This is a genomic window from Streptomyces sp. NPDC102360, assembly GCF_044766085.1.
GTDB lineage: Bacteria > Actinomycetota > Actinomycetes > Streptomycetales > Streptomycetaceae > Streptomyces.
Map to the genome: position 1 here is coordinate 2,034,028 of NZ_JBIWLG010000001.1, position 45,515 is coordinate 2,079,542.

Annotated in this window: 42 protein-coding genes and 5 pseudogenes (1 of these 47 running past the window's edge); 26 read left to right on the forward strand and 21 right to left on the reverse strand. The window is 70.3% G+C overall.

Annotation, left to right across the window (positions count from 1 at the left end):
* Together ACIRHA_RS09400 and ACIRHA_RS09405 are read left to right on the forward strand one after the other, a co-directional pair.
* Positions 1-146 (forward strand): annotated as a pseudogene (locus tag ACIRHA_RS09400) (hypothetical protein); its annotated part reaches 267 nt to the left of the window's first position; the annotation flags it as partial.
* Positions 147-186: 40 nt separating this feature from the next.
* The gene (locus ACIRHA_RS09405; protein ID WP_403841930.1) at positions 187-1,389 is read left to right on the forward strand and encodes a Gfo/Idh/MocA family protein; all 1,203 of its coding nucleotides are present in this window, start codon (positions 187-189) and stop codon (positions 1,387-1,389) included.
* A gap of 18 nt (positions 1,390-1,407) precedes the next feature.
* On the opposite strand, the gene ACIRHA_RS09410 is transcribed toward ACIRHA_RS09405, so the two are convergent.
* From ACIRHA_RS09410 to ACIRHA_RS09425, 4 genes are all read right to left on the reverse strand, one after another.
* Positions 1,408-2,151: a VOC family protein gene (locus tag ACIRHA_RS09410; RefSeq protein WP_403841933.1), complete on the reverse strand. Its 744-nt coding sequence runs from the start codon at positions 2,149-2,151 to the stop codon at positions 1,408-1,410.
* Between the two features lie 406 nt (positions 2,152-2,557).
* On the reverse strand, positions 2,558-2,704 hold the full coding sequence (locus tag ACIRHA_RS09415; protein WP_403841936.1) for a hypothetical protein: 147 nt from the start codon (positions 2,702-2,704) through the stop codon (positions 2,558-2,560).
* 12 nt (positions 2,705-2,716) lie between these two features.
* Positions 2,717-2,863, reverse strand: coding sequence for a hypothetical protein (locus ACIRHA_RS09420; RefSeq protein ID WP_403841939.1), 147 nt, complete (start codon positions 2,861-2,863; stop codon positions 2,717-2,719).
* 20 nt (positions 2,864-2,883) lie between these two features.
* On the reverse strand, positions 2,884-2,952 hold the full coding sequence (locus ACIRHA_RS09425) for a twin-arginine translocation signal domain-containing protein (RefSeq protein ID WP_403842218.1): 69 nt from the start codon (positions 2,950-2,952) through the stop codon (positions 2,884-2,886).
* Between the two features lie 405 nt (positions 2,953-3,357).
* Between ACIRHA_RS09425 and ACIRHA_RS09430 the strand changes: the two genes are divergently transcribed.
* The 4 genes and pseudogenes from ACIRHA_RS09430 to ACIRHA_RS09445 all read left to right on the forward strand — a co-directional run bounded on the left by ACIRHA_RS09430 (position 3,358) and on the right by ACIRHA_RS09445 (position 6,709).
* The gene (locus ACIRHA_RS09430) at positions 3,358-3,774 is read left to right on the forward strand and encodes a hypothetical protein (RefSeq protein WP_403841942.1); all 417 of its coding nucleotides are present in this window, start codon (positions 3,358-3,360) and stop codon (positions 3,772-3,774) included.
* An 88-nt stretch (positions 3,775-3,862) separates the two neighbouring features.
* Positions 3,863-4,387 (forward strand): annotated as a pseudogene (locus tag ACIRHA_RS09435) (hypothetical protein); the annotation flags it as partial.
* 207 nt (positions 4,388-4,594) lie between these two features.
* On the forward strand, positions 4,595-5,086 hold the full coding sequence (locus ACIRHA_RS09440; RefSeq protein WP_403841945.1) for a hypothetical protein: 492 nt from the start codon (positions 4,595-4,597) through the stop codon (positions 5,084-5,086).
* 201 nt (positions 5,087-5,287) lie between these two features.
* Positions 5,288-6,709 (forward strand): MFS transporter, encoded by a 1,422-nt coding sequence (locus ACIRHA_RS09445; RefSeq protein ID WP_403841946.1) that lies wholly within the window; start codon positions 5,288-5,290, stop codon positions 6,707-6,709.
* Between the two features lie 39 nt (positions 6,710-6,748).
* On the opposite strand, the gene ACIRHA_RS09450 is transcribed toward ACIRHA_RS09445, so the two are convergent.
* Positions 6,749-7,063: a hypothetical protein gene (locus ACIRHA_RS09450; RefSeq protein WP_403841947.1), complete on the reverse strand. Its 315-nt coding sequence runs from the start codon at positions 7,061-7,063 to the stop codon at positions 6,749-6,751.
* Between the two features lie 188 nt (positions 7,064-7,251).
* On the opposite strand from ACIRHA_RS09450, the gene ACIRHA_RS09455 reads away from it, so the two are divergent.
* Positions 7,252-8,313, forward strand: coding sequence for a DUF2993 domain-containing protein (locus ACIRHA_RS09455; RefSeq protein WP_403841948.1), 1,062 nt, complete (start codon positions 7,252-7,254; stop codon positions 8,311-8,313).
* 21 nt (positions 8,314-8,334) lie between these two features.
* Here ACIRHA_RS09455 and ACIRHA_RS09460 read toward each other — a convergent pair whose 3' ends face one another.
* The 5 genes from ACIRHA_RS09460 to ACIRHA_RS09480 form a co-directional block, all read right to left on the reverse strand.
* Positions 8,335-9,060, reverse strand: a complete 726-nt coding sequence (locus ACIRHA_RS09460) for a dienelactone hydrolase family protein (protein WP_403841951.1) — start codon at positions 9,058-9,060, stop codon at positions 8,335-8,337.
* Between the two features lie 96 nt (positions 9,061-9,156).
* Positions 9,157-9,789, reverse strand: a complete 633-nt coding sequence (locus tag ACIRHA_RS09465; RefSeq protein ID WP_403841954.1) for a hypothetical protein — start codon at positions 9,787-9,789, stop codon at positions 9,157-9,159.
* Positions 9,790-9,860: 71 nt separating this feature from the next.
* Positions 9,861-10,646: a rod shape-determining protein gene (locus ACIRHA_RS09470; RefSeq protein WP_403842221.1), complete on the reverse strand. Its 786-nt coding sequence runs from the start codon at positions 10,644-10,646 to the stop codon at positions 9,861-9,863.
* On the reverse strand, positions 10,643-11,014 hold the full coding sequence (locus tag ACIRHA_RS09475; protein ID WP_403841957.1) for a TraR/DksA family transcriptional regulator: 372 nt from the start codon (positions 11,012-11,014) through the stop codon (positions 10,643-10,645). The genes ACIRHA_RS09470 and ACIRHA_RS09475 overlap by 4 nt, the downstream gene beginning before the upstream one ends.
* An 89-nt stretch (positions 11,015-11,103) precedes the next feature.
* Positions 11,104-11,430 carry a TraR/DksA family transcriptional regulator gene (locus ACIRHA_RS09480; protein WP_403841960.1) on the reverse strand — a complete coding sequence of 109 codons (327 nt, stop codon included), beginning with the start codon at positions 11,428-11,430 and terminating at the stop codon, positions 11,104-11,106.
* Between the two features lie 474 nt (positions 11,431-11,904).
* Between ACIRHA_RS09480 and ACIRHA_RS09485 the strand changes: the two genes are divergently transcribed.
* The 7 genes from ACIRHA_RS09485 (at position 11,905) to ACIRHA_RS09515 (ending at position 19,344) form a co-directional block, all read left to right on the forward strand.
* Positions 11,905-12,858, forward strand: coding sequence for a HAMP domain-containing sensor histidine kinase (locus tag ACIRHA_RS09485; RefSeq protein ID WP_403841963.1), 954 nt, complete (start codon positions 11,905-11,907; stop codon positions 12,856-12,858).
* 209 nt (positions 12,859-13,067) lie between these two features.
* Positions 13,068-13,739 (forward strand): response regulator, encoded by a 672-nt coding sequence (locus ACIRHA_RS09490; protein WP_403841965.1) that lies wholly within the window; start codon positions 13,068-13,070, stop codon positions 13,737-13,739.
* Positions 13,740-13,831: 92 nt separating this feature from the next.
* Positions 13,832-14,440, forward strand: coding sequence for a hypothetical protein (locus ACIRHA_RS09495; RefSeq protein WP_403841968.1), 609 nt, complete (start codon positions 13,832-13,834; stop codon positions 14,438-14,440).
* 123 nt (positions 14,441-14,563) lie between these two features.
* Positions 14,564-16,939: a protein translocase subunit SecD gene (secD, locus tag ACIRHA_RS09500; protein ID WP_403842224.1), complete on the forward strand. Its 2,376-nt coding sequence runs from the start codon at positions 14,564-14,566 to the stop codon at positions 16,937-16,939.
* Positions 16,940-17,169: 230 nt separating this feature from the next.
* Complete coding sequence (locus ACIRHA_RS09505; protein WP_403841970.1) at positions 17,170-17,475, forward strand: NIPSNAP family protein; 306 nt, start codon at positions 17,170-17,172, stop codon at positions 17,473-17,475.
* A 104-nt stretch (positions 17,476-17,579) separates the two neighbouring features.
* Positions 17,580-18,452 (forward strand): IS5 family transposase, encoded by an 873-nt coding sequence (locus tag ACIRHA_RS09510; protein ID WP_403841973.1) that lies wholly within the window; start codon positions 17,580-17,582, stop codon positions 18,450-18,452.
* Positions 18,453-18,723: 271 nt separating this feature from the next.
* Positions 18,724-19,344, forward strand: coding sequence for a hypothetical protein (locus tag ACIRHA_RS09515; RefSeq protein ID WP_403841977.1), 621 nt, complete (start codon positions 18,724-18,726; stop codon positions 19,342-19,344).
* Between the two features lie 311 nt (positions 19,345-19,655).
* On the opposite strand, the gene ACIRHA_RS09520 is transcribed toward ACIRHA_RS09515, so the two are convergent.
* On the reverse strand, positions 19,656-20,240 hold the full coding sequence (locus ACIRHA_RS09520; RefSeq protein WP_403841980.1) for a hypothetical protein: 585 nt from the start codon (positions 20,238-20,240) through the stop codon (positions 19,656-19,658).
* 135 nt (positions 20,241-20,375) lie between these two features.
* Positions 20,376-20,774: a VOC family protein gene (locus ACIRHA_RS09525; RefSeq protein ID WP_403841983.1), complete on the reverse strand. Its 399-nt coding sequence runs from the start codon at positions 20,772-20,774 to the stop codon at positions 20,376-20,378.
* 113 nt (positions 20,775-20,887) lie between these two features.
* Here ACIRHA_RS09525 and ACIRHA_RS09530 point away from each other — a divergent pair.
* Positions 20,888-21,342: pseudogene (locus ACIRHA_RS09530) on the forward strand (IS3 family transposase); the annotation flags it as partial.
* Between the two features lie 328 nt (positions 21,343-21,670).
* Here the strand turns inward: ACIRHA_RS09530 and ACIRHA_RS09535 are convergent.
* Together ACIRHA_RS09535 and ACIRHA_RS09540 are read right to left on the reverse strand one after the other, a co-directional pair.
* The gene (locus tag ACIRHA_RS09535) at positions 21,671-22,438 is read right to left on the reverse strand and encodes an alpha/beta hydrolase family protein (protein ID WP_403841985.1); all 768 of its coding nucleotides are present in this window, start codon (positions 22,436-22,438) and stop codon (positions 21,671-21,673) included.
* A 1,308-nt stretch (positions 22,439-23,746) separates the two neighbouring features.
* On the reverse strand, positions 23,747-23,929 hold the full coding sequence (locus ACIRHA_RS09540) for a hypothetical protein (protein WP_403841987.1): 183 nt from the start codon (positions 23,927-23,929) through the stop codon (positions 23,747-23,749).
* Positions 23,930-24,670: 741 nt separating this feature from the next.
* Between ACIRHA_RS09540 and ACIRHA_RS09545 the strand changes: the two genes are divergently transcribed.
* From ACIRHA_RS09545 to ACIRHA_RS09560, 4 genes are all read left to right on the forward strand, one after another.
* On the forward strand, positions 24,671-24,958 hold the full coding sequence (locus tag ACIRHA_RS09545) for a hypothetical protein (protein ID WP_403841990.1): 288 nt from the start codon (positions 24,671-24,673) through the stop codon (positions 24,956-24,958).
* Between the two features lie 201 nt (positions 24,959-25,159).
* Complete coding sequence (locus ACIRHA_RS09550; RefSeq protein ID WP_403841992.1) at positions 25,160-25,450, forward strand: hypothetical protein; 291 nt, start codon at positions 25,160-25,162, stop codon at positions 25,448-25,450.
* Between the two features lie 975 nt (positions 25,451-26,425).
* Complete coding sequence (locus tag ACIRHA_RS09555) at positions 26,426-27,631, forward strand: hypothetical protein (RefSeq protein ID WP_403841994.1); 1,206 nt, start codon at positions 26,426-26,428, stop codon at positions 27,629-27,631.
* A 981-nt stretch (positions 27,632-28,612) separates the two neighbouring features.
* A complete protein-coding gene (locus tag ACIRHA_RS09560) occupies positions 28,613-29,023 on the forward strand; it encodes a hypothetical protein (protein WP_403841996.1) in 411 nt (136 codons plus the stop codon).
* Positions 29,024-29,783: 760 nt separating this feature from the next.
* Here ACIRHA_RS09560 and ACIRHA_RS09565 read toward each other — a convergent pair.
* Positions 29,784-30,002, reverse strand: a complete 219-nt coding sequence (locus tag ACIRHA_RS09565; protein WP_403841998.1) for a hypothetical protein — start codon at positions 30,000-30,002, stop codon at positions 29,784-29,786.
* 209 nt (positions 30,003-30,211) lie between these two features.
* Here ACIRHA_RS09565 and ACIRHA_RS09570 point away from each other — a divergent pair, with 209 nt between their 5' ends.
* Genes ACIRHA_RS09570 through ACIRHA_RS09580 form a run of 3 tightly spaced genes read left to right on the forward strand, consistent with a single transcriptional unit; the run spans position 30,212 to position 31,648 of the window.
* The gene (locus ACIRHA_RS09570; RefSeq protein ID WP_403842234.1) at positions 30,212-30,793 is read left to right on the forward strand and encodes a hypothetical protein; all 582 of its coding nucleotides are present in this window, start codon (positions 30,212-30,214) and stop codon (positions 30,791-30,793) included.
* A gap of 47 nt (positions 30,794-30,840) precedes the next feature.
* Complete coding sequence (locus tag ACIRHA_RS09575) at positions 30,841-31,308, forward strand: hypothetical protein (protein WP_403842000.1); 468 nt, start codon at positions 30,841-30,843, stop codon at positions 31,306-31,308.
* Positions 31,277-31,648 carry a transposase family protein gene (locus ACIRHA_RS09580; RefSeq protein WP_403842003.1) on the forward strand — a complete coding sequence of 124 codons (372 nt, stop codon included), beginning with the start codon at positions 31,277-31,279 and terminating at the stop codon, positions 31,646-31,648. The genes ACIRHA_RS09575 and ACIRHA_RS09580 overlap by 32 nt, the downstream gene beginning before the upstream one ends.
* A gap of 292 nt (positions 31,649-31,940) precedes the next feature.
* Here ACIRHA_RS09580 and ACIRHA_RS09585 read toward each other — a convergent pair whose 3' ends face one another.
* On the reverse strand, positions 31,941-32,879 hold the full coding sequence (locus ACIRHA_RS09585; RefSeq protein ID WP_403842006.1) for an NADP-dependent oxidoreductase: 939 nt from the start codon (positions 32,877-32,879) through the stop codon (positions 31,941-31,943).
* A gap of 235 nt (positions 32,880-33,114) precedes the next feature.
* Here ACIRHA_RS09585 and ACIRHA_RS09590 point away from each other — a divergent pair, with 235 nt between their 5' ends.
* Positions 33,115-34,044: an FAD-binding oxidoreductase gene (locus ACIRHA_RS09590; RefSeq protein ID WP_403842008.1), complete on the forward strand. Its 930-nt coding sequence runs from the start codon at positions 33,115-33,117 to the stop codon at positions 34,042-34,044.
* 542 nt (positions 34,045-34,586) lie between these two features.
* On the opposite strand, the gene ACIRHA_RS09595 is transcribed toward ACIRHA_RS09590, so the two are convergent.
* Both ACIRHA_RS09595 and ACIRHA_RS09600 read right to left on the reverse strand, forming a co-directional pair.
* Positions 34,587-35,372: an alpha/beta fold hydrolase gene (locus ACIRHA_RS09595; protein ID WP_403842010.1), complete on the reverse strand. Its 786-nt coding sequence runs from the start codon at positions 35,370-35,372 to the stop codon at positions 34,587-34,589.
* A 34-nt stretch (positions 35,373-35,406) separates the two neighbouring features.
* Positions 35,407-35,871: pseudogene (locus ACIRHA_RS09600) on the reverse strand (transposase); the annotation flags it as partial.
* A 116-nt stretch (positions 35,872-35,987) separates the two neighbouring features.
* Between ACIRHA_RS09600 and ACIRHA_RS09605 the strand changes: the two are divergent.
* From ACIRHA_RS09605 to ACIRHA_RS09615, 3 genes and pseudogenes are all read left to right on the forward strand, one after another.
* A pseudogene (locus ACIRHA_RS09605) lies at positions 35,988-37,376 on the forward strand (transposase).
* On the forward strand, positions 37,373-38,170 hold the full coding sequence (istB, locus tag ACIRHA_RS09610) for an IS21-like element helper ATPase IstB (RefSeq protein WP_403842012.1): 798 nt from the start codon (positions 37,373-37,375) through the stop codon (positions 38,168-38,170). The pseudogene ACIRHA_RS09605 and the gene istB overlap by 4 nt, the downstream one beginning before the upstream one ends.
* 139 nt (positions 38,171-38,309) lie before the next feature.
* Positions 38,310-39,167: an acyl-CoA thioester hydrolase/BAAT C-terminal domain-containing protein gene (locus tag ACIRHA_RS09615; RefSeq protein WP_403842014.1), complete on the forward strand. Its 858-nt coding sequence runs from the start codon at positions 38,310-38,312 to the stop codon at positions 39,165-39,167.
* A 646-nt stretch (positions 39,168-39,813) separates the two neighbouring features.
* On the opposite strand, the gene tpg is transcribed toward ACIRHA_RS09615, so the two are convergent.
* From tpg to ACIRHA_RS09630, 3 genes are read right to left on the reverse strand one after another with little or no spacing between them, the layout of a single operon-like run.
* Positions 39,814-40,371 (reverse strand): telomere-protecting terminal protein Tpg, encoded by a 558-nt coding sequence (gene tpg, locus ACIRHA_RS09620; protein WP_403842016.1) that lies wholly within the window; start codon positions 40,369-40,371, stop codon positions 39,814-39,816.
* Positions 40,372-40,375: 4 nt separating this feature from the next.
* Positions 40,376-42,478, reverse strand: a complete 2,103-nt coding sequence (tap, locus tag ACIRHA_RS09625; protein ID WP_403842018.1) for a telomere-associated protein Tap — start codon at positions 42,476-42,478, stop codon at positions 40,376-40,378.
* Between the two features lie 58 nt (positions 42,479-42,536).
* Positions 42,537-44,945 carry a Helicase associated domain protein gene (locus tag ACIRHA_RS09630; protein ID WP_403842021.1) on the reverse strand — a complete coding sequence of 803 codons (2,409 nt, stop codon included), beginning with the start codon at positions 44,943-44,945 and terminating at the stop codon, positions 42,537-42,539.
* Between the last annotated feature and the right edge of the window lie 570 nt (positions 44,946-45,515).

The window sequence follows — 45,515 nt, forward strand, 5'->3', positions numbered from 1 at the left end:
GCACCTTCTCCTTCCCGGTCACCAGCCACGCCGCCGATGTGTACGCCTTCATGCACCCCGCCATGCAGGACGTCTTCGGCAACGGGGCGCCCGTGAGCCGCCTCGACGAGACCAACGACCAGATCAACCTCCTGCTCGACCAGTGAGACCAGTGACCACGCAGCACGTACCGAAAGGCATGCGCACATGACGTTCACCCTCGGCATCGTCGGCGCCGGACAGTTCGCCGGCGGCTTCGCCAAGCTGTTCCTCGCCCACCCGGGCGTCGACGCCGTCCACGTCACCGACCTGCTGCCGGAGCGAGCGGAGCAACTGGCCGCGAAAGAGGGCCTCGCCGGAACCTTCCCCTCGTACGAGGCGATGCTGGAGTCCCGTGACATCGACGCCGTCGCCATCTTCACGCAGCGCTGGACCCACGGCCCGCTCGTCCTGCAGGCCCTCGACGCGGGCAAGCACGTCTACTCGGCCGTCCCGATGGCCATCACACGCGACGAGATCGCCGCGATCATCGATGCGGTCCGCGAGACCGGCCTCACCTACATGATGGGCGAGACCAGCGAGTACAACCCGGCCACCGTGCACGCCCGCAACCAGATCGCCGACGGCGCCTTCGGACGGCTTTTCTACGCGGAGGGCGACTACGTCCACGACATGGATCTCGGCTTCTACGAGGCGTACCAGTACAGCGGCGGCGAACGCTGGAAGGAGACCGCCAGCTATCCGCCGCTGCTCTATCCGACCCACGCGGTCGGCGGCGTGCTCGGCGCGTGGCGGACCCACGCGGTCAGTGTCTCGGCGATCGGTGTGAAGGACGAGCGCGGCGACGGCGTCTTCGACACCGAGGTCAGCCAGTTCGGCAACGACATCTCGAATGCCACCGCACTCTTCGAGGTCGCAGGCGGCGGCTCGTTCCGTACGAACGAGTTCCGGCGGGTCGGCTACCCCTCGCACATCAGGGAGTCACGCTTCCGGTTCTTCGGCACCGACGCCAGCATGGAGCAGCTCGCCACGGTCAGCTTCTGGCAGGACAAGAAGGGTGTGCAGGACATCACCGAACTCCTCGAACCGAAGCCCTCGTTGAGCCCGGACGACCCGTCGCTCGAGAAGATCGCGCCCGCCCTGCGCGCCGCGTTCACCTCGGGCTCGGCCCCCGTCCACGACCGCTCTCGGCTGCCCCGCGTCTACGACGACATGCCCAACGGACACGAGGGCAGCCACCACTTCCTGGTGGACGACTTCGTCACCGCGGTCATCACCCGCACCCTGCCCTCGGTGAACGCGTGGGTGGCCGCGCGCTACACACTGCCGGGCATCGTCGCCCACGACTCGGCGCGCCAGGGCGGAACGCGCCTTCGGATCCCCGACTTCGGGGACGCGCCGGAAGCGTGAGGGAGGCCGGCCAGGGCTTCAGCCCCGCCCGAGGACGCAGAAGTCGTGCCCCTCGGGGTCGGTGAGACACGTCCACGGGACGTCGCCCTGGCCGAGGTCGATGTCGGTGGCGCCGAGGTTCTTCAGGCGGACGGCCTCCGCCTCCTTGTCGTCACCGGCGTACGGCAGCAGATCGAGGTGGATCCGGTCCTCCACCGTCTTGCCGTCGGACGAACGCAGGAACTCGAGATACGGCCCCACGCCCCGAGAGGAACGCAACACCGCCCGGTCGTCGGCCACTTCGTGCACCACCCAGTCCGTCGCCCCGCCCCAGAACCGGGCCATCCCCCGCGGATCCGCACAGTCGACCACCACGGCCGCGATCGGCCCGGTGTCCCGGTAGACCTCGCGGGGCTCCAGCACGCAGAACTCGTTGCCCTCCGGGTCGGCGAGTACGACCCACGGCACCGCACCCTGACCGACGTCGACGGGCGTGGCCCCGAGCGCCTTCAACCGCGCGACCGTCTCCGCCTGATGGGCGGCGGAGTTGGTCGCGAGATCGATGTGCACACGGTTCTTCGTCGCCGTCTTGGCGTGCGGAACGGTCACCACGTCGATGCACACGGCACTCGCATCCGGCCATACGAAGCCGCCCCCGGGTTCCACATTGGTCACCCCGGGCGCCTCACTGGACACACCCCATCCGAGGGCCTCCGCCCAGAACCGCCCGACGACGGCATCGTCAAGAGCCTTGATGTTCACCTGAACAGGTCGCAGAGCCATGCCGGAGACCCTATGCCCAGCGCCGTCACCGCCACCGCAGCCGGTTGCCTGTCGTGTGGTGGGCGAGGCCGGTGAGGGTGACCAGCAGGTCGAAATCGCCGAAGTAGAAGGGGAAATGAGTGCCCCAGTCGTTGCCCCCGGGGTAGTGGATCTCTGCCGAGTTCGCGCGATAGATGGGACTCGTGCCGTCGTCCGGCAGCGGGAACGGCTTCTCGACCAGGGCCGGCGGGGCCAGCGGGCGCGGCGGGGTGGCCCGGCATCATCACGGCGGCGGGGGAGAGCGCGGCGGCGCTCCAGTTGTCCTCCTCCGCCTTGCTGTCGCCGGGGGTGACGACGGCACCGTCGGTGCGGGTCATGTAGAGCTGGTGGCCGCTCGTGCCGACGAGGTGGATGTCGTCGCCCGTGGTCAGCCGGTCAGCCGGTCGGACTCCCAGGCCAGCATGGTCGGCACCCGGCCCCGCGCGGTGGCGTCGAGCGCGTCCCACGTCAGCCACCCGGCGAGCGCCGCGTAGAGCGCCCACAGTGCGGTCTGCCAGTCCCCGCCCCAACGCATCGCGGGATCGGACTAGTTGGCCCGGTGGCGGGCGGCGAGGGTGCGGACCAGGTTCCTGGTCCGGACGATGGCGTGGGCGGCGGACAGTGTCCGCTCGTCGTAGGTGCGGGTGGTCAGCGCGGTGGCGGTGGCCACGGCAGCCGGCGCGGGCAGCCGCACGGCCCACTCGTCGGTGCCCCTCAGGCAGCCCCGAGTGCGCCGGCGGCGCCCAGGAATCCTCGGCGGGACAGCGCGGGAACGGACGGCATACGGACACTCCCGTCTCAGATGACTCAGGACGGGTCTCCAGCCCGGCCGATCCGGCAGCGCCACCGAGACGGCACAAGGGTCTACACCACTTGTGCTCCGCGGCATGCCGGGTAGCGTGGGCACCCTCATCAGCAGGAACGCGACAAGGCCGCCCCATTGATCACGGTGAACCAGCGGCAGGAATCTGTGGCGGCAGGACGCTGAGGAGTCGCGCGAGCCACCCTCGAAACCGACGGTGACACAGGTGCGAGCACCGGACGCCTCGACGTGGGCATGATGGGGCCGGTGTGCCGGGGGAGCGGCGCAGGGCCGGCCTTCGGCATGCGTGGAGTGACGGCAAGGGGGTAGGCGCGCCGCCGGAGGCGCTGCGCGCAAGAGGCGCCTCGACGGCTGAAGGGACGGTTATGGGGCAGGCTCGGGTTCGGTTCCCTGTGCGCTGGGAGGACGGAGGTGTCCTGGTCGTTCAGGTTGTGGGCCGCTTCGATGCCGATGCCGCGGCGGAGCTGGGCGCGCTGATGGGGCGCCTGGACGCCACGGGCCAGTCCGGCCTCGTGGTCGACTTCCAGGACGCCGAACACTGCGGAGCCGACGGGGCACGGAAATTCGTCGAGGCGGGCCTGGCCATGGTGGCGGGCGGCGGCGCGCTGACCGTCGTGGCGGACACCGCCGAGCAGGCCGTACTGCGCGCCGCGGGAGCGGACCGCCTGCCCCTCGGCGTGCACGACGATGTCACCGCCGCCCTCAAGAAGTTCTCGGGCCGGTCGCCCGACACACTGGGGGACCGGGACGCGGACGCGGGATCGGGCTCCGCGCTGAGGTAGACGCGCCGCTCGGACGGCACCAGCACGAATGGGCCTGCAGCACCGTGCTGCCATGCCCCACCGTGGTGCCATGCGCCACAGTGGCGCCATGACAAACCCCGACGCCCGCTTCATTCCCGGCATCGAACTGTCCAGGGCCCTGTACGAAGAGGCGGTACGGCCGATCCTTCGCGAGGCCTTCCCCGGCCTGCGCCACGCGGCAGCCCGGATCGGCAGCGGATCCGAGGTACTCGGCTTCGACACGGCGCGTTCCGCGGACCACGAGTGGGGGCCGCGGCTGCAACTGTTCCTGACACCCGAGGACCGGGTCGAACACGGCGCGCGCATCCACGAGGTGCTGGCCCAGCGGCTGCCGAAGCATGTACGGGGCTGGCCCACACACTTCCAAGAGAGCGGGAACCCGCAGGACCCGGTGGGCCACATGCAAGCCACCGACGGCCCGGTCAACCACCGCGTCGACGTCCACACCGTGGACGACTGGGCGGCCGGAAACCTCGGGCTGCTTTCGGCCGACGCGGAACCGACTGTGAGCGAATGGCTGTCGATGCCCCAGCAGCGACTCGCCGAGACCACCGGCGGCACCGTGTTCCACGACGGGCCCGGCACCCTCACGCACCCGGCTCTGCGCGAACTGCCTCTCATGGGAGGCGTGGACCAGTGGTCGGACAGCACCGACCTGCTCCACCAGCCGCGGGCCGTGCGCGCTGCGACCGGTGCGAGCGCGGCGGATCGGAAATGGCACAGGAGCGGCGTGAACTGGTCCTGACGGAGCCGGGGGCCGCCGGGCACCATGGTCCGGTGGTCGGACGGGAGGGCCGTCGTGGGCGCGAGGGTGCGTGACGTGGTGCGGGACGTGGTCGCCGAGGTGGCGCCGGACGAGGTCCTGCTGCTGGACCGACTCGCGCGCCTGGACGAGGGGCGCGTCACCCGCCTCTTCGAGCGCCGAGTTCAAGACATGGACCCGCCCCTGGATCCGGACCTGCGCGCGGACTCGCACATGGACCCGCTCGAATGCGCTCACGTCGATGTCACCGCGCCCGTCACGCCGGTGGTGTGGCTCGCACTGGACGAGGCGGCCCGTCGCACCACCTGCCGGGCCGCCGACCGCCGCACGCCGCTCCTGCGCCACCTGCTCGGCCGTCCGCCCCAGCCCCCTCCCGTGATCCCGTCCCTCACCGCGGCCCAACTCGACGTCGTACGCCACCTGGTACGCGACCACGCTCGCTCGGCGCTACTCGGGGAGGACGCGGCGACAGCGCTCGCGGACGCGGTGACCTCCCGGCTGGCCCTGGAGCTGACGGACGCGGGCTGACGCCGTCCGACGGGGCCCGGACGTGGTTCTGGGGCGGTGTGTCCCCCGTGTGCCTCGCCCCGCCGACGCCGTGACCCGTCCGGCCCGTTGAGATCCCGCGAACTACAGGCATGCCACCGCCACTTCGGGGCACGTGCGTCCTACACCTAACTGGGTGACCGGCCCGGCCCGGCCACCGCACAGGGAAAGGACCACGCCGTCTTGACTTCTCAAGCCGCGCATCCAGTCGAGGGGTTCTCCCGCCCCACAGGCAGCAACCGCGACCCACGCCGCTTCCTGTGGCGGCTGACCGCAGCCACCGGTGGCGGCATGTTCATCGACGGGTTCGTGTTCGCCTCCGTCGCCTCCGCACTGGCAGGCAGCGCGATGTCCCGCGAGATCGGCGTCACCCTCACCTGGGCCACCCTGATCTCGTCGTCGACCCTCGTCGGCACCTTCTTCGGCGGTCTCTTCCTCGGCTATCTGACCGACAGGGTCGGCCGCCGCCCGATGTTCACGATCGACCTGTCGGTGTTCCTGGCCGGCGCGGTGCTCATGCTGTTCGTGACCGCTCCCTGGCAGGTCATGGTCCTCGGCCTGGTGATGGGACTCGCGGTGGGCGCCGACTACTCGATCGGCTCCCCACTGCTCGCCGAATTCGCGCCGCGCGCACGGCGCGGCAACTATCTCGGTGTCCTCGAAATCCTGTGGAACGTCGGCTACGTGGTCGCATACCTCATCGGCTACCTGATCAACAGCCACTGGCCGTCCGCCTGGAACATCACGCTCGCCGCGAGCGCCGTCCCCGCGGTGATCTGCCTCATGCTGCGGCACGGACTGCCGGAGTCCCCGCGCTGGCTGATGTCAAAGGGCCGCCGCGAGGAGGCACTTGAGGTCCTGACCCACTCCTTCGGCGCCACCGGGACCCGTACCCGTACCCTCGACACCGACACGGCCGACATCCAGGCCGAGCGAGCCGAGGACACGCGCTACTCGATGCTCTTCTCCCCGGACTACATCCTGCGCACCGTCTTCGTGTGCACGTTCTGGATATGCATCGTGCTGCCGTACTTCGCCCTGACGTTCTTCCAGCCGACCGTCCTCACCGCGATCGGCATGGGCGAATCGGCGCTGGCCGGGGCGCTGCTCGGAACGATCGTCGCGCTCGTCGGAGCCGTCACCGGATGGTTCCTGGTCGACAGGGTGGGCCGCCGCAAGATCCTGGTCTGGCCGATGTTCGGCTGCGCGCTCGCCCTCTTCCTGGTCGCCCTCGGCCACCGCCTGCCACTGTGGGCGGGCACCACCTGCTTCTTCGGCTACCTCTTCTCGTACGGGATCATGAGCATCCTGCCGGGCGTCTACCCCGAAGAGGTCTTCCCCACCGCCATCCGCACCTCGGGCGTGGGCCTCGCCTCCGCCGCGAGCAGGATCGGCGCGGCCGTCGGCACCTTCCTGCTGCCCCTCGGCCTGGAACACCTGGGCCTGGGCTGGTGCATGGCAGGGATGGGTGTGGTCTCCCTGATCGGCGGCGTGACCGCGCTCGCCTGGGCCCCGGAGACGAACGGCCGCCTGCTCACGGACACCGGCCACCGCACACAGCGCGGCCGCCGCCTCGTCGCGCCCGCGCCGGCGGGGCAGGGATAGCGGCGGTCGGGCTTGACCCGGTCGCGTACGGCGAAGGTGTCAGGACCGGGTGAGGGTGTAGGAGAGCTGGTAGTTGGCGCCGTCCTTGGTGAAGTTCAGGATGCCGCTGCCTTCCTCCGACAGGGTGTGCGAACCCAGGAAGTCGCTGCCGTCGCCCGGTAGGCCGTCGGTTTCGTGGAGTGTGATGGTGACGTCGCCGTCGAAGGCGTGGTACTCGTCGATGGCGTGTTTCTGGCCCTCACGCATGCTCGGGAGCAGGATGTTCGCCCCGTTTACTGCGAGTTGGGGATCGTCGTGGCGGAGCCAGTCCTCGGTCTCGATGCACTTGAGCGTCTTCAGGTGGAGGTTGGCCATGGTTCTGCTCCCCGTTCTTGCGGTCGAGTTTTCCGTCGGCTGGTCGGCCGTACTCCGGCAGGTAAGCATCGTGAACTGCGGGCCTTCGTGCCGAGCGCGGGTCCGATACGCAATCTTCACGGGTGCGGCACGGGTCCCGGCGCCGGGACTTGGGTGTGAGCGCGGTCGTGTGTTCGGATGAGGCGGTGATGGAGAACGACCCTTCCGAAGACCCCATATCGGCCCCGGACACGACCCCCGATGGCCGTTACCCGACGGCCGACGAGGCGGGTGCCCCCACGGACCGCAAGGCCCGCAGGGCGCGACGGCGTGCGGCGCGCAAGGTGCTGCGCTCTCCCGCTCGTACGACGGCGAAGGTGACGGCGCCCCTGGTCGTGGTGCTCGCGTTTTTCGCGCTGGGGGACCGCTGGGCGGTGCTCTACGCGGAGAACATGGCGGCCAAGAAGGTGCAGGAATCGCTGAAGCTGCACGCCGAACCCGAGGTGCACATCGACAGCTTCCCCTTCCTTGGCCAGGTGGTCATGGGCCACATCGACCACGTGGAGGTCAACGTGCCCCACGTGCCCGCGGGCCCCGTCTCGGTCGCGCAGGTGAAGGGCTCGGTCGACGACATCCGCATCGTCGGCAGCCTCCCGTCCTCCGTCAAGGGTGCCGTCCTGAGCAAGGTCCGCGGCGACGTGTTCCTGTCCTTCGCCGACCTCAACCGTGAAGTCGGCGCATCCCAGGTGAAGTTCGCCCCCGGCAAGCAGAGCAACACGGTGCAGGCCAAGGGCGATCTCCCGGTGGCCGGCAAGCAGGCGAGGATCCGGGGCCGCGCACACCTGGAGCGGACCGGGGAGCGGGGTCTGGCGCTGTCCGTGGAGGACACCCGGATCGTGGTGCCGGGCCTGCTCACCTACACCCCTGGCCAGGGCGGCGGCCTGCAACTGGCCGCACCCACCATCGGCAAGATGGACCGACACGAGACCGAACGGGCCACGGGGCAGCCGCTCTTGCCGGGCAACCCGATGAAGGGCGGCGCCCTGGAGGCGCTGGCCGACCACCCTGCGCTGCTCAAGCCCGCGGGTATCGACGTGTCACTGATCGAGGGCCTGCGGAAGCTGCGGGAACCGAAGGTCGCCCAGAAGATGGAGTTCTCGGCCCAGCTGCCCAAGGACATGCCCGGCGACCTGCGCCTGCGCGACATCACCGTCACGAACGACGGCATCCGCGCCCAACTGTCGGGCAAGGACGTCCCGTTGGGCACCTGACACACTCTGGGGCCGACCGGATCACTCCGGCACGGGCAGGCACTCGGCGAGCAGGCCGACGATGTCGCGCCAGGCTCGCCGCGCGTGCAGTGGGTGGTAGCCGACGCCGGGGACCATGGGGTGGTCGACCGGCGGGTGGTGGAAGGCGTGCAAGGCGCCGCCGTAGACCGCGATGCGCCAGTCGACGCCCGCAGCCTGCATCTCGGCGGCGAACGCCTCCCGTTGAGTGGGCGACATGATCGGGTCTTGCGACCCGACACCGGCCCACACGGGGCAGCGAATGCGTGCCGCCTCGCCCGCCCGTCCCGTTGTCAGCGCGTTGACCGTACCGATCGCCCGCAAGTCGACGCCGTCGCGCCCGAGTTCCAGCGCGATCGCGCCCCCGGTGCCGTAGCCGACCGCCGCAATCCGGTCGACGTCGGTCCGCGGCTCCGCGCGCAGCACCCCGAGTGCCGCGTGGCCGATGCCGCGCATCCTGTCGGGGTCGGCGAGCAGCGGCATGCAACGGGCCAACATCTCCTCGGGGTTGCCCAAATAGCGCCCGCCGTGGATGTCAAAGGCCAGCGCCACGTACCCAAGTTCGGCCAGCGCATCGGCCCGGTGTCGCTCGACGTCGCTGAGCCCCGTCCCTTCGGGCCCGATCAGGACCGCGGGCCGGCGGTCGTCGCCGGCGGGGAGCGCGAGGTGCCCGGTCATGGTGAGGGAATCGGCTGGGTACTCGACCGTACGTGTGGTAACCGTCGTCATGAGGCTGAACCGTAGTGACCGTCCGGCGAGGCCGGACCGGTGTTCACCACTGGCGGACGGTGACCACAGCGATCAAGGGTTCCGGGGCACGGCTGCTCAGAGGTGTGTGTTCCAGTGCGGTGCGGTGCGGGCCCAGGCCGCGTCCCACTGGGCGAGGTTGTGGCGGTTGATGAGTCGGCCGGCGGCGGCGTGGGCCGCGAGGCCGGTGAGAGGGACGGCGAGGAAGGCGAGCAGCGCCCAGCCCATGGCGTGGTTGCGGATCTGGTCCGTGCTCAAAGGGGGCTGGGTGAGCTTGCCCTCGGCGTCGGTCCACACCAGGACGGTGCGGCCGGCCGGCAGTCCTGGTTCGACATCGGCCCTCCCGGTCCGTGTGTCGCCGTACGGATCGACGTAGCGGACGGGGACCGGGTAGCGGGCCTCCTTCGCTTCGGCCGATCCCGGTTCGGGGTGGCGGGGCGCGTCCTGGGTGAGAGTGGCGGGGTGCTGGGTACGGGTGCGTGCTTCGTCCTCGGCGGTGCTGCGGTAATGGCGGTGGGCGCTGTCACCGGCCGCGAACATGGCGGTCGGTGCGGTGGTCAGTACGGCGAGTGCGAGGGCGAGTGTGACCCATGCCTGCAGCCGGTCGCTGGGCCGTCGCAGCGGGTTGCGCCGCCACCGCCACAGACCGAGGTGGTGTGCGGGGCCGGGCTTGGCGGGTGGTGGCTGGGCCGAGGGAATCTCGCCGGCCATGGTGCCTCCTTCCGGGCGGCGGTTGCGGCTGTCCGGGGTGTGCGGTGTGCGGTGTGCGCCGGGGCGCGTGGTCAGCGCGGCGGGTCCGGTGGGTCGGTGTGTGCGGCTTTCAGGAGTTCGGCGGCGCCGCGGACAGCGGCGGTGTGCGGCGCGGGGACAGGACGCAGCGGCACGTGCAGCCGGTCGGCGAGGCCATGGATGATCTCGGGGTGCAGCGCGCCTCCGCCCGCCAGCAGAGGGCCCCGGGCCAGCGCGTCGAGGGTCAGCGAGGTGCGGTCCTGGCGCAGCATCGCGGTCGTCATGTCGGCCAGGGCCTCGCCGATCCGTGCGGGGTGGGTGGTCTGGTCGCGGGTGTCCTCGGTGCCCAGCGCGGTGCGGCGTGCGTCGTGGACGGCGCCGTCGACCAGGAGAACCACCTCGGTGAGGTGCGCGCCGATGTCGATGACGAGCAGGGGCCGGGACAGGTCGGCGCCCGCCGCGTGGGCGATGGCGCGCGCGGTGGGGATGGTCAGTACGCGGCGCGGGCGCAGGATCTGGACGGCGGTGCGGGCCTGGGAGCGGTAGGCGACCCCGTCGAGGACCGGTGTGGTCACCACGATCAGGGGGCGGGCGAAGCGGGGCAGCCGGTGGCTCAGCAGCCGCTCGAGCATCCGCGCGGTGCCGGGAGCGTCGACGATGGTGCCGCGCTGGACGGGGTGGGTGGCCCCGGTGCCGGGAAAGGTCACCGTCGGCACGTCCAGGACGAGCCCGCGCCCGGGGGCCCAGGCGCGGGTACGGGCGCTGCCCAGGTCGAGGGCGATGCCGCTGCTCCGCCGGCGCAGCGGCCAGGGGCGGTGCCGGGGCTGGAGCAGGCTCATCGGCCGGCCGCCGGTGTCAGTTGGCACAGGGCGCAGTAGCGGGCCTGCGGCACGATCCTCAGGCGGTCGCGGTCGATGGCGTGCCGACAGCGGTGGCAGGTGCCGTACCGGTCCTCGGAAATGCGGTCGAGGGCTGCTTCCACGTCGGCGAGCACCATGCGTGCGCAGGCCGCGAGTGTCTCTTGGACTTCCGTGCGGGCGGCGGAGTGCCGCTGGGACGGCCGGCCCGTGCGGGATGCGGCTGCCGTGATCTGTCGCAGCTGGTCCTCGCGAAAGCGGCGCTGTTCGTGAAGGTTGTCCCGCAGCGCCGCGAGATCCTCGGGCGACAGATGTGTGTTGCGGTCGACGATGGTCTGGTGGTTCACCACTTCACCCCTTGGGCCAGGGCGGGAGGGACAGGGGGCTGAGGGGACTGGGCAGCGGGGACGCTGACGGGGCCGGGGAGCGTGACGGCCCGTCAGGTCGTGGCGCGGCGGCGGCAGGTGACGCAGTACCGGGTGTACGGGAGGATTTCCAGACGCTCTTCGGGAACGGGAGCCCCGCAGCCCTGGCAGGCTCCATAGGTGCCGTCCTCGATGCGGACGAGGGCGGCGTCGATCTCCTTGAGCGTCTGCTCGACCGCGGTCTTCTGTGCGGGCGCCAACTGGTCGTCGGCGTGGCCGTCCTGGGTGAGTGCCTGGAGTTGGGCGAGGTTGGTCCGGTGGGCGTGTTCGAGGCGCCGGCGCGCTTCGTGAGCGGCGGGCCGTTCGGGGCGGGATTCGGTGGGGGAGGCGTCGAGCGACACGGCGGGGCCCCTTTGCCTTGGAGGGTGTGCGGGTGTGCGGGGCATGCAGGTGTGCAGGGCATTCGGATACGTGGGCATGTGGGCATGTGGGCATGTGGATACGTGGGTATGCCGAGTGCCGGGCCGTCGGGGCCCGGTCACCGTCCACTCTGCTCGAGAGGCGGGGGCGAACCCATCGGGCGTGGGCCCCATTTCCTCGGGACACGGGCTCCATGCCGGGCCGCCCGCACAGGTGCGGGGAGTTGTCCGGCCGGCCGCCGGGGTCCGGGCGGTGTGCGGGGGCGTATGGGTAGTGCGTACCCCGGAATGTGGGGGCGCGGCCCCATGGTCCGGTCGGGCCCGCATGCGGCAGGCTGGCCGGATGCTCGGCCGCTCACCTGGACCGCAGTTGCCACCGAGGGCGCGCGATGACCGACAGTAGAGCCGTACACGGTCGTTCATGGTCGTTTCGTCGCTGAAGGAGGCGTACTCGCGGTGTCCCTGTTCTGGCGGGTCTTCGGGCTCAATGCGGTGGTGCTGGGGCTGGCCACGGCGCTGCTGCTGTGGGCTCCGGTGACGGTTTCAGTGCCGATCCTGCTGACCGAGGCAGTCGTCCTGCTGGTCGGCATGGGCGTGATGCTGGTGGCCAACGGGGCGTTGCTGCGCTGGGGGCTGGCGCCGCTGGCCCGGGTCACCGCGCTGATGACCACGGTGGATCTGCTGCGCCCCGGTCAGCGGCTGCCGGTGTCGGGCGGTGGTGAGGTCCCGGAACTGATCCGGACGTTCAATGCCATGCTCGAGCGCCTGGAGAGTGAGCGGGCTGTGAGCAGTGCCCGTGTGTTGTTGGCGCAGGAGGCCGAACGGCGCCGGATCGCTCAGGAGTTGCACGACGAGGTGGGGCAGAGCATGACCGCGGTGCTGCTGGTGTTGGGGCGGGCCGCGGATGACGCGGACGGGCCGCTGCGCGAGGAACTCCACCAGGCCCAGGAGATCACCCGGGGGAGCCTGGACGAGGTCCGCCGTCTGGTGCGCCGACTGCGGCCCGGTGTCCTGGACGATCTCGGCCTGGTCAGCGCACTGTCCTCGCTCACGCAGGACTTCGCCACGCACACGGGGCTGCGGGTGGTGCGTCGGTTCGACGCCGATCTTCCCGCGCTGGATCATGAGGGGGAGTTGGCGTTGTACCGGGTGGCGCAGGAAAGCCTGACCAATGCCGCCCGCCACGCCGGCGCCGAGCGCCTGGAGGTGGCCCTGCAGTGCGCGGACGGCGCGGTGACGCTCACCGTCACCGACGACGGTCGCGGTATCGAGGAGGTGCACGAGGGCGCGGGTATCCGGGGCATGCGCGAGCGGGCGCTGCTCATCGGGGCCCGTCTCGACATCACGTCCACCGTCGGTTCCGGCACCCGTGTCCGGCTCACCGCCCCTCTTCCCAGGAAGCAGTCCTGATCATGCCCGACCCGTCCCGACCCACCCCGTCCGAGCATCCGACGGCCCGGCCGCCGGCTCCCGCAGCGCCGGCCATATCTGCGACGTCTGCGACGTCTGCGCCACCCGTGGTATCTGCGGTATCTGCGGGGCCCGGTACGTCCGATGTGTGCACGGCATCCGATGCGTCCGGCGGGTCACCGGCATCCGTCGCCTCGGTCGCGTCCGCCATGTCTGCGGTCCCGAAGCCTGCGTCGGCGATCCGTATCCTGCTCGCCGACGACCATGCCCTGGTACGCCGCGGGGTGCGTCTCATCCTGGACCGGGAGCCGGACCTCGAGGTGGTCGCGGAGGCGGGGGACGGTGCGGAGGCCATCGAGATGGCGCGCGCCCAGGAGGTGGACCTTGCCGTTCTGGACATTTCGATGCCGCGGCTGACGGGTCTGCAGGCGGCGCGCGAACTGGCCGCGCTGAAACCGGGATTGCGGATCCTGATGCTGACGATGCACGACAACGAGCAGTACCTGTTCCAGGCGTTGAAGTCCGGGGCCTGCGGGTATGTCCTGAAGTCGGTCGCAGACCGGGACCTGGTCGCCGCCTGCCGGGCCGCGATGCGTGACGAGCCGTTCCTGTACCCCGGGGCGGTGACGGCGCTCATCCGCAACTACCTGGACCGGGTCCGGCACGGCGAGGAGGCCGCGGGGGACCTTTTGACGCCGCGTGAGGAGGAGGTCCTCAAGCTGGTCGCCGAGGGCCACTCCTCCAAGGCGATCGCCGAGATCCTCTTCATCAGTATCAAGACGGTTCACCGGCACCGGGCCAACCTCCTGCAAAAGCTCGGCCTGCACGACCGCCTGGAGCTGACCCGGTACGCCATCCGGGCCGGACTCATCGAACCCTGACGGGCAACGGGCCCTGCCTGACCCGCTGTCATCGGGCCCCCCACGGCACGGCGCACAAAGCCAGCGAGACGGAACGGAGAGGGGGACGGCACATGCGCTCGACATCCGGCGGCCACGTCCCCTCCGCCATCGGCCGCAGTCGGTTCGCGATGCTGCTCACCGTGCTGGTGGCGGTCGTGCTGCCACTGTTCCTGGCGGCTCCCGTGTCCGGCGCGTACGTCGGGGGCGGTACCTCGCCCGGGGCGGGAGCCCCGGCCGGCGTGTACCCCGGCGCGGCGCACGCGCGGGCGGCAGCGGCTGTTCACGTGGTGTCCGTCGGCTCTCATCCGGCTGTGGTCGCGGATTCCGTGTCCGCCGACCCGCGTCCGGATGTGGCCGGCCACTCGGCTCCCGACGCGATCGCGGCCCCCGGTGCCGTACCGAGCGTCGACGCCCAGCAGGCCACCGACCGGGATCCGGTGTTGGGTCCGTATGCGGTTGACGGCTGTACCGCCTGTGTGGTCCAGCAGCGGGCCCGGCCCGATCACCCGGCCGGACGTTCCTTCGTCCCGGACCACCAGGGGGTGCTGACGGGGTGCGACCCGGGCACCGCCACGGCTGCCTTCGGCCGGGATACGGCGGGTCCCGGCCCGGTGCCGGCGTCTTCGGGGCGTACGCATCATGACAACAACCGGGCGCCTCCCGCCTCCTGCGGTGTCTGAGTCACACCCGACCCGCACCGCACTCTCACCCCCTTCTCTTCTGTCATTTTCTTGCGCGGCGGCCGCGGTCGGCCGCCGCTGCGGTGTGTCTGCTGGAGGCCCGTGTTGTCCCGCTTTCGACCCCTGTCACGTCCCCGTACCGGTTCCCGCCCGCGCCCGCGTGCTCGTTCGCGTGCCCTGACCGTCCGCGCGTGCGTCGCGCTCGCCGTGCTGGCCGCGGCGCTGGCCATCGCCCTGACCACGCCGGTCCGTCTCGGACTCGATCTGCGCGGCGGCACCCAGATCGTGCTGGAGACCCGGTCCACCGCCACGACCCGGGCGGACCGGGAGACGACGGATCGCACCCTGGAGGTGCTGCGCGGCCGCATCGACGCCCTCGGCCTCGCCGAACCGAGCATCGTGCGCTCCGGCGACAAGCGCATCGTCGTCGAACTGCCGGGTGTGCAGGCCCCGGAGAAGGCCGCCGCCGTGCTGGGCCGCACCGCGCAGCTCACCGTCCACCCGGTCCTGCCCGAGGCCAAGCCCCCCAACACGCCCCCACACAAGCCGCAGACCCCCTCCGGCGCCGGCCCCTCCCCGGCATCGGGCGCCGATGGCGCCTCGGTGCTGCCGGACGAGTCCGGCCGGCATCTGCGTCTGGCGCCCACCGCGCTGACCGGTCAGGACGTCAAGGGGGCCGAGGCCCGGTTCGATCAGCAGGGCGGGGCCGGCTGGCACGTCGGCGTCGACTTCAAGGACACCGGCAGCAGCCGCTGGCGGCACGTGACCGGCGAGGCCGCCTGCCACGCGCACGGCGATGTCCAGCGCCGGGTCGCCATCGTCCTCGACAACAAGATCATCTCATCGCCGCAGGTCGACCCGTCCGTCTCCTGCCGTACGGGGATCACCGGCGGCTCCACGCAGATCACCGGTTCCTTCGACGACACGCAAGCCCGCGAACTGGCCCTGCTGATCACGGGCGGCGCCCTGCCGGTCCCGGTCGAGACCGTCGAGCAGCGCACGATCGGCGCCACCCTGGGCGAGGAGGCCATCGCCTCCGCCGCGCAGGCCGCGGTGATCGGAACGGTGCTGACGGCGTTGTTCATCACGGTCGTCTACCGCCTGATGGGGGCTCTGGCGGCCCTCGCCCTGCTCTGTTACGGCCTGGTCTCCTACGCCGCGCTGGCCGCGCTCGGCGCCACCCTGACGCTGCCGGGCCTGGCCGGATTCGTCCTGGCGATCGGCATGGCCGTCGACGCCAATGTCCTCGTCTTCGAGCGGGCCCGAGAAGAGCGGGCCGCCCGCCCCCGGGCCAGTACCCGGTCCGCGCTGAAGGCGGGCTTCCGCGGCGCCTTCAGCGCGATCGCCGACTCCAACATCACCACCTTGATCGCCGCTGGCCTGCTGTTCTTCCTGGCCTCCGGCCCCGTCAAGGGTTTCGGCATCACGCTGGGGATCGGCGTCCTGGCCTCCATGTTCAGCGCTCTGGTCATCACCCGGGCGCTGGCCGAACTCGCCGCGAACCGCCCGGCGGTGCGCCTGCGCCCGCACCTCACCGGCATCGCCGGCGCCGGCCCGGTCCGCTCCGCGCTGCTGCGCCGCGACCCGTTCCTGATGCGGCGTCCGCGCCGCTGGATTGCGGTGTCACTGCTCGCCGTCCTGGCGGCGGGCTCCGGCATCCTGGTACGCGGGGTGGACCTGGGTATCGAGTTCACCGGCGGCCGCCTCATCGAGTACGCCACCGCCACCCCGGTCGACCCGGAGCGGGCCCGTACGGCGCTGGCCGAATCCGGTTTTCCCCGCGCCGTCGTCCAGTCCTCCTCCGGGGGCGGCCTGACGGTGCGCACCCAGCAGCTCACCGGCGCCGGGACAGCCGCCGTCACCGACACCGTCGCGGGCCTGGGCGGCGAGACCCGCACGCTGCGCGACGAACGGATCGGCCCCAGCCTGGGCAGGGAACTGCGCCAGGGCGCCCTGCTCGCCCTCGGCCTGGCCATGACCGCACAACTCCTCTACCTCGCGGCCCGGTTCCGCCCGCTGCTGGCCGGCGCCGCGGTCACGGCCCTGGCGCACGATGTGGTCATCCTGGTGGGGGTGTTCGCCTGGCTGGGCAAGCCGCTCGACGGCGTGTTCCTGGCCGCCCTGCTGACCGTGATCGGCTACTCGGTCAACGACTCGGTCGTCCTCTTCGACCGCATCCGCGAACTGTCCGCCAACCGGCGCGGGGCCCCGTTCGGGCGTGTCACCAACGATGCGATCCTGCAGACGTTGCCGCGCACGGTGAACACGGGCATGGGCGCGGTGTTCATCCTGGCCTCGCTGGCGGTCCTGGCGGGGGACCCACTGGCCGACTTCGCGCTGGCCCTGCTGGTCGGTGTGTGCGTCGGCACGTACTCCTCCCTGTTCACGGCCTCCCCGCTGGCCATAGCCGCGCATGCGCGCCGGGGCCGCGGGATTGGGGACACCGGCCCGGCCGGGAGGACGGCGGATCGGGCACCGCGCAGCACACCACGGCGATAGCAGCGCCCTTGCCCAAGGGGCCGGCGACGTACCTTCCCGGACGCACCAGGGCGCGTGGCCGGCCCGGCTTTCTGGCTGGTGGCCGGGGTCATGTCCGGCGGTGCCTGCTCTGGGTCCGGTCGACCGGGGGTTGTCGGGGGTCTGCGGTCGCTCAATTCCTGTGTAGCGCTGCCGTGTTGCCTCGGGGTGTTGTGGTGGTGGGGCCTGTGGGTGCCTACTAGCCTGCGGTGATGATTACGTGTGTGGTGGAGTATGTGATCGATCCGGCACAGACCGAGGCGTTCGAGCGGTTCGGGCGGCGCTGGATGGAACTCGTCGGCCGGCACGGCGGTACGCACCACGGGTATTTCCTGCCGGCGGAGGGGGCCAGCGACAAGGCGCTCGCGCTGTTCAGTTTTCCGAGTCTTGCCGCGTATGAGGAGTACCGGTCGTTGTTCGGCCGGGATCCGGATTTCGTGGAGGCGGACCGGATCAGGGATGAGAGCGGTTGTGTGCTGCGCTATGAGCGCAGTTTCATGCGTCCGGTTCTGCCGTGAGCCGGTCCGGCGGCGGTCGGTGTGTGCCGGCCTGCCGCCCGGGGGCGAGGGCGGCTGCCGGCCTGCTGTGAAAGTGGATCTTGGTCGTGGGATGATCATGTGTCGTGGCACGTGGAGATCTGACGGACGAACAGTGGGCCCGCTTGGAGCCGCTGTTACCCAGGGGTAAGAAGGCGGGGCGCCCGCCGATATGGACGCGGCGGCAGCTGATCAACGGCATTCGGTGGCGGACCCGGGCGGGGACACCGTGGCGCGATGTCCCCGCCCGGTGCGGCCCCTGGGACCGGGTCTACGACCTGTTCCGACGCTGGCAGCGGGACGGCACCTGGCAGCGCATCTTCACCCAGCTGCAGGCCCGGGCCGACTCGAAGGACCTGATCGCCTGGGACATCAACGTCGACTCCACCGTCTGCCGGGCCCATCAGCACGCGGCCGGGCCGCGAAAAGGGGGATCTCCAAAAGGAGCCACCCGGCGGCATCGGCACCGAGCCGGACGACCACGGTCTCGGACGCTCGCGGGGCGGCCTGAGCACCAAACTCCACCTCGGGGTCGAGCAGGGGCAGAAGCCCATGTCCGTCGTGATCACCCCCGGGCAGCGTGGGGATTCCCCGCAGTTCGAACCGGTCCTGGAGGCCATCCGCGTCCCGCGCCTGGGAGGGGCCGGCCTCGCAAGCGCCCGGGCAGAGTACGGGCGGACAAGGCGTACGGCTCCCGAAAGAACCGCGCCTACCTCTACCGACGCGGCATCCGCTGCACCATCCCGGAGAAGAGGGACCAGATCAGGCACCGCCTGGCCCACGGCTCCCGTGGCGGGCGGCCGCCGAAGTTCGACAAGACCGACTACCGCGAACGGCACGCCGTGGAGTGCGGCATCAACCGCCTCAAAAGGCACCGCGCCGTCGCGACTCGCTACGACAAACTCGCCGTTCGTTACGAAGCGACCGTGCTGGTCTCAGCCATCAACGAGTGGTTATGACCAGCACTTTCACAACAGGCCCTAGGGCCGGGCTCGACCTCCAACCGTCGTAACCCCAGCCGTCAAAGATCTCTAGTGAGGGCCAAGGGGGACGCCTCGCCCCTCGTTCGGATGTATCTGTGACACGCCCGGGAGTCCCGGGGAAGTATGAGGTCGGGGGTCTTTTGGTGGGCCGGCTGGGTGCAGCCGAACGTGTTGTCCCGATTGCGTGCTGTGTGTGCTCCTCGCACGGTGGCTGGGGAGCAGTACTCGTCAACCACGAAGGTAGATCATGCGTATTTCCCGGAAAGCTGGCCTCGTTGCTTCCACCACGCTGTGCGGTGCTCTTGCCCTTGGTGTGGCCGGCCCGGCCGGCCCGGCCTTCTCTGCTGTCACGGACTCGCCGGCCCACAGTGCATCCGCCGCCCCGGTCCCGGGCGCCGACGCGCTGGCCAAGCAGAACACGGCTCTGGCCGGCGCGGGTGCCGTACTGCAGCCCGTGACCGACCTGGTCGCCGGTGTGCTCAAGGCCCCCGACGGCAAGCTCTCCAAGGACGAGGCCACCAAGCACGCGGCCGGCGTCAAGAAGGCGCTGGACGGCCTGACCGCCGAGGCGAAGGCCGCGACCGGCAAGGCGGGTACACCGGGTGCCCGCGCGCAGGCCCCCGGCCCCGAGCTCGTCGCCAAGGCCGCGGCGGACCTGCAGGCCAAGGTGGACGCCCTCGTGAAGGCCTCCGCCGCCGGGGACGCGAAGGCGACCGCCGCCGCCCTGCAGGCGACGTTGACCGGGACGGTCAACGTGGTGGTCGCGATCGTGCTCGGCGGCGACCTGCCGGCGCCCGACCTGAAGGGTCTGCCCAAGCTGCCGACGCTGCCGGGCGTGGACCCGGCGGCGACGCTGCCGTCGCTGTAGGCACCCGGGGCAACTCGAGGTGATCGGAAGGGGCCGGCCCGTTCGGGCCGGCCCCTCCCTTTGGCACGCCACCCGAAACGACCCGCTCATCGGTGTCCGAGAGAGCGCACCGGCAGGGGCTGCTGGACCGCGCCGGTGAGGGCACGCGATGTCGAGCGGACGTGGCCCGACATCCCGCCCCTGGGGCGGCTCGATACCGTGTGCCGCTTCTCCTTCAGGGCAACCGCACATTGCGCTGCAGCCGTGCTGCGTGGCCACCTGGCAGCAGCCGGCGGTGCATGCCGGCGTGCCGTGTCCGGCCGGGCGCTGGTCTACTGGCTGTCGCTCTCGTCCTGGTCCGTGAGGAATCCGCGCTTCGGCGAGGGTGCCCCGGAAAGCACCTCGCCCAGGCTGAGTGGCGGGTCCGCCGGGGCGGGCTCGGGCGCGGGGGGGGGTACAGGAAGGCGTTTGACCCGTACTTCCTGGTCTGCGTGTACGTCGGTCTTGAGGGTGCCCGTATCCGCGCAGCACTGCGGCGATGGCCTGGTGCATGGTGCGGCGGCCGTCGCGGTGCAGGAGGTCTGCGGGCCCTGGGCGATGGGCTCGCGCTGCTCGGTGGCTGCCGTCTCGCGCAGGGTGCGGGAGGTGCACCACTCCACGAACACGGCGCCGTCCTGCGCGTCGGTGATGACGACGCCATGGGCGCGGTCGCGTTCGCTGGTGTCCGATCCCGGAAGGCCGATGCCGGCCAGTGCGTGGCGTACTTCTTCGGCCAGCGGCCAGCGGCCAGCGGCCAGCGGCCAGCGGCTTGGGGCTTGGGGCGCGAGGGCTTGCGGCGAAGCGGTTCGGTCGCGTCGTTCATGCGCGAGGACCCTACTCGCCTGCGCCCTGGCACGGCCCGCAGAATCACATGGCACGAACCTGCCAGGGGTTGCTCGTCTCATCTCAAGATTCCAGACGTGGTCCGCAACGACTCGCAGAGCCGGGGTGTAGGCCATGGTGGCCGCCCTGGCCTGTGGCACGAAGCTCGCGACACCACACGGGGCAACCTCTCAGCCGATGTGGCACTGGCCTGGCACGGCCATCTGCTCCACTGTGTCGGTACGGGTTGGGGGAGCGAATACGCAGAACTCGTTGTCTTGCGGATCGGCAACGACGACCCAGCGAAATCCGTGTTCGCTGTGTTCGGCAGAGAGCCTCTGGGCGCCGGGCCGTTGGAGGCGATCGACCTCGGTATCCAGGTCTTCGGCGCCCAGGTCGAGGTCGAGATGCATCCGGTTCTTGCCCCGTTTCGATTCGGGGACGTGCTGCAGGAGAAGTGTCGGCGCCGGTGCGGGACCGACCAGGCCCAGGTAGGGCGGTCCGTGAGGGCCGCGCCGGTATTTCAGCGGAGCCAGAGCAGCGAGCCGGAATCTTGCCTGCGCTTCAGTGTCCACACAGTCCAGCGTCACGATCTGAGCCGCTCCGGGTCTGATGGAGGCTCGATTCCCTGAGAGGATCGAGTCATGGCACGTCCGTCCCCCTATCCGCCTATCCGCCGGAGCTTCGTGAGCGCGCGGTGCGCATGGTCGCGGAGATCCGTCCCGACTGCCCAACCGAGTGGGCCGCGATGAAGGCGGTCGCCGCCAAGCTGGGTATCGGCGCGGCCGAGACGGTGCGGACCTGGGTCCGCAAGACTGAAGTCGACGCCGGCCGACGGCCCGGCGTCACCTCCGAGGACGCCGCGGAGATCAAGCGGCTGCGGGCCGGGAACGCCGAACTGCGGCGGGCGAATGAGATCTTGAAGGCGGCGTCGGCTTTCTTCGCGGCCGAGCTCGACCGGCCGTCGAAACGCTCGTGGCGTTCATCGACGCACACCGTCAGGTGTGCGGAGTCGAGCCGATCTGCCGGGTCCTGACCAGCCACGGGCTGAAGATCGCAACGAGCACCTACTACGCCGCCAAGAACCGGACCCCCAGCCCACGGTCGGTTCGCGACGCGGAGCTGAAGACGCAGATCAGCCGCATTCACGCGGACAACTTCGGCTTGTGCCGGGGTGTTGGTGGGTCTGAGCATGCCGGTGAAGTGGCCCTGGTGGGTGTGGTGGGGTGACGGGCAGCGCACGTACGGCCTGGCCGTGGCCCCCGTCCGGCCGCCCCCGCCGGCCCGGCGGGTGTGGCCGGCCGGGCGGGTGTGGCTGGCCGGGCGGGTGTGGTCTCGTGGGTGGGTGCAGGGTGTGGGCCCTGTTTGGGTGTTGGTGTTCCTGTCCGGGTGAGCGCTCTTGCGCGGTGCGGGTGGATCTTCGGTTTGTCCTCGAGGTTCCCTTGACGGGGGTCGGGGCGGCGGTCCCTGTGCTGTCGGTGGGTGGTCAGGGGTGTGGTTCGTCGAGGTACTGGTCGGCCCAGGCGCTGATGATGTGGGCGGCGCGCTGGGCCTGGCCGCGTGTGGTGAGGAGGTGGTCGGCGCCTTCGAGGGAGATGAAGCTGCGGGGGTGGCGGGCTTCCTGGAAGATTTCGGCGGCGTTGTCGATGTCGACGGTGGTATCGGTGGGGGAGTGCGTGACCAGCAGCGGCAGGTCCAGTTCGCCGATCGTCTCGCGCAGGTGGGCTTTGCGGACGTCTTCGACGAAGGCGCGTTTGAGGACGAGGGTGCGTCCGCCGACGAACCATTCGTGGGAGCCCTCGTGGAGTACCCGGTCCAGGACGGAGTCGTACTGCCGCTCGACGTGGCTGGGGTCGACGGGTGCGGCGATGGTGGCCAGCGCGCGCAGGCCGGGGATTTCGCGGGCGGCGGCGAGGGCGGCGGCGCCGCCCCAGGAGTGTCCGACCAGGAGGTCCACAGGAGTGCCTCGTTCGGCCATGTAGGCGGCGGCGCGGAGCGTGTCTCTGACCTTGACGGTGAAGGAGCCGTCGCCCCAGTCGCCGTCGGAGTCGCCGATGCCGAGGTTGTCGAAGCGCAGCATGCCGACTCCCTCGCGGGCCAGCTGCTTGCAGACGCGGGAGGCAGCAGGGGAGTCCTTGCCGAGGGTGAAGCCGTGTGCGAAGAGTCCCCAGCCGCGGATCTCGCCCTCGGGGAGGTCGATCACTCCGGCCAGTTCGGGGCCGACGACGCTCGGAAAAGTGACTTTTTCTCTCATGTGTGGTGTTCACCTAGGCAGAAACTGATCAGGGGGCGGGGCGCGGGCGGCACCGGGCGGCGCCGCGGCGGGCCGGTGAGCAGCATGCCATGCACTGATCACCACTTTCGACAGCCCGGACCTGCCCGGACCTGCCCGGCCCGGACCTGCCCGGACCTGCCCGGCCCGGACCTGCCCCGGACCTGCCCGGCCCGGACCTGCCCGGACCTGCCCGGCCCGGACCTGTCCGGCCCGGACCTGCCCCGGACCCGCCCGGACCTGCCCCGGACCCGCCGGCCCCCCCCGGTCCGGGGCCTGCCCCGAGCCCGTCCGGGGCAGGCCCCGGGCAGTTCCCGCTGATGCGTACCGGTCCTGCGGTTTCGCGGAGAGGTGGTCTGTGGTGTCTGCTCGCGGGCGGCTTGCCTGGGTCAAGGGGAACGCCCGTGGGGCATCGGGTAGACCGTGGCCCGTCTCGCCGGCGTGCTGGTGCGGCCCCGTCGTCGATGACGGCGAAGACCCGTCCATTGGGGCGTGGGGGGTGGCTCGTTCGGTGATGAGATTCCGGTGAAGCAGTTGCCCGGTGCCATCAGGGCGAGGCCGCCGCGACAGGGGGCCGACTTCGGCGACGGTGACGGTGACGGTGACGGTGACGGTGACGGCGGCGAGCTCGGCATGTTCGTCAGCGTCGTCGAGTCCTCCGGCGTCGACGGCCCGCAGACCTCCGCATCACCGCCCGGCCCACTCGGCCGCGACAGCCTGGCCTCCCCGATGCAGCCCGTGCGCTCCGCGATGGGCGGGGCCGGTGAGCTCCGCGATGGGCGGTCCCGGTGCGCTCCGCGATGGGCGGGGCCGGTGAGATCGAGGTGGTCCCGGTGGCCGGCTGCCGCAAGGATGCCCATCCGGATCTGGCCTTCCTCGTCAGTGCCGGGGACGGTGTCGGGGAACGGCAGGTCCTCGACGCCGTTCCTGCCCCGCGGCGGCTGGAAGGAGCTCTGTCGGCCCTGCTCCTGCCCCCCGCCGTCTACGGTCCGCCGTATTCCAGGGGTGTGGCAGCACGGTGATCATTTCTTGCCGCTCACGGATGAGACCCGGATGGGGCCATAGCGGGCCAAGGAGCGCTGCAGGATCTCAGGGCGCACTGCACGACACAGGAACAGGACCGTGCGGTGCGGCTGCCTGCAAGGCACCTTGGGGGAAGGCGGTCCCGGGCGGCCGGTTGCCGGCCTGACCGGGCCGGCCACGGCAGCCGCACGTTCAGGATCCGGCAACGAGCCCACCCCTCCTGCGCGGTGTCGAGGGGAGCGTGACGGTGCGGGGCTCCTCGTGGTGCTATCCGGCGCTTGGTGCGCCTGTGCCGAACAGCGCTTGGACGATCGATGTCGCTGCTTCCAGGCCGGCCTGTTCTCTGGGCGTCAGTTCTTGGGGGCCGTCGTCGGCTCCCGCCAGGCCGGCGGTGCCCAGCACGGTGCAGGCTGCCAGCAGGGTGGACACGAACAGGGTGCGGATACGCATGGAGTTCTCCTGTCTCGGGCCGCTTCCCACGTCTCCGGCCCCCGGGGCGGGGGAGTGGTGAGGGGCCCGTTCGTCGCAGGTCAGTGGCTTGGCAGGGTCATTGAAACCGGGCGGCGCGGGGTGCGCGTCGATGACACGGCCGGGGCGCCGCGAGAACCCCACGGCCGGAGGAGGGCTGTGCGGCTTCAGGGGGGCCGCTGTTACGGCCCTCGCGTACTGGCACCGTGCTCCGTCGGTCCTCGTGCACCAGTGGGTTCGCTCGGGCAACGGCCCTGGAGTCCGGGTGTGTCAGCCATGCCGTCGTGAGGCGATGGTGGGGCGTTGGGAGTCCGGCTCCCGGGTGGGTGGGCGTGCTGGAAGGCATGTCCCCATGCAGGGCTGCCTCACCGTTCTGAGAACTCCTGGCCTTCGTGTCCCGCTTCTTGCCGTGGTGCTCGGCGCGCTCCCCCTCGGCATGCTGGGTCTGGGCTTGTTGCTGTACGTGCACCGGTTGACCGGCTCGCTTGCTGCCGGCGGCCTGGCCGCGGCAGCGTTCGGCCTGGGCGACGCCGCCGGAATGGACGGTGCAGGGCCGGCTCATCGACCGCTACGGCCGGCCAGGGATCCTTGCGCCGGCGGGGAGCGGCCTGCACGGTCTGGTCCGTGCTGCTGGTGACGGCCGCGCCTGCCGCGAACGGGAACGGGGCCTGCGCCGCGGTGTGCGCAGGGCCGGGATCCTGCATCCCGGCGACCGCTGCCAGCATGCGAGTGCCGCCGGCCGAACTGCTGCGAGAGGCCGAGGCGCGTACGGCCGGGTACGCGATGCCAGCGGTGCTCTTCCCGCTCGCGCTCCTGAGCGGGCCCCTGGCCACGTTGCTGCTGCTCGTCATGGAGGGGCCGGGCGCATCCGTGGTGACGGGCGGCGTCCTGGCCGGGGGGCGGGGGTGTTCTTCGCCACGACGCGGGCTTCCCGGAACCGGAGGCCTGCGCGGACGTCCGTCCGGCATGACCGCGTCCGCCGGAATCCTGCTCTGGCCGTCGTGCTGTTGATCGCGGCAGGAACCGGGCTCTCGTCCGGCATGCTCGCCGTACCGGCCGCCGCAGGTCACTGGCGAACGCGGCGGACAGCGCCGTACTGATCGCGATGATCTCGGCCGGACACATCACCGCAGGGCCGGCTTCCGGCGGCCGTCGGTGGCACCGTGCAGCGGCCCGGCTGACTGCTGCTTGCCGCTGTAGCCAGGTTCAGCCGTGACCACCGCCCTGGCAGCCTGCGCCGCAGGCAGCCTGGTGCTGCTGTTCCCCGCCCTGTTCCTGGTCGGTCTGTGCGAGCGTCGGCCCCGGGTCGAGAACCGTCTCGCAGCGCGCACCGCGCGCACCGCGCGCCTTCCAGGGCAGCTCCGTACTGCCCGGGGAGACCACGAGCGGCTCAAGCGGCTCAAGCGGCTCAAGCGGCTCAAGCGGCTCGAGCGGTGTCTTCGCCGGCATGCCGGCGAGAGCCTCCTCGCCCTGGAGCCGCAACGCGTCTGCGGTCTTGTGTGAGCGGCAAGACCCGCACCGGTGACCGCGGACGGGGACCTTCGCGTACGCCGGCATGCCCATGTGATGACAGCGCAGAGCGTGCGACAGCCACGGGCGCAGCGACCCCGGAGGGCCGCCGGCCAGGGGCTCCGGATCCGCCTCGGCCGTCAGCTTGCGCGCACGCTCGCCGGTGAGGTCGCGTCCGGCGCAGTTGGTGCAGCCACCGCGGCCCTTTGGGACGTGCGCCAGCGTCTTCGGCTTGAGAGCACCGCAGTGCACGCACCGGGACGGCCGGACGGCCGGACGGCCATGCCCGGCCCGCCCCCGGGATGGTCCGCGAGCGGTTCCCACCCCCACGCGAGCATGACGGCAGTGGCCTTGGCCCCGTCCCTGACGGGCTTGGCGGCGATCGTGCGGGACCGGCAGGTCTTGCTGCAGCACCCGGTCCCCTTGGTTGACGACGTCGGTGTAGCGCGGCGCGCTCACCTCGCCGCACGTCAAGCAGCGGCCTCTCCAGGGCAGTTGCGTGCCGGGGGGAGGGCTCGGCAGGCCGCGCTCCGCGGCTGAGCAGGGCTTCGACAGCGTCGGCTTCGCTCACCCTGCGCGGCACGGAAGTCCCCCCTTCGTCGAGTCCCGCTCATCACTCGTCATCGCGGACCAGCCCTCCCGCAGGCCTTCGAAGTGCCGGCCACGCCCCGCCGCCGGGTGAAATGATGACCGTGCCCGCCGGTGCTCGGCCGACGGGCACGGGGGTGGGGCTCGTGGCACAGCGCGACACCCGCACGCCGGGGGAGGCCTGCTGGTCCCTGGCAGACCTGCTGCCGCAGAACATGACGGCCCATCAGGTGCATCAGGTGGCCCTGCCGTTCACCCGGCTCCGCAGGCCGGCCTGTCTGCGCCGGCACGAACCGGACGCAGCCGGATATGGATATGGACGAGAACTGCACCGCACCCCTCGCCCGGCGGGTGGCGGCATCCGAGGACGAGGGGGGATTCATGCGGCACAGACCGTTGTTCCGGTGGGTGCTGACGCTTGGTGTGGTGTTGTTCGGCTGGGCGGCGTACCTGTACGCGTCGTATCCGGCCACACGGCAGATCGACCTCACCGTGATCAGCGAGAAGCCCGACGGCCGGTGCACGGTCCGCTGGAAGGACCCCTATCAAGACGGGGACCGCCGGCGTGAGAGCGCCTACCGCTGCGATCCGGGCCGGGGCGACCTGCTCAAGCCGTCGCACTCCATCCTGGGTGCGGAGAACGGCTGGGAAACCGGGTTCATGTTCACCGAGGGCCGGCACAGGGGCGACCTGGAGCCCTCCCTCGATGACAGCGAGCCCTACGCCTTGTCGGACGCGCTGGTCCTGGCCGGGCTGGCCCTGATCGCCGTCGGCCTGGTCGGGGGGAACACCCGCGCCGCGACGGCCCTGACACGTGCCCGGCCGCGGACCGTGGCGCGGGCCCGCACCCTGCACGAGGCGGCCCGCCGGGTCGCCCACGACCACGCGCAGGCCTGTGAGGCGGCCCGCGCGGCGTGGCACGCGCTGCGTACCGCGCGCATCGATGCGGAACTGGGCGCGCTCCCCGCCCGTCGGCTGGCCGCGGAAGGGGCGGATCGCCGGGCGGTGCGGCTGGCGGAGGCGGCCGGTGCCGGCACGGCCCGCGAGGTGCTCGATGCCGGGGTGCCGGGGCTGCGCCTCATGGGCGTCGGGCATGAGGAGGCCGCACGCCTGCACACCGCCGCCCGCCGCCGTGCCGACGCCGCCCGGGCCGCCGTACCGGCCCGCATCGACCCCGACACCACCGAACCGCGCACCACCGCCCTGCTCGTCGCGCTGCACGTCCTGGTGGACGCCGGGCCCGACGCCCGCCGGACCGCGCGCACGGCCCAGCAGCTCGCCGGTGAGCTCGAGGGCACCCTCGCCGACGCCCAGGCGGCATCCGGCTACCGCAGCATGCTGCGCGCCGGACGCGAACAACGCGACAGCGCCCGCGACGCCGTCGACCGGCTGCGCTCCGTGATGGCCCGCGCCGAACGGGAAGGGCTTCCCGCCCGTTTCGCCCAGACCTCCGTCGACCTGCTGCGCGCACCTGACGACCAGGGCCTCGGGCTGTCCGCGCGGGCGGACTTCGAAAACCGCCCCGGCCGGTACTACGCACTGCTGGCGCAGCTCATGAAGGAGAAGGCCGCCCCGGCAGAACTCTGACCCGCCGGCGCGGGAGCGCAACGTACCTCTCATGCCCCGGGGCGGCGCTCAACGCGCTGTGGTCGTGACAGGCGGCAGGCGGCAGGCGGTGGGCGGTGGGCGGTGGCGCGGTGGTCCGGTACCGGCGTAGGTAGGGTGCGCAGGTCCCCGATCGGGCTGTCGGGCTCCGGGCAGGGACGTGTGCGCGCTCAGGACGCGGCAGGTGCTGCCCGGAGCCCACACCGAGGACCGCCAGAGCTGCGGAAAACACCTGACACCAGGCCCGACCGCTGTCACCGCAGACGTACGCTGGCGGCGAAGACCCCGGATTCGTCCCTGGCAGCCCAGAAACAGGCAGGCCACACGCCCGGGGTTCAGATCATTCGAAGGCCGCCCGGGAACCTCCGGGCGGCCTTCGTGCCATCCGCGTCTCTTCCGGAGCTCCGGCGGCCCCGAGCCGCAGACGTCACGGTGCGCGGACGCGGCCCGTGGTCCAGGCAGGCGGGCTTCGGGACCGGGACGTGGTCCGCCGGATGCCGGCACCCGCCGGTCGGTGCAGCGGGTGCCGCGAATGTGTACCGGCCGGCCGCAGTGGACCAGCGCGCCGCGCAGTGTCACGTCCTGAATCAGCCCAGGCCGAAAGGCCGTTGCCCGGCTGACGCCCCGGGCAGGCGATGCCGTGCCCCCGGTGCCGGGACCGTCGGAGTCACCCGCATCATCGGGCTGCAGAAGCGAACAATCGTGCATCGTCCCAGCACGTCTGAAGACGGCAGGCGTGACGGTCCGGGGGGACGGTATGGATCAGGAACGGTAGGGGGTGGAGCCCCATCAGGAGTTCCACCCCGGTACGTATCGCCGGGAGCGCTACAACGACGTGAACGGCGCAATCTACGAGACCACGCGCTTCGACGCGCACGGAAACGCCTTCACGGTCAATCACCGGCTCGGGCCCGCGGAACGCTACGGCTGCCGCTACGCGCAGGCGCCGCAGGACCCGCCCACGTGCGGCCCCAAGCGGTCGCCGCTGCCGGAGCGGTCGGAGCGGTCGGCACGGTGGGCGCGGCTGCGGCCCTTTGTCCCGGGCCTGCCGGAGGCCACGCCCGGGAGGGTGACACCGAGACGGAGAGCGGGGCGGCCCTGTTCCGGGGACTGCTCGTCGCCGTCGCGGTGGCGCTGGGGCCGGTCTTCCTCGGTATCTGGATGGTGCGTCGCGCCGCGGCGGCCGGCCGGAGCCGCACGCACGGCCGGTTGGTCCTGCTGCTGGAAGCACCCTGGCTCGCCTTCCTGTGGGCGCGACTCCATGGCGAAGGCTCAGCGTGGGCCGCGGCCTTCGGCACGGCTCTCGGCCTCGCCACCCGGTACGGGCTGACCCTGCGCGAGGAGAGGCGCGGGCGCCGGACCCGGACACCGTAAGACTCTGTTCCTGCGGCCCCAAAGTGGGCAGGCACGCGGCGGTGCCCGCCGGCCCGCTCTGCGCACGACCGGCCGCGATCTCCCCGAACAAAGCGACCGGAGCGTCATGAACGGATGCACGACGAACACGACCCGCCCCTGCGGCAGCTGCCGGCGCGGCTGCGCACCGTCGGCCCGGGCCGGCACCGGCTGCTCACGGACCTGCACGAGCAGCTCCGCGCCCACCATCCGGGGTATCGGGTCGGCGATCCGAAAGAGAAGTTCGGGGCCCTGCGGATCAAGGTCACCGGGGTGCCCGACACTGCTCGCCCCAGGTGCAGGCCCTCGTTGCCGACACCGAGGCGCAGTCGGCCGTCATCTGCGAGTTCTGTGGAGCGCCCGGGCGCCGCCGTCGCCGCAACGATGCCCCATACGGCTGGTTCAAGGCCGTGTGCGACAGCTGCCACACCGCATGGTCTCGGCACGAGATCCGGATCGTGGGCGGGGGCGTGCACCATCGCCCCGCCTCGGCAGCCGTAGGGGCCGCGCCCGGGTCTTCCCGGCAGCCGCAGGACCTGGCGTGTGGCAGGGCGCGCCGCAGCGGTGGCGAGCTGTTTCCGGGGCCGGTGACAAGCAGGCCTCGGGGCGGGGCGGGGCGGGGCGCGGGGGTGATGTTCGCTGCGCTCATCGAGTCCTCTCTCTTGTGCTGGTCGAGTGCTCTCTTGACCTCTCATCGAGTGATCGGTGCGTGCACCGTCACACGCCGCGGGGGCGGCGGGTCTCATCCGGGGCAGGGCAGGTGCCGGACGGCGTCGTCCTCGGGGCGGGCCTGCCGCCACGACGCCGGCAGCTGAGAGCTGGTCAGCCGGTCGAGGAGGTCACGGAGGTCACGGAGGTGCTCGGGCGTCTGGCCGCACAGATGGGTCAGGACGTTCATCTTGAGCAGGCCGGCGCCGTCGGGGCGGGTGTGGGCGGCCAGTGTCAGCGCCGTCAGCTGCATGGAGCCCGGCACCGTGCGTGGCAGTGGCAGTGGCAGTGGCCGGGGGGCGGGGACGCATCGCCCGGTGCGCGGCCCGGCCCCCAGCGCCGCCCCGGGACCGCCGGGAACGCCGACACCGGCGCCAGATCCTCGAACGCCACGGTCATGGCGGCATCCGCCCACCGCTGCTGGACGAAGACCAGGCCAAACCGCCCGGGCAACGCCGTGAGGTGTTCGAGCTGTACCAGCAGCTGACCGTACGCACCCTGCGGTGTCCGGTGTCCTACCGGTGGGCGTGGCAGTACATCACCGAGCACCGCGCCCGGCAGACCGGCGCCGGTGCGGCCGAACCGGCGCCTTACGAGCACACCTGGGCGGGCGCCGCCGGCGTGGCCAAGACGGACTTCGTCACCGGGCTGATCACCGACGCGGTGCGCCACTTGGCCGAGCTGGCCATCGAGGGATCGATGTCGGCCGCGTACGGCGCCGAACTCGGCCTGGCCAGCCTCGCCGCCGCCCGGGACCGCATCGACCAGGCCCTGCACGAACTCGCGCTGACCGGCCTGATCAGCGGCCTCACCCCCGCCCGGATGAGCGCCCGGGACGGCGACGGGAAAATGCAGGGGATCTACCCCAACGGCCAGCGTGTCCGGCCGACCGCCCGGCAGATCCTCTACCAACTCGGCGGTCTGATCCTACGGATCGGCACCGCCACCGACCCGCCCACCATCGTCCTCCACCGGGTCGGCCAGGTCGATCTCCTCGACCTACTCGGCTTCGACCTGGAACGTCCACGCTGGCTGCAACCCTGAACCCGACCCGAAACGACGACCCGCGAAATACGAGGCTAGAGGTACCTGTGACGCGCCGTGCCGAAGCAGGTAGTTGTCACCGGGGCGGGATCACGGTCACCAGGATTTATGACGGTGCCGAGGGCGCCAGCTTCCCTGTCTACCAGTGCCTGTTGCCGGTGTCCCGGCAAGCCGTCGAATTCTGTGCCGGCCTCCTCACCCGGCACCTGCGGCAGATCAAGTCGCCCTTCCGCAGCCGCCCGGCCCGCAGGATCGTGACCCTCGTGCTGGCACTTCTGCGCCACGACCAGCGCATATTCGACCTCGACGGCGGCAACGGGATCAGCGAGACCACCCTGCGCCGCTGGCGTGACGAGCTGTTGGCTCTGCTGGCCGCCCAGGCGCCCCGTCTGGACCGCGCCCTGCGGAAAGTCGCCCGGCGCGGTGGCGAAGTCGTCCTGGTCGACGGCACTTTGATCCCCGCCGTCCGCCGCGCGGGACGCCATGAACCGGCGCAACTACTCCGGGGAACATAAGCGCCATGGCCTGCACTTTCTTGCTCTCACTGACGAAAAGGGCCGCCTGCTGTGGATCTCGGCGGCCCGCCCCGGCGCCACCCACGACATCACCGCCGCCCGCCGCGACGACATCGTCCGCCACCTGCGGGACGCCGGCCTCGGTGCGCTCGCCGACCTCGGCTTCATCGGTCTCGGCAAGGACACCGACAGCGACGACCCGGTCCTGATCACTGGTTTCAAGGCCACCCGCGCCACCAAGCTGAACCCCGCCCACAAGCAGGCCAACCAGGTCCTCTCCGCTGCCCGCGCCCCCCCGTCGAGCACGGCTTCTGCCACCTCAAGTGCTGGCGCATCCTGACCAAACTCCGCACCAGCCCGGCCCGCGCCACCAGCCTCCTGCGGGCCCTCCTCGTCCTGACGAACCATGAAATGCGCCGCTGAAACCCGGCAAATGATCAAGAGATCGGACTCCCGCGCCCGACCAGCGTGAGCTTCTCTTCGGCCCGCCACACCAGCCGCGTTGACCAGCCGGAATCACGATGGTGGATCTTCATTGCTCACCATGGGGAGCAAGGTGTCCGGACAGAGCCCGGCATGGCTGGAGCGGGACAACCGGGGATGCGGCATGCGCCCGCAGTTCCTGCATCGGGTCAGTCGGCCCTGCCCTGAGGCAGGACGATCAGCTTGCCGCGGACGTGACCCTGTTCGCTGACTCGGTGGGCCTGGGCGACCTCCTCCAGTGCGTACGTGCCGGCGATCGGCACCGTGAGCGCGCCTCGTTCCGCCAAGTCCGCGGCGGCGGCAATGCGTTGGCCTGCGCCCTCCGTGTCGGCGGAGAGCATCCGTACGCCATGCTCCGCGGCGGAGAAGTCGGCGATGGTGACGACACGCCCAGGGCCGCCGGCCACCTCAAGGAGGTCGGGCAGCGAGCCGCGGCCGGAGGCGTCCAGCGCCGCGTCCACGCCCTGCGGGGCGAGCGAGCGGAGCCGGTCGGCGAGCCCGGCGCCGTACTCCACCGGGGTCGCGCCGAGCGAACGCAGATAGGCGTGATTGGCCTCCCGTGCCGTGCCGATGACGTGCGCCCCGCGGACCCTGGCCAACTGCACGGCCACCGTGCCGACTCCGCCCGCGGCCCCGTCGATCACGATCGTCTCGCCCTCCCGCAGCTTCAGCTCGTCCAGGGCGTGCAGGGCGGTGTTGGCGGCGATCGGAAGGGCCGCGGCCACTTCCCACGACACCGCGGCGGGCTTGCGGGTGAGCGCGGCGGCGTCGGCAACGGCCGCCTCGGCGCAGCCGCCGAAGCCGATCGAGCCGAGCACCTCGTCGCCGATGGCGAGTTCGGTGACCTGGGGGCCGAGCGCGTCGACCACGCCCGCCACGTCGCCGCCCGGCACCACGGGGAACTCGACGGGCATGAAGGAGGCCGCGGCGCCGCTGCGGATCTTCCAGTCGAGCGGATTTACTCCCGCCGCACGCACGGACAGCCGGACCTCGCCGGGCCCCGGGGTGGGCAGGGGGCGTTCCATGACCCGCAGCACCTCGGGACCGCCGTACTCGGAAAAGGTGACGGCTCGGTAGTTCGCCTGCATGGAATTCCTTCCGAATAGGCTTGGGGGAGGGGATGGCCTTGGAGCATAGCAACTCGCATTGTCCGCACCAGTGTTGACCGATTCGAAACGGCCAGGCACGCGATGAGTGTTCCTTGAGCAAAGGGAGAGCGTCGTGTCCGACCGTCGTCGGCGACGGGACCACGTGCGACGGGTCGAGTCCTGAATAGCAGAGGAAGACTTCTCATGGCAGACACAATGAACCCTGCCGCTATGGGTGCGGACGCCGCCCTCGAGCCGCGGGACACCGCCTCCCGTCACCGTCGGGCCGGGCGACCCGCGCTATGACGACCTGGCGCTGCGGCGTCGCAATGAGCGGTTCGACCAGCGCCCCGCCTACTTCCAACTGGCCTGGACCACCGAGCAGGTGGTGGCAGCCGTGAACGAGGCGGTACAGGCAGGACGGCCGATTTCCGTGCGCAGCGGCGGGCACTCCATGGAGAATTCCGTGGGGGAGCACCCGGACGGCGTGGTCATCGACATGGCGGGAATGAACGCCGTGTACTACGACCCCGAATTCCGGGCCTTCGCCGTGGAGTCGGGCGCGACATTGGGGGAGGTTTTTTGTCTTCTTTATCTGAATTTTGGGGTCACCATTCCGGGAGGCTGGTGCCACTCCGTATGCGTGGGCGGTCACATCCAGGGCGGTGGCTACGGCGCCCTGTCCCGCAGCCTCGGCTCGGTGGTCGACTATCTCCACGCGATCGAGGTCGTGGTGGTGGACGAGGCCGGCTCGGCGCGCGCCGTGGTGGCCACGCGCGATCCCGGGGACCCGCGCCACGACCTGTGGTGGGCGCACACCGGCGGAGGCGGGGGCAACTTCGGGGTGGTCACCCGGTATTGGCTGCGCTCGTCCGACGCGGCCGGGGACGACCCGCGTGGGCTGCCGCGTGGGCTGCTGCCGAAGCCCCCGCAGTCCCTGCTCAGCGGGGCGATCATGTGGTCCTGGGGCGACCTGCCGCGCGACGCGTTCCGCCGCCTGATGCACAACCACGCCGCGTGGCACGAGGCCAACAGCGCCCCCGACAGTCCCGGCCGGACCCTGCACTCGACTTTGATGATCACATGCCGGGGGGGCAGGACACACCCGCCGACGTCCTGGTCTTCGCGATGCTCGACGGCGGCAGGCCCGACGCACACTCCCTGATGGACGGATACTTGTGTCGTCGCCCATTTTTTCTGAGTGTTGCTGTCGACGTGAGCTGAGGTTTCTCAGGTTTTCTGGGTGTTATTCGGGTGCTTGGAGTGCTCGGTGTGTGTGGGGCTGGGCGGGGTTGTCTCTCTGATCTGTACGTACGCGGGTGTGCGCAGGTTGATCGAGCGTGGTGCAGCCCCTGTGGGCTGCTGCTTGACCGGGAGCGGGTCAGATGTCGGGGTTGGTGAGGTCGTCGTGGGTGAGGGTGACGTGGGTGGCTTTGCCGGCTTTGCTGGCGGTGGTGGTGGGTGGCAGGACGCGGACGTGGATGAAGTAGACGCGGACGCCTGAGAGTTCGGTGTACGGGGGCCAGGCGCCGGGGGTGCCGTCGGTGGGCAGTTCGAGGAGCTTGTCGCTGATGTTGTAGATGACGAGGTAGGCGGTGTGGCTTTATTCACCAGTAGTGCCGTCAGTTGTTCATGGGTTTGGGTTCTGGCTCAGGTTTTGTGGTCCGTTACGGTGGGTTACCGACTGAAGGTCTCATTCGGGTAGGTTCACAGCGAACCGAGGAACTCGTTGACAGCTGCGTCGAACTCGTCTGGGACGGTCTCGTGGACGGTGTGTCCGGCGGGAAGTTCCATGAGCTTGGTATGGGGGCGCCGCGTCGCCATGTCTTTCGCGTGCTCCGCGCTGAGCACTGTGCTCCGGCTGCCGCGGACAAGCAAGGCTGGGCAGTCGCTGGAGATCCAGTCGTTCCAGTGGTCCCCGTTGAGCTCCTGCTGCGAGGCGTTCATATCCTTCGGATCGAAGGCAAGGCCCCAACCATCGGGATACTCACGGACGGCGCCTATGAGGTACCGCGCCGAGGCGCCGAGTCCTTCCAACAGTTCGGCCCGGGTCGGTGCACGGTGCGGCCAGGCAAGGCTGAAGGACAAGTCGTCATCGACCTCGGCGCCGATGTCCTCGACGATGAGTGCGTCCACAAGTCCGGGGAACCGGGACGCGAGCTGGTAGGCGTTGACGCCGCCCAGGGAGTGGCCGAGTACGGCCGCCCGGTGGATCCCCAGATGTTGCAGCACCGTCGCTGCGTCCTCGACGTAGCCGGTGCGGGAGAAATCGGAAGACCTGTCGGAGAGGCCGTGTCCACGCTGGTCGAGCGCGATGATCCGCCAGGAGTTCCTCAGATCCCGGGCCAGGTGCGCGAAGGTGTGGCCTTCCCCGAAGTGCCCGTGCAGGACGAGTAGAGGACGACCCGGACCGCCAAAGTCGAGGAAGGACAGGCGACGCCCGGCCACCGTCAAGGACGCGCGCTTCGGCTCGGGCGGGATCGTTGACGTCATGGTCGTCAGTATGCGGGGATCCGATGGTGCAAGGTCACGAAGCGAGCAGTACCCGCTTACGCAGGAGCCTGAAGCCGGCGCGTCCGTACATCTGCCGCTTGATCATTTTGATGCGGTTGACATGGCCTTCCACGACGCCTGAGCTCCAGGGCAGGGTCAGACCAGCAGTGACGGCCGCGAGGCCGTGTTCGAGGCCGCTGACGAAGGTGCGCATGCTGGGCAGGTCGTCGGCCCGGACCGCCGCGATCCACTCGAGGAGCCGCTCTCCCCGTAGCTGGGTGAGCATCTGCCCGAAGGAACGGACGTGCCCGGCGAGAGCGTCCAACTCGGGGCAGTGGGCCAGAACGGACTTCAGCTTCAGTCGCTCCTTCTCCGCCAGGGCGTCCGGGTGGGTCAGGATCCACCCGGAAACCGTCCTGGGCGACGGCGGCCGACCATTCGGTACGGCGTCCCGAAAGGGACGAAGGTACGCACGGACCGCCCCGCACCCACCGGCGTATACGGAGCGTGGATGCACCACAGAAGTTGAGCCAGAACCCGAGTTTCGGCGTCACTAGGGCACTTGCCAGGACAACATCGAGGTGCTCCTGGTGAAAGGTCCTGGTCATGCCGCAGATGTCCAAGGTCGAGCTCTACGCGGCGATCCGGCGTGATCACCGTGCCGGCATGAAGATGCGTGAGCTTGAGCGCAAGTACAACGTCTCGTGGAGGACGGTCCGTAAGGGCCGTGGATTCGGTCTGGCCGGAGCCCCGGAAGAAGCTGCCGCCGCGGCCGACTGCGCTGGATCCGTACAAGCCGGTGATCGACGAGATGCTGCGGACGGACCTCGACGCGCCGCGCAAGCAACGGCATACGATCACGCGGATCTTCCACCGGCTCATCGAGGAGCACAGCGCCAATGTGTCCTACCAGATGGTCCGGCGCTACGTCTCCGACCGGAAGCCGGAGATCCTCGCGGCCTCGGGCAAGGCCCCGATGGAAGCGTTCGTGCCGCAGACCCACCTGCCGGGCCACGAGGCGGAGGTCGACTTCGGTGACGTGACGGTGCGCCTGGGCGGCGAGTTGGTGATCTGCTATCTGTTCTCGCTCCGCCTGTCCTACTCGGGCAAGGCTGTCCACCGAGTCTTCGCCTCCTGCGGCCAGGAAGCCTTCTTCGAGGGGCACGTGCACGCGCTTCGCATGCTGGGCGGTGTCCCTCGGAGCAAGATCCGCTACGACAACCTGAAGTCGGCCGTCGCCCAAGTGCTGGGCCTGAACCGGGCCAGGGTGGAAACCGATCGGTGGATCGCCTTCCGCTGCCGGATGAGCCGTTCGAGACCGGCCGGCTGTTCACGCCACGGGTCGACCGCTACAGCCAGATCACCGTCCGCACCAACCGCTACTCGGTCCCGACCCGTCTGATCAGCAAGCGGGTGCGCGTCGTTCTGCACGCCTCTCACCTGGTGGTTTACGACAAGAACGTCGAGGTGGCCCGGCACGAGAGGCTGATCGCGAAGGGCAGCTGCCGACTAGACCTGGACCACTACCTTGAGGCCCTCATCCGCAAGCCCGGCGCTTTCCCCGGTGCCACGGCCCTGGAGCAGGCCCGGTCCGCAGGCAAGTTCACCCCGGTGCACGACGCCTGGTGGGCCCAGGCCCGCAAGGTTCACGGCGAACGGGACGGCACCCGGGCGTTGATCGAGGTGCTGCTGCTGAACCGGCACCTCGCCCACGAGCACGTGGTCGCGGGTCTGGCCACCGCGCTGCGGGCCGGAGCCCTGACCGCCGACGCGGTCGCCCTGGAGGCCCGCAAGGCCGCCCAGGCAGAGGACGAGCCAACCCTCGGCGCGTCCATCCCGGCGGTTTCCGGGCAGGCGCCGGCAACCGCCACATCCCTGCATGAGTGGCGGCTGGCACACCTTCCGCCGGACACCAGGCCGCTGCCGTCGGTGACCCCCTATGACCAACTGCTCCGAAGCCGCCGCACCAGCGGTGGCGACCAACGTGAGGGAGAAGCCCAGTGACCCTGCCCCGCCAGCGAGGCTTGACCGAGCAGGCCGCCGACGCCGCGATCGACACCGCCTGCCGCCTGCTTCGGCTGCCCTCGATCCGCAACGAGTTCACGGACATCGCCGACCGGGCGGTCAAGGACCAGATGACCTACCGGGGCTTCCTCGCCGAGCTACTGATGACCGAGTGCGACGACCGGGCCCGGCGACGCTCGGAACGACGGATCAAGGCGGCTGGCTTCCCGCGGGAGAAGTCGCTTCGGGCGTTCGACTTCGACGCCAACCCGAACATCGACGCGGCCACCGTCCACACCCTGGCCAGCTGCGAGTGGATCAAGAAGAGCCAGCCGCTTTGCCTGATCGGAGACTCCGGCACCGGGAAGTCCCACATGCTCATCGCCCTGGGCACCGAAGCCGCGATGAAGGGCTACCGCGTCCGCTACACCCTCGCCACCAAGCTGGTGAACGAACTGGTCGAAGCCGCCGATGAGAAGCAGCTCAACAAGACCATCGCCCGCTACGGCCGCGTCGACCTTCTCTGCATCGACGAACTCGGCTACATGGAACTCGACCGCCGCGGCGCCGAACTCCTCTTCCAGGTCCTGACCGAACGCGAGGAGAAGAACAGCGTCGCCATCGCCTCCAACGAGTCCTTCGGCGGCTGGACCAAGACCTTCACCGATCCACGCCTTTGCGCGGCCATCGTCGACCGCCTCACCTTCAACGGCACCATCATCGAGACCGGCACCGACTCCTACCGCCTCGCCACCACCCGAGCCCGAGCCGAAGAGGCCGCCACGGCCAGCTGAAAGGCTGTGAAGGAACTCCCTCTCTTGCCTCCACGGATAGCGGGTCAGCGCGGCATCGCCTGCCACCCGTGCGGGGAGTCAAGGCCGAATAGGCTGCCCCAGCACACCGAGCACCTGAAGGCGGACGGCAGGGGAGCACGTGGAACTGACAGAGCGCGAGCTGACCAACCCTTGGGAAGGCGTTCTGATTACTCCCGCGGCTGGCGCTGACGTCGGCGTTCTGGTCTTGGCGGGCTCCAGCGGACGCATCGAACGTGAGAGAGCGCGCATCCTTGCCGGGCAAGGCATCGCGACCTTGGCGATCCGCTGGTTCGGTGGGCCCGGACAGTCTCCGGGAATCTGCGAAGTCCCCTTGGAAACCTTCATCGACGCCGTCGATCTTCTCCATGCCGGCGAAGTGCGCCGCATCGGCATCCTCGGCGTCTCCAAAGGGGCTGAAGCAGCTCTGCTCACCGCAGTGCACGACCCGCGCGTGGACGTGGTGGTTGCGCTGTCGCCGACCTCGCGGGTCTGGTGCAACGTCGGACCAGGCCGCGACGGCGCACGGCTGCCTTACCGATCGTCCTGGACGTGGCGGGAGCAGCCGCTTCCCTTCGTGCCGATGGACGATTCCTGGACGGCCACACAACCGACCAGCGGTCCGGTCGCGATCCGCGGATGGTACGAACTCAGCGAGACGACCTTCAGCCATCTGGTTCCCCCAGCGGAGATACCTGTTGAGAAGGCCCAGGCTGATCTACTGCTTGTCGCGGGAGGCGACGACGCGATGTGGCCGTCCCTGCCCTTCGCTGAACAGTTGGCGCAACGTCGGCGTTCGGCCAGCGCCCAGGTGGAGCTGATCGCCCGCCACGATGCCGGCCACCGACCACGACTTCCGGGTGAAAGCCCGGCATCAGCCTCCCCGCAGTTCCAATACGGCGGCACACCCGAAGCTGACGCACTCCTGGGCGCGGCTGCCTGGCCACACATTCTCGACGCGCTTGGCAGCGGAGGCTGACAGACGGGCCTCTTTGCCGTTCTGACACCGGACGGTCCGGGCCGTCACATGCACTGACGTCATTTCTCGCGAACATTCATGAGACCCCGCACCGCGACTCGCTGCCCAAACGGCTGAACAAACGCTGCTGCCCAAACGGCTGAACAAACGCTGCTGCCGAAAGTGAACGAAGCCAGCGGTGTGCTGCCCGTAATCGTGGGCGTACTTGACGACCTGGTGAACGCCTTTGGCGAGGTAGCCCTTGCCGCTGTGGAGCCGCGCCGCCGGCCTCTCCTTCGAGGGGCCAGGCGGCTCCTCCCGCGTCCAGGCCGACAACGCACGGCGCAAGTTCCCCTGCGACACACGACACAGCACCGCGACCCGGTCCCGGGCAGCTGCGTTCAAGAGCACCTCGCTGCCGCCTCGAAGAACCCCGACCACGTCCTGCTGGCCATCCACTTCGGTAATCGCCGACAGCAGACTCCGCACGGTCAGGCCGTACCTGTCCGCGACCCGTTGCAGGAACGACAGCGTCATCCCACCCGGCAGGGATTCACTCAAAAGGCACCTGCGGCCAGCGACAATTCCCCACCCACCCCGTCCGCTTGTGACAGCGATCGTGCGTTGGCTCAGTCACGCAGGTGCCACACCTGCGCTCGGCGTCGGGTCAGTAGTCGAGGTCGAGGTAGTCGATGTCGTTGAGGGTGACATCGGAGAGCCCCATAGCGCGGCCTCCGCCGTCTTGGAAGTAGACCTCCTTGAACCCCTCGGCGATGATCCCCCGCATCTCCTGGTCGCCGGCACCGGCGTTGCGGGCGTCGAAGAGGCGCCCGGCGTAGGCCGCAGGGAGGTGCACAGTCAGCCGCCTCAAGCGTCCGTCATCGGTCGTGCCGACCGGTGCGGTGTACCCGAAGCGCGCCCTCGTCTCCACCGTGACCCCGGCCGCCGTGGCGGCCTGCTTCTGCCGGCGCTTGCGGACCTGGGGCTGCCAGCGGGCCCGCACCGCGTCGTCGATCTTCGCGGCGACGTCGGCGCGGGCGTGTTTGCGGGCGCCGCGGCGGTATCGGTTGACGGAATCAGCGGTGACACCGATCTCCTGAGCGACGGCCTTCGCACTGCCCAACTGCTTGAGCAGGTAGTTGATGCGGCCCTTGAGCGTCTTGGGCGGTTCACGGGTGAAGGCTTCCCTCTCGGCGCGCTCGATCGCGTCGTCGATCTCTCCCACGGCTCTACTCCCCGTCCTCGAGGACGGCGTCCCCGCCCTTGATGTGGCGGGCCGGGTTGAGGCCCTGCTCCATCAGGTCGACCGCCCACAGCATCGACTGGACGCCCTCCAGCTTCGCCAGCCCCGGCGTGGGCCCAAGGCGGAAGCCGCCGGGCTGCGGCTTGCCGCTGGCCGCGTAGGGCAGGAAGTCGAGCGGGCTTTCGCCGCGGCTGGGGTAGACAACGCAGTCGGACAGCACGGCGAGCGGGAACAGCCCGGTCATCCTCGACATGTTCAGCAGTTTGCGGTGCATGTTGACGCGGGCCTTGGAGATGACGGCGGCGCGGATGTCGGGGCGCCAGGACGGCCGCTCCAGCGCCGGCCACCGCTCACCCTCCTTGTAATGCCGTCCCTGGGGGCGCTCGCGGAGCTTACCGATGCCGCCCTTGACCGTGGCCTTGATCGCGGACAGCACGGCGGCCATCGCCGGATCGTTCTGCTTGTGCTGCTCCATCGCGGCGAGGAACGCCGGGTCGTCCAGGTCCTTGGTGACGCCGAGGTCGGCGAGGGTGTCGACATAGGCGGTCTTGAGACGGTCGTGCCACGGGTCCAGATACGCGCCCCTCTCGCGCCGCAGATACGCCTCGACCGGAGCCACGTCGCATCCGAGTTCCTGGGCGTAGGCGACGGTGTGGGTCTGGTACCAGGCCGGGCCCGTCGGTCGGCTGCCATCCGGGGTAAACGGACTGGGCAGACGCGGGTCCAGCTCGATGGGGGACAGGTCGACCAGCCACGAGCCAGGAATCTTCGGGTTGAACGTCGGGGCGTGGAAGTGGTCAGGCACGCTGAGGCCGACGACCAGACGGGCCGCAGCCGCCAGGAACGCCGTGTTGAGGTCCAGGCCGACCGCAAAGGGCAGCATGCATTCCTCATCACTGAGCGAGTCCACCGGCCGCACCCACTGGTACGCCTCCTCGTTGAGGAACCCGCCCGTCCAGCCGGAGTTGACGACGACGGGGTGCTCGGCGGTGGCCTCCGGCGGCGCCGGGTCCATCGGCTCCGTCCCCAGGGAGCCCGGGGCGAGGGCGGAGATCCAGTTCCCGGTCTGCGGATCGCGTTCCGGCTTCGTGGGCGGGCGCATGGCGGTCATCAGTTCCAGGCCCGAGACGGCTGTGGAGCCGCGCGGGGTGATGACCCGCTGGGCGTACACGCCCAGGACGCGGGCGATATCGGCCGGCTCCATGGCGGCAACACCGGGCCAGGCCCGCTCGTCGAGGGCATCCCACGACAGGATCGCCAACTGCACGCACTGCCGCTCCCGGCCCTGCGCCTTGCGGTAGATCCGCGCCCACGGCCCGAACCCGCGCTGCGTGAGCTGCCACTTCGCCTTCGCCACCTGCTTCACCACGGGGTGGCCCTCGGGCAGACGCAGGGAACGCCGCTGCTCGTGCCCCTCCAGGCGCTCGGGCAGCCCCAACTTCACCGCGGCCGCGGAGGTGAGCACGATCAAGGGGTCGGAGTCCTTGCCGTAGCGGTTGAGCTTTGCTGCGCCGAGGCCGGACTCGCGCAGCGTCCACTCCACGAGCTCCACCACGGTGGTGGCCGGGCAGTCCAGCACGATGCCGTCGACGCCGTACGCGGAGCCGTCGCCATCGAGCACGGCGAGTGGACCGTGCGGGAACCGCGGATCGGCTGCGGGCTGAGCTGATTTCCTCGCGACCGGACGATGCGATGCCGCAGCCGGCCGAGCGGCGGGACGTGCAGGCCCGGCGGCTGGAACGGCGGCAACCTGCGAGGCGTCTGCCAACTCCGCCTCCCACGCGACCGGTTCACGGGACGCCACCGCCGGTGTCGTTGCGGCAACCGAGCCCGCACCGTGTGCGGAATGCTTCGCCGCCCACCCGTCCAGCAGCCGCTGATAGGCGTCCAGACGCGGCGACTTCGGCTCCGAGCGGCCGTTCTCCCAGTTCTTCACCGACTGGGTCGTCGTCTTCAACGCGGTGGCGAGGCGGGCCTGCGTTATGCCAGCGGCCTCACGCAGCCGGGCACGCTCCGCCGGAGGCGGGAGATGCGGCTCCTCCTCCAGCAGTGCGTCGACGTTCGCGAACAGCTCTTCCTCAGATGCCATTAACTTGCACCTTCATGTCAGGACCAGAAGCGGCTTAACCACAAACTTAGCCCACCACTTAACCCTCACGTGCCCACTCCAATCCCAGCGCTTCGAGCGTGGCGAGCTTGTCGGCGGTGAGCTTCGCGCGCCTGCTCTTCTGATTCATAGCCCAGACCCCAAGCCGGACCGCGTACTCCTGGCCGTCGACGACGACCGCCTCTACGTGCCCCCTGGGGATAACCACAGAACCCGTGCGCTCCTTGTACTGGCCCAGGGCCCGAACACCCTTCTCGAAGGCACTAGATGGCGCCCTGGAGGACTTCGCGGGCCCAGCCTGCTCCGGCTGTTCCACGGGCGTGATGCCGAGCCGCTCCAGGAGCACACGCTGCCCGTCCTGAAAGCCCCGCCAGACAGCGGGCTGGCGCTGCCTGGCGAGCCACTTGCCGATGTCCATGCCGTGGACCGTGACGCCCGGCAGCACCTCGGCCCGGCCCTCCTCATCACCGACCAGCGCGCGCAGCGCGGCATAGTGCCGCTGCCAGGGCAGGGGCCAGGACGGGTTCCAGTACGCGTCCACGTCCTCCAGCGCCTGCTTCCACTCCGGGTGCCCCTCGAGCGCCCCGGGCCGGCGCAGATTGGACAGCCACTGCCCGATCGGCCGGTCCAGCATCGCCGCATCCCGCGGTGCGCACAGCGTCCAGTGCTCGTCGTAGTACGCCTTCGCCGCCTCGAGGTTCTCCTGGAACCGCTCGTCAGCGAGGTTCCACACCATGCCCAGGCCCTCCAGACGCCGCGCGCGCAGCCCGTTCATCTGCCCGGCCCCGTACGCCCGGCGCTGCTCCGCGATCCACTGCCCGAGCGGATACGGGCCCTCTTTGTGCCCGTATGGGACCCGGGCGTGCCCTTCCCGCTCGCGGTACGTCTTGAGCGCAGACCAGCCGCGCGCCCAGTCGAGCTTCTCAGTGTCGATCACGTTGAAGTCCACCCAGTTCGCGACCATCACCGGGTCCCGGGGAGCGGCAAAACGCAGCAGCAGACGGGTTTCCTCCCCGGAACCCTCCTCTTCCTCATCACCGATATGAACAGAAGGGGCCACGATCTCCTTCTGTGGCTCCTGCGGAATGGCCAGCAATTCCACGGCCTCTTCATCGTGAGCCCTAAGCCCCTGCAATACCTTGACCAACGGCCGGTACGAGCCGGAGGTGAACATGTCCTCCGGCTCCTCACCCGGCGAGAGGAACACCGGCACGATCAACGACGCCAGCTTCTTCTCGCCGGGCTTCTGCCGCAACGCGCGCCCGATCGCCTGGACGATGTCGTGCGGCGCGCCTTTCGGATCGAGGAGGGCCACGCAGTCCACGCTTCTGATGTCGACGCCCTCGCCCAGAACCTTGCAGTTGGAGAGCACGGCCCGCCGCGCGGTGGTACCGAACGAGCCGAGGACTCTCCGTCGTTCCTCGGGGACGTGGTCCCCGCACAGCCAGTCGGCCCAGATCTTCGCCGGATACGTCTCCGGCTGGTCCGCGTGCAGCCGCTTCGCGACCTTGCCCAGCCCCTTCGCATACGCCTCGGCCTCAATCCTCCGGTGATGGAAGGTGATGCAGGTGCTCAAATCGTTCTGCGCCATCGTGTGCAACAGCGCCGCCTGCAGGGCCCCGAGGCGCTGCCCGCGCACCTCCTCACCATGCCGACCCTCACCCATCAACCGCTCCGGGGTGACCTGTGGATCCCGCAACTCCAGCACGATGACCTGGTATCGCGCCAGCAACCCCCGGGAGACCGCCGAGGCCAGCGACAGCTTGTACAGCACCGGCCCGAACACGGTCTCATCGTCCATGGAGGCCGCCATCTCCTCGGGGAGCGGATCCCGAACCCCCTCCGCCACCTCCCAACTCGGCGGCCGCTCCTGCCAGATGCGCGGCGTCGCCGTCATGTACAGTCGACGCCGCGCCGGAACCACCGCCTGATCGTGGATCGCCGCCCACGCCTTGCCCATCGACCCCGAGGTGCGATGCGCCTCGTCGACCACCGCCAGGTCAAGCGGGGCGAGTTGCTGGCCATAGAGGCCCTCGAAGGCCTCCGCCAGCACACCGAGCGAGGCATACGTCGCGTAGAAGGTGACCGGCCCCGTCCCGTGCCACAGCGCCAACTGCACCGGGTTCGTGGTGCCCCGCACACCCAGGTCCCACAACTCCGGGTCATCCAGCGGCCCGCACACCGCGACCGCCGGCCCCTTGTGCCCCACGGAGGCCCACGCTTTGATCGTCTGGGCCAGGAGATCAAGCGTCGGGACGAGCACCAGGACGCGACCCTTGGGCACAAGCCGACGGGCCGCCGCAGCGGCGATAACGGTCTTTCCGGTCCCGCACGCCGCGTGGACCTGCCCGCGCAAGCCGCCCGCGAGAATGCCTCCCGACGGGATATCGAGGCCGCGTACGATGGCGGCAACCGCTTCGATCTGATGGTCGCGCAACTTGACGGCCATTTCCCGGACTCTCCTTTTCGCGGAACCGACGCGAAATCTAAAAGGGATTTTCCCGAGCGACACGAGCAGCTCGGGTGTAGTGCCTGATGCCAGACTCTACACAGTGCATCAACGTGATGCATCCACCTTGGTAGAAGATGCGCAGCGTCGAGCAGTCATGACCGAATAATGTGCACAAGGACGCGTCACCGTGTACGCTACTCGAAGCATTCTAGGAACTCTGTAACGGTGCTACACAGGCCGGGGGAGGGGTTCGGGTGGAGCGCAGCGGAACCCGTCACTGCGCGAGGCCGGCACCCTTTGAACCTGATGACCCGTCAAATCCTATGGCGAGGTACTGGCAGAGGATCCCAATCCCTACACAGGGCCGCACGCGATGCACCTCCCCTTGTAGCCAGCCCCAGTGATCGCGCTTGCGCGATCACTCCCTATTCGCGCTTGCGCGAATAGGGTCGTTTCCAGAATTCCGCTTGCGGAATTCATTCCCGCGCTGGCGCGGGAATCCGCGGCGCGCTTGCGCGCCGCGTCGTTCTATGCCCCGGCTTGCCGGGGCATTACCCGCTCCGCGGG

Coding starts and splice junctions, on each gene's coding strand:
- ACIRHA_RS09405 (WP_403841930.1), top strand. CDS start 187: ATGACGTTCACCCTCGGCATCGTCGGCGCCGGACAGTTCGCCGGCGGC.
- ACIRHA_RS09410 (WP_403841933.1), bottom strand. CDS start 2,151: ATGGCTCTGCGACCTGTTCAGGTGAACATCAAGGCTCTTGACGATGCC.
- ACIRHA_RS09415 (WP_403841936.1), bottom strand. CDS start 2,704: ATGCGTTGGGGCGGGGACTGGCAGACCGCACTGTGGGCGCTCTACGCG.
- ACIRHA_RS09430 (WP_403841942.1), top strand. CDS start 3,358: ATGGGGCAGGCTCGGGTTCGGTTCCCTGTGCGCTGGGAGGACGGAGGT.
- ACIRHA_RS09450 (WP_403841947.1), bottom strand. CDS start 7,063: ATGGCCAACCTCCACCTGAAGACGCTCAAGTGCATCGAGACCGAGGAC.
- ACIRHA_RS09455 (WP_403841948.1), top strand. CDS start 7,252: ATGGAGAACGACCCTTCCGAAGACCCCATATCGGCCCCGGACACGACC.
- ACIRHA_RS09460 (WP_403841951.1), bottom strand. CDS start 9,060: ATGACGACGGTTACCACACGTACGGTCGAGTACCCAGCCGATTCCCTC.
- ACIRHA_RS09465 (WP_403841954.1), bottom strand. CDS start 9,789: ATGGCCGGCGAGATTCCCTCGGCCCAGCCACCACCCGCCAAGCCCGGC.
- ACIRHA_RS09470 (WP_403842221.1), bottom strand. CDS start 10,646: ATGAGCCTGCTCCAGCCCCGGCACCGCCCCTGGCCGCTGCGCCGGCGG.
- ACIRHA_RS09490 (WP_403841965.1), top strand. CDS start 13,068: ATGTCTGCGGTCCCGAAGCCTGCGTCGGCGATCCGTATCCTGCTCGCC.
- ACIRHA_RS09495 (WP_403841968.1), top strand. CDS start 13,832: ATGCGCTCGACATCCGGCGGCCACGTCCCCTCCGCCATCGGCCGCAGT.
- ACIRHA_RS09505 (WP_403841970.1), top strand. CDS start 17,170: ATGATTACGTGTGTGGTGGAGTATGTGATCGATCCGGCACAGACCGAG.
- ACIRHA_RS09515 (WP_403841977.1), top strand. CDS start 18,724: ATGCGTATTTCCCGGAAAGCTGGCCTCGTTGCTTCCACCACGCTGTGC.
- ACIRHA_RS09535 (WP_403841985.1), bottom strand. CDS start 22,438: ATGAGAGAAAAAGTCACTTTTCCGAGCGTCGTCGGCCCCGAACTGGCC.
- ACIRHA_RS09540 (WP_403841987.1), bottom strand. CDS start 23,929: ATGCGTATCCGCACCCTGTTCGTGTCCACCCTGCTGGCAGCCTGCACC.
- ACIRHA_RS09545 (WP_403841990.1), top strand. CDS start 24,671: ATGCGAGTGCCGCCGGCCGAACTGCTGCGAGAGGCCGAGGCGCGTACG.
- ACIRHA_RS09555 (WP_403841994.1), top strand. CDS start 26,426: ATGCGGCACAGACCGTTGTTCCGGTGGGTGCTGACGCTTGGTGTGGTG.
- ACIRHA_RS09565 (WP_403841998.1), bottom strand. CDS start 30,002: ATGCAGCTGACGGCGCTGACACTGGCCGCCCACACCCGCCCCGACGGC.
- ACIRHA_RS09580 (WP_403842003.1), top strand. CDS start 31,277: ATGAACCGGCGCAACTACTCCGGGGAACATAAGCGCCATGGCCTGCAC.
- ACIRHA_RS09585 (WP_403842006.1), bottom strand. CDS start 32,879: ATGCAGGCGAACTACCGAGCCGTCACCTTTTCCGAGTACGGCGGTCCC.
- ACIRHA_RS09595 (WP_403842010.1), bottom strand. CDS start 35,372: ATGACGTCAACGATCCCGCCCGAGCCGAAGCGCGCGTCCTTGACGGTG.
- tap (WP_403842018.1), bottom strand. CDS start 42,478: ATGGCATCTGAGGAAGAGCTGTTCGCGAACGTCGACGCACTGCTGGAG.
- ACIRHA_RS09630 (WP_403842021.1), bottom strand. CDS start 44,945: ATGGCCGTCAAGTTGCGCGACCATCAGATCGAAGCGGTTGCCGCCATC.